Below are 57,671 nucleotides of genomic sequence, written 5' to 3' on the forward strand. Positions count from 1 at the left end.
AGGGGAATTTTTATTTAAAACAAACGCTCATCCACAAAATTCGGAAGCGTTACTTTCAGATTGGGTTCTGCTTCCATTGCTCTTTTGATGGCGAAAACAGCACCTTCATTTCTTGCCCAGCTTCGTCTTGAAATTCCGTTGTTCACGTCCCAGAAAAGCATCGATTTTAATCTTCTGTCGGCATCATCGGTTCCATCGAGCAACATTCCGAAACCTCCGTTGATGACTTCGCCCCATCCAACGCCACCTCCATTGTGAATGGAAACCCACGTTGCCCCACGGAAACTGTCGCCAATCACATTGTGAATCGCCATATCTGCCGTGAATCTCGAACCGTCATAAATATTGGAAGTCTCTCTGTATGGCGAATCCGTCCCCGAAACATCGTGATGATCTCTACCTAAAACTACCGCTCCGATTTCACCATTTTTAATGGCTTTATTGAAAGCTTCTGCGATTTTCATTCTTCCTTCTGCATCAGCGTATAAAATTCTTGCTTGTGAACCAACAACCAATTTATTTTCCTGGGCACCTTTAATCCACTGGATATTATCCTTCATCTGCTGTTGGATTTCTTCAGGAGAATTTTTTATCATTTCCTCTAAAACCTGGCAGGCAATTTCGTCTGTTTTCTGTAAATCTTCCGGTTTTCCGCTTGTACAAACCCAACGGAAAGGTCCGAAACCATAATCAAAACACATTGGTCCCATAATATCCTGAACATAAGAAGGGAACTTAAATTCTCTTCCTAACGTAGGATTTTCCGCCATGACATCGGCTCCGGCTCTTGATGCTTCCAACAAAAATGCGTTTCCGTAATCGAAGAAATAGGTTCCTTTTTCTGTATGCTTGTTAATGGCCGCCGCGTGTCTTCTCAACGTTTCCTGAACTTTCTCTTTGAACAATTCCGGATCTTCAGCCATCATGGCATTAGACTCTTCAAACGTTTGTCCGACAGGATAATAACCACCTGCCCAAGGATTGTGAAGTGAAGTCTGGTCTGAACCAATATCGATTCTTAAACCTGCCACAGCAAATTTTTCCCAAACCTCAACAATATTTCCTAAATACGCCAACGAAACCGTTTCCTGACTTTCCTGAGCTTCTTTGACTCTTTCTACCAGTTCATCAATGTTTTCATGAATTTCATTCACCCATTTCTGATCGTGACGGATTTTGGTAATCTTAGGATTGACTTCTGCAATCACCGTAACGCAACCCGCAATATTTCCTGCTTTTGGCTGAGCTCCGGACATTCCGCCTAATCCTGACGTTACGAATAATCCTCCCTTTGGTTCTTTATTAATTTTTCTGAACGCATTCAACACCGTAATCGTCGTTCCGTGAACAATCCCTTGCGGACCGATGTACATATAAGATCCAGCCGTCATTTGTCCGTATTGCGTCACACCCAACGCATTGAATTTCTCCCAATCATCAGGTTTAGAATAATTCGGAATCATCATTCCGTTAGTTACAACGACTCTTGGAGCATCTTTGTGAGACGGGAACAATCCCATCGGATGCCCGGAATACATGGTTAATGTTTGTTCGTCTGTCATTTCAGACAGATATTTCATCGTTAAAAGATACTGTGCCCAGTTCGAGAACACCGCGCCGTTTCCACCATAGGTAATTAATTCATGAGGATGCTGTGCCACGGCATAATCCAGGTTATTCTGAATCATCAGCATAATTGCTTTTGCCTGCTCCGATTTCCCGGGATATTCTGCAATATCTCTCGCTTTCATCTCGTAATCCGGACGAAAACGATACATATAAATTCTTCCGTATTTTTCTAGTTCTTCCTTAAATTCCGGTAATAATTCCGCATGAAACTTGGGTTCGAAGTAACGTAAAGCATTTTTCAATGCCAGTTTTTTCTCCTCTTCGCCTAAAATCTCCTTTCTTTTCGGAGCATGGTTGATATTGGTTTCGTATGGTTTTGGCTGCGGCAATTGGTTGGGAATACCCTGCTGTATCTGTTCCTGGAATGTCATATGGCAGTTTAAAGTTCTATGTTTAACGTTAAAAGTTATTTGAAAATTCAAAGTTTTAAAGATATTCAATTTGGAAAACTCGTGCAAATAATGTGTGAAAATTCAATGGCGTACTGAATTCCCCTCCTTTGGAGAGGTGGCGAAAATTCTTCGAATTTTTGCCGGGGTGGTTTTGAGAAGATTATTATAATAAATGATTAGTTATTGTATTTCTTTAAACCACCCCGTCTTCTCCTTCCAGTCGAATCCACCCCTCCAAGGGAGGGGAATTTTCACACCGCTAAAAAGTTTATGGATAATTTGATTTAGTATTTATAATTTTCAATAATGAAATCTTCTAAATCCGTCATGACAACGGATAAATTATTTTTCACATCAAAATCTTTAATTCTGAAAATTTTTAATCCTAAAGATTCAAGATAAATTTCTCTTACTTCGTCATATACTTCTTTATTGTCATGACTCCAACCATCGATTTCAATGATTAATCCTAAATTTTTCACATAAAAATCAACAATAAAATTTCCGATGATTCTTTGTCTGTCGAAATCTATTTGATGAAATGTTTTGGAACGAACTTGTCTCCAAAATAAAACTTCACTAAGAATTCCAGCTTTTCGTTTTCCGCTAAGCAAGGGTTTTAATTTTGGATTGTAGGGTAAATTTTCTATAAAGTTCTTGTAGATGAGAATTCCATTGATTTCAGTTAAATTTTCTTTCATCACTTTTGTTTTTAATTGTTTGTGTTTTATTGAACCACCCCGTATTCTTCCTTCGGTCGAATCCACCCCTCCAAGGGAGGGGAATTTTTGTGGTTGAAAATGTATATAAATTTAACAAAAAAACCTCACTGAAATTCAGCAAGGTCATTTATATAAAGTGAGAACTTTTAAGTTAAAACATCATCATTTTCTTCTTCGTGGTCGTCATCATTATCACTTAAGCTCCAGTAATTATTTTCTTCATCTTCGGAACCAATTTCTTCCATATCATCATCGTCATCAACTCCCGGAATATCCAATCCTTTATCTATTTTGTCATCATCTTCATTTTCATTAAAAATAGGATGTCCGTCGCCATCTAAAGGAATATGTTTTTCCTGATTGAAAATATCTTCGTTCGGATTATAATCCATTTGTTCCAATTTTCTTTCCTGTTCTTTAGGATTATCTTCTGCTATCATAATATTAATATTTTAGTGTAATTTTTAATCCTCAAAAATGATTCCAAGCTCGATCAAAAGGAAAATTTAAATAAAATTTTAATATTTACTAATTATTATACACTTCAGGATTCGCACAATGCGGAAGCTTATCTCCTTTTGAATAGGCAATAATATTTTCAGCGGCTAATCTCGCCATTCCGTCGCGGGCTTCAATAGTCGCAGAACCGATATGTGGCAGTACACAAACATTGGAAAGCTCCAGAATAGGGTCGTCTTTGAAAATCGGTTCAGGATTCGTTACGTCCAGTCCCGCGCCCCAGATTTTATGTTCAGCCAATGCGTCATACAGATCTTTCTGATTATGGAAACCACCTCTCGCCGTGTTTATAAAAATAGCGTTCGGTTTCATTTTTTCGAAGATAGAAGCGTTGAACAATTCTTTTTGTTCAGGTCTGAAATTCGCATGAATACTTAAAACATCCGATTGCTCGATGAGTTCATCAAATGAAACATATTTTGCATTAAGCTCTCTTTCCGCTTCTTCATTATGATGGCGATTGTGATAAATAATATTCATATCAAACGCTTTTTGAGCCTTTTTAGCCATTTCAAAACCGATTCTTCCCAATCCAAAAATCCCTAATGTTTTTCCGTATAATTCCTGACCTAGCGCATGAAGCGGATCAAAATCGCCCCAATTTCCGCTCTTTACTTTTTCAAAATTAAAACTCGCTCTTCTTGCAACCGATTGCATTAATAAAAAGGCAACATCGGAAGTCGCTTTGCTTAATACATCCGGTGTATTCCCAATTGGGATATGTCTTTGATTGGCTTCTTTAATATCCACATGATCAAATCCCACAGAATACAAAGCAATTGTTTTGATATTCGGACATTCATTGAAGAAATCCTGATCGTATTTAAATGCACCTCCAACGCTTAAAATCGCATCATTTTCTTTGCAGTAGCTTAGCCATTCATCATGTGATAAAGTATCATGTTCGGGGATGAATACTTCTAATCCCGCATCTTTCAGCATGTTAATTCCTATTTCGGGAATTCTTTTGTTTACGAAAACTTTCATTCTATTTTGTTTATTATTTTGATTATTATTCTCAAATAAAAAACCTCACTCCTAAAAAAGTAAGGTTCTGTTTAACTTTAATATATAAAAATTGATTGTCATTCAAAATGCTCATTATTATTAAATAAATTCTAATTTTTGAATTCAATTATCATTCCGAACCTTTCTTAAAATTTATTTTTTTATCAGAATCAGCTCTCCTTTTCTTTTGACAAGATTTTTATAATCCCATTGAATTTCCTTTGATTTTTCAAGACTTTTTTTAATATCATTTTCATTCACTTCAGCAATATTATTATAAAAAACCGAAGCGTCCTGAAATTTTTCGCCATTGATATTTAAGAATTCTTCATTAAAAGATTTTCCGCTCCAAAACATCAGTCGAATTCCTTTCTTTTGCTTGCTGTATCCTACAATTGGGTTTTCATCAAGAAACCAAACGGGATGAGCATGCCAGATTTTAGATTCCGCATCAGTCAGATTTTCATTGATGAGCTCTGATAATTTTTCGCAAATCATCTGATCAGATTCTGATTGAGAAGTATTATAATTTTGGATATCGGAATTCATTTTACCTTAATTATCCTATAAAATTATGAAATAATCCTGTAAAAATAAGTTTAGGCTAAAGCCAAACCACGAAAATTTGATTATGCAAACGGGCTAAAGCCCGTTCCTATTGATATGATAAACAACTGGTGTTTGAGACCAGCGCGCCTAACAATTCTTTATAGATTCTTCACTTTTCTAAACAATATTATTGATTTGTGCTTCCCAACATCGGTACAAATTTATACGCTCCAAATTCTTCTTTTTCAAATTCTGTGGGAGAAACTTTGGTAAATCGGTATAAAACCTGTTCATCGGTCGGGCCTAATGGAATCACCATTTTTCCGCCTACTTTCAATTGTTTTAATAATTCCGTGGGTAAAACAGAAGCGCCGCAGGTCACAATAATCCTGTCAAAAGGTGCAAAAGTCGGAAGCCCGGCAAAACCATCCCCAAAGCTCTGAAATTTTGGATAGAGATTCATTTCGCGAAGTTTTTTCTTTGAAAAATCAAAAAGATCTTTTTGTCTTTCAACCGTGTAAACATGGGCTTTCATTGCTAATAGAACAGCAGTCTGATAACCACAACCCGTTCCGATTTCAAGAACTTTTTCGCCTTCTCTTACCTGCAACAGTTCAGACTGTTCGGCAACGGTAGACGGATGTGAAATGGTTTGATGTGCCAAAATCGGGAAGGCACGGTCTTCATAGGCATAATCTTCAAAAATACTTTCGATAAAAAGGTGTCTCGGTACCTGATTCATTGCCGAAAGTACACGTTCATCAGAGATTCCGATCCTGTTTCGGAGATAATCTACTAAAATCTTTCTTTTTCCTTTATGTACAAACGAATCCTGCGTCATTTAGAGGGTAGCTATTAGGTTATAGGTTACAGTTTTTACAAAAATAAAAAAACATTCATAATTTATCAACCTAAAACCTATCATCTATTGCCCAATACCTAAAATCATTATCTTTACAGAAATTTAATACAGCTATGTTAAAAGCAGGTTTGGTAGGAGCCGGACATTTAGGAAAAATACATTTACGACTTCTGAATCAATCAGATAAATATGAATTTGTAGGTTTCCATGATAAAGATGTAGAAAACGGAAAAAAATTAGAGGCCGAATTCGGATATAAATATTTTGAAAATTTTGATGATTTGCTGGATCAGATCGATATGCTGGATATCGTGACCCCCACGCTTTATCATTATGATTATGCGTTAAAAGCGATTGAAAAAGGTCTTCACTTTTTCATTGAAAAACCAGTAACGCAAACGCTTGAACAGGCTGAAGAAATTCTTCGTAAATGTCAGGAAAACGGGATTAAGGCACAGGTTGGGCACGTGGAAAGATATAACCCCGCATTTATCGCGACAAAGGAATATATTAAAGATCCCATGTTTATTGAAATCCACAGACTGGCAGAATTCAATCCTCGCGGAACGGATGTTTCTGTGGTTTTAGATCTGATGATTCACGATCTGGATATTTTATTAAGCATCGTCAAATCTAAAGTTAAAAATATTCATGCAAGCGGCGTTTGTGTCGTGAGTAAAACTCCGGATATTTCCAATGCAAGAATTGAGTTTGAAAACGGCTGTGTTGCTAATCTTACGACTTCAAGAATTTCGATGAAAGGCATGCGAAAAAGTCGTTTTTTCCAGAAAGACGCTTATATTTCAGTTGATTTCCTTGAGAAAAAAGCAGAAGTGATCCGAATGAAAGATGCGCCTGAGCACCCTACTCCATTTGATATGATTATTGAAAATGCAGAAGGTGAAAAGAATCAGATCTTGTTTGAATATCCAAATATTCAGTCGAATAATGCGATTTTGGATGAATTAAATTCTTTTGCAGATTCTATTACGGAAGATAAGCATGTGGAAGTTTCGATTGAAGACGGAACGGAAGCTTTAAAAATAGCATTACAGATTATGAAATTGATTTCTTAACCTGAAATCTTTATTCATTTTATATTGATATCAACGAGCTGTTTCGGGAATGAAGCAGCTCGTTTTATTTTAGCTTACCTCTTAATTTAATAGATGAAATTATTTATAACATCTAAAGTATCAAATATTTATTAATTATTTCTTCTGCGTTATTTTTTTAATTTCTATTCAATAATTTTTAAATATATTTGTCAATACTTTAAAAAGTATTCTTTTAAAAACCCCTACTATTCAAATAAATTAAAACGACTATGAAAAGATCCATTCTATTATCCGCTTTATTATTGTCTCAATTTGGGACATCGCAATTATTAAAAACGGATGGTCAAAAAATTGTTAATGATAAAGGTGAAAACATTCAGCTCAGAGGTCTCGGATTGGGAGGATGGATGCTGCAGGAAGGCTATATGCTGAAAACGGCGGATTTTGCCGGTCCACAATACAAAATCAAAGAAAAAATTGCTGAACTGATCGGTAAAGACGGAATGGAAAACTTCTATAAAGCCTATCTGAAAAACGGTATCACGAAGCAGGATATTGATTTTCTGAAGAAAGCAGGTTTCAATTCAATCAGGCTTCCGATGCATTATAATCTGTATACTTTACCGATTGAAAAAGAGCCAGTAAAAGGACAAAATACCTGGCTGGAAGAAGGTTTTAAAATGACAGATGATCTTTTGAAATGGTGCGCCGACAATAAATTGTATCTAATCCTCGATCTTCACGCCGTGCCTGGCGGACAGGGAAATGACGTCAATATTTCTGATAATGATAAATCTAAACCATCACTTTGGGAAAGCGAAGAAAATCAGAAAAAGACCATTGCTCTTTGGAAAAAATTAGCAGAAAGATATAAAAATGAACCTTGGATTGGTGGGTATGATTTAATAAATGAACCCAACATTAATTTCACAGGAAAAAACCCGAACGGAACGGATGAAATGTCGAATGCTCCGCTTTGGAAGCTGCAAAAAGATATTACAGAAGCCATTCGTACGGTTGATCAAAAACACATCGTTATTCTTGAAGGAAACGGCTGGGGAAATAATTATAACGGACTGACGCCACTCTGGGATAGAAATCTGGTATTCAGCTTTCATAAATATTGGAATAATAATGACGATGCTACTTTAAAATCTATTTTAGATTTAAGAGAAAAGCATAATATCCCGATTTGGCTGGGAGAAACGGGAGAAAATTCCAACGTTTGGTTTACAGAATTGATTCAACTTTTGGATCAACATAATATCGGTTACGCGTTCTGGCCAATGAAGAAAATTGATAATATTGCAGGAATTACCAACGTAAAAATTACACCTGAATATCAGAAATTATTAGATTACTGGAAAAATGGCGGTGAAAAACCATCTAAAGAATTCGCAACAAAAGCTTTGATGAAAATTGCTGACAATTATAAATTCAGCAATACGGAAGTTAAAAATGATGTGATTGATGCGATGTTCAGACAAACGACGGATAATTCCACAAAACCATTTAAAAATAATGTCGTTCCGGGAAGAGTTTTCGCTTCCGAATATGATTTGGGAAGAATAGGTTCTGCCTATCAGGATAATGATTACGTGAATCTTTGGGTGAGCGATCCTGCTAAAAGATCTGAATGGAACTCGGGGAATCAAATGAGAAATGACGGTGTAGACATTTACCTTTGTCATGATAAAATCACCAACAAATATTATGTCGGAAAAACTGAAAAAGGAGAATGGCTTCAGTATACCATCAATGCAAAAGCCGATAAAGCCTATGGTTTTGACCTCAGATATTCGAGCAATAACAACGCAAAGATCAGAATTGAAGATGCATCCGGAAAGCAACTGGCTACTTTTTCTCTGAATTCCACTGGCGGAAATGAAATTTGGAAAACCGTTTCCGCAAAAGGTCTGAAGCTTAAAAAAGGAGAAAACAAGATCAGAATTATCTTTGAAAACAACGGGATTAATCTCAATTACTTTGAAGTCAAATAAAAAATAAATCTTAAATTGCAATCCCTTTTAAAAGCTAAAAGGGATTTAATTTTTAGGTAAAATACACTTATGAAAAAGTTAATGTTCCTGTTTCTCTTTGGGTCTGTATTCACATTTGCCCAATCCCCTATTGATCAAAAGATCATCTCAATTATTAAAGAAAAGAAAGCAACGGTAGGTGTCTCGGTTTTGGGATTTGAAAATGGATTCAAATACAATAAAAACGGAGAAAAAAAACTTCCGATGCAAAGCGTTTTCAAATTCCACATTGCTGCAGCGGTTTTAGATTATGTAGATAAGGGAAAGCTTTCTTTGGATCAGCAAATCCCATTAAACAAATCCAATTTACTCGAAAATACCTGGTCGCCGCTTCGGGATAAATATCCCAACGGCGGCGTTGAAGTTCCTTTGAGTGAAATTATTGAGCAAACTGTAGCCTTTAGTGACAATAACGGATGCGATATTCTTCTCAAACTGATTGGCGGAACAAAAACGGTACAGAATTTTATGAATTCAAAGAAGGTAAAAAATTTCCAGATCAAATTTAATGAAGAGCAGATGCATAAGGACTGGAATGCACAATACCAGAATTACACCACCACAAGTTCTGCTGTTCAGACCTTAAAAAAATTCTATGATGGTAAGCTTCTTTCGAAAAAATCTACCGATTATCTGATGAGAATTATGTTATCCACCTCTACAGGTCTCAATAAAATGGTAGAACAGCTTCCTAAAGGAACGCCGGTCGCGAGAAAAACGGGAGCTTCAGGAAAAAATAAAGATGGATTGACCGGAGCTGAAAATGAAATAGGAATTGTAAGCCTGCCTAATGGAAAACACTATGCATTAGCCGTATTTGTAAGCGATTCCAAAGAAGCCGATACTGTAAATTACAAAATGATCTCTGATATTTCGAAAGTAGTCTGAGATTATTTTAATAAATAAAATTTTAAGCCTATTTTTAAAGCAAAAATTATTGTGATGAAAATAGGCTTATTTTTTGTTCTGATGTCAACCTTTACTTTTGCCCAGAATTCGACTCTGGATCACAAGATTAATTCTATTGTTAAGGGTAAAAAAGCTACGGTGGGAGTTTCTGTTTTAGGCTTTGAAAATAACTTTAAATACAATAAAAATGGTGATAAAAATCTGCCGACCTTAAGTGTTTTTAAGTTTCATATTGCCTGCGCTGTCCTGGATTTGGTGGACAAAGGAAAATTTTCACTCAATCAGAAATATACATTAAAAGAATCTGAATTATTAGCAAACACCTGGTCGCCCATCAGAAAGAAATATCCAAAAGGAGACGTAACCCTGAGTTTAGATGAAATTATCGACTATACCGTAAGTGGGAGTGATAATAACGGCTGCGACTTTTTATTAAAATTAATTGGAGGCACGCAAACCGTTCAAAAATTCATCGATTCTAAAGGGATAAAAGGTTTTCAGATCAAAGTGAATGAAAATGAAATGCATAAAGACTGGAAAAATCAGTATAAAAACTACAGTACCACAAGCTCTGCCGTTACTTTACTTAAAAAATTCTATGAAGGAAAAATACTTTCCAAAAAATCGACCGCATATCTTTACGATATTATGCTGAAGACTTCCACCGGAACCAATAAATTGAAAGAGCAGTTGCCAAAAGGCAGTATTGCCCATAAAACGGGATCTTCCGGAAAATATGATAGTGATTTAACGGTGGCTGAAAATGACATGGGAATTATCACTTTACCCGATAAAAAACATTATGCCATTGCTGTATTCATCAACGATTCCACAGAACCGGAAGCTATAAACTGCAAAATGATTTCAGACATTTCAAAGACGGTTTATGACTATTTTAATAAGTAAAATTTAAAGCTTACTTTTAAAGCTGTAAAATCTTTATTAAAGTAGGCTTTATTATGAAAAATATATTTTTAGCCATTTTCATTTTGTTTTCTGCCCTTTTGTGGGCCCAAAAAGGACAAAACTATTTGCAAATTGGCTACAGCAGTATTTGTTGCGGCACTCCATCGGTAGATCCTGTAAAGAATTATATCTACCAGTTTCAAAAGAAAAACAAGATAAAATCTATTGAAGTTCTGAAACAATCCGGCCTTGGAAGAGAGGGTGAATTTAATTTATATATCCAGATTGATCAGCTTTCAAAAACCCAGAAGCCATCTTTTATCAAGGGGCTTCAGGCAGCAGTACTTGCCCAGAATTCAAAAAGAAAACAAAATCAGGATGGGATCGTTCATTTTGAGGAAATCACCATTGTATCCAAGCAAGATCTTATCAACACAAAAAATATAACCATTTACAAAAAATAATTTTAACTAAATAAGGAAAAATGATCAAAAACATTGTAGTTATCGGAGCCGGAACCATGGGAAATGGTATCGCACATACTTTTGCACAAAGCGGCTTTAAAGTAAACTTGGTAGATGTATCCCAAGAGGCTTTAGACAGAGGCCTGAAAACCATTACTACGAATCTTGACAGAATCATTGCAAAGGGTAACCTTACTGAAGAACAAAAAGCAGAAACTTTAGGAAATATCACCACTTTCACGGCTTTAAAAGATGCTGTAGGATCCGCGGATCTTGTTGTGGAAGCAGCTACCGAAAATCAGGAATTGAAGTTAAAAATTTTCGCTCAGATGGACGAATTGGCGCCTGAAAACTGTATTTTAGCTACTAATACGTCATCAATTTCTATTACAAAAATTGCTGCTGCTACTAAAAGAGCTGATAAAGTGATTGGAATGCACTTTATGAATCCCGTTCCAATCATGAAATTGGTTGAAATTATTAAGGGATATTCTACATCTAAAGAAACTTTTGACAGCATTTACGAAATGAGCAAAACATTAGGTAAAGTTCCTGTAGAAGTTAATGATTATCCGGGATTCGTGGCGAACAGAATTTTAATGCCAATGATTAATGAGTCTATAGAAACCCTATACAACGGTGTAGCGGGCGTTGAAGAGATTGATACGGTAATGAAGTTGGGAATGGCTCACCCGATGGGACCTCTTCAATTGGCAGATTTTATCGGTCTTGATGTTTGTTTAGCGATCCTAAACGTAATGTATGACGGTTTCAAAAATCCTAAATATGCACCCAACCCATTATTGGTAAACATGGTAATGGCAGGGAAATTGGGCGTAAAATCGGGTGAAGGTTTCTACGATTATTCTGAAAGTAAAAAAGCGGAAAAAGTGGCAACAATGTTTTCAAAATAAGAAAAGTTAGTAACTGAATAGTCAATAGTTAATTTTTAAAATTGACATGAAATAATTCATTCCTATGAAAATTGACTTGCATTGTAAAAATTCACTACTTTTCGTCGATGAAATTTAAAGAAAAATATATCCAGATATCAATGGTCATCATTACTTTAGTGATGACCATTTTACGTTTCCTACTGAACGAAAAAGGAAGAGTGAGTCCAGACTCCATACGATATATGAGATTCGCGCACGGCCTTCCGGAAATTGACAATACAATCACACCTTTGGGCTATCCGGCTGTCATAAAATTTTTCACTTTTTTTAGTCTTGACGAGTTTTGGAGTAGTAAACTAATAGGAATCTTAGCATTTATTTTTATTATTTTATTTGCCTGGAAGAAAAATTTCTATTTTAAAGAGACGATTGTTTTAAGTTCATTATTTAGTTTCATCTCGATTTATGCTTTCACGATGAGTGAGGCTCTAACATTACCTTTTGTACTGCTTCTACTCTACTCCGCCATGCTTGTTATCAAAGATAAAATAGGGAAGAAAGAAGGCATTATTTATGTTTCATTAAGCTTAATTGCTATTTATAATATCCGATATACCGGACTTTTTATTGTAGGAGGAACCGGACTTTTCGGATTGCTTTACTGGAAAAGAAAATTTGCCTTAAGCTTCATCATTTCAGGAATTATAGGTTTTGCTTTTATTGTTCTGTATAAATTCCTGTTTATTGACTATTTTACGGACGATTATATTGGTCAAAACCTGAACATGAACCTGCACACCACTCCTGAACTTTTAGTAGAGTTATTTCAAGGTTTATGTACAACCTTTAATCCTTTTGTTCATATTGCTAACCCAGGCGGTGGAATCATTAATTACGGAATTTATGGGATCGGATTATTAAATATACTTTTAATCATATTCCTGTTTATCAAGAAAAAACTTTCGGAGACAGAATCTTTTTTCATCGTGATTGGAGTTTCTGCCATTGTGTGCTCTTATTTTGTCCAGTATTTTTATTCTGTCAATGCGATAGACTACCGACTGATGGCGCCTTTCAGCTTTCCGATCTGGCTGGTTTATTTCAAAAAAATGTTCCAAATCTTTAATACAAAAGTGTATGTGATCGGATTTTTAAGTTTAATGACAGGAATGGCCTTCACGTGGCTTTCCAAGGGCAATTATTTTGAAAACAGAAAAGCAGCAAAAGAATTTTTACAGGCTGAAAAATTAGATAAAGTACCTTTACAATTTTATCTTGAAAAAGAAGAAGACCTTGAAAAAATTCAGGTTGCCGAATTATTGAGTACTGTAAATCCTCAAATCAGAGTGACTTTCAAACCGGAAGACAGTCTTAAGAAAACAACCTTAACACGTTACAAAGTTTTACAAAAAATTAAAATCGACAAGAACAAATATCAATAATTTTATTATCTTTGATTTAAAGTTAAAACATTAAAAAAATGAAATTACCAAAGTTTTTATTAGCAGATAATTCGGAATTTCCAGAAGATTTATTCGTGGTTCATACAGAATACCCAAGATTTATCTTAAACGTAGAAGAAGAAGAAGTTGAGTGGTTAGATGATTTGGAAGGTGATGATGAAGAAACGATGGCAGATGAGGCTACTAAAGTGGTAGAAGCTGCTTTCAAATGGTGCGATGAAGAATTAGCTAAGTACGACGAAGAGGAGGACGAAGAATAATTTAACCCATCAAAACATAAAAAAGGAACTCAAATTGAGTTCCTTTTGTTTTATTCTGCTTTATTGAATTTCAATAGTAAAAGATTGTCTTTGTACAGCTCCAATGTATTTCCTGAAACTACATATTTATTGGCTTTACCAACCATATCCATGAAATTTTTCTCAACACTCATATTGTCACAAGCCATTTTCGTTGATCCTAATGCACCTGCAGAAAAATTACCGCTTGAAGGGTCTACTTTTGCAGTTCCGAAGTAATTATTGCAGCCCGCATTTCCATTGATTTTTTCTCCTTCAATATTAAGTGACGGAACTTTACCTTTTACATTGTCAGCCAAAGTCCATTTTGTATTGGATAATGAGGGCTGAGCTTTACCAACCTTTGAAGCGGATGCACTTGTCATTGTCCCACAAGATGCTAAGATTACAGCCGCACCTATACTTAAAAAAAGATTTTTCATTTTTCCTATATTGATTTAAACCAAATTTACGTAAATTAAATTATTAAAATGGTTTCTTATGAATTTTATTACTCCTTAAGATACCGATTGATTAAGAGTCTTTTAAATTTCAATGTAATAAGTTATAAGTTAAAACATTTGTCTTTTAAACAAAAAATTAAGCAGCAGAAAGCCGATCAGGGATAAAAAAACAAAAAACGGACTTTAAAAGCCCGTTTCTATGATATATTTTAATAAAATTATCCTCTTAATTCAGCACCAAATTCTTTTTCAAAAGATTTGATTAAAGAATCCATTACAGAAGCAATTTCTTTTTCTTCCAATGTTTTTTCTTCATTTAGAAGTTCAAAACTCATGGCGTAAGATTTCTTACCTTCAGGAAGATTTTTTCCTTCATAAACATCAAATAAGTTGATATTTTTAATATAAGGAGATTTGTTCTTTTTAGCTGTCTGATAAAGATCCTGATAGTTTACATTCTTATCAATCAGTAACGCTAAATCTCTTCTGATCTTATTGAATTTAGGAATATCTTTGAACTTCAATTCGTTTTTAGAACGCAATTCCTGAGCATATTCCAACTCTATTTCAGCATAGAAACATTCCTGATCGATATCAAAATCTTTCATTAACTGAGGAGCCACTTTTCCGATTCTTACCAAAGCTTTACCATCAGCTTCATACGCCAAGGCGTCAGAAAATCTTTCGTCAGACAAAGCAACTTCTTTATAATCAATTGCTAATCTTTCCAATAAAACTTTTACATAAGCTTTTAAGTTATAGAAACTTGTCGCAGATTTTGGCTGCAACCAGTTTTCAGCAACTTCTCTACCGGAAACAAGGATTGCCAATTGTTTTCTTTCCTCGTATTTCTCTCTTTTATGGTAAATTTTTCCAAATTCGAAAAACTTAATATCCTGATTTTTTCTGTTGATATTGTAGATCGCATTTTGCAAAAGACCTTCTAATAAAGACTTTCTCATGAATGCTAAATCTCCACTTAGAGGATTCAACAATTTCACAGCATCCGTTTCATCTTTTACAGAAGTTAATGAGTTATTCATCACTTCATTGAAACCTAAGCTTTGCAATGTTCTTGCCCAGTTATTTTCCAATTCGTCCTGATCGTTTGCACTTAATTTTACAGGTGTGAATGAAATTTTCTGCGGAGCATCAATTTTATTATATCCGTAAATTCTTAGAATCTCTTCAATAACGTCGATTTCTCTTGTAACATCCGCTCTGTAAGCCGGAACTGAGATTTCCAGACCATTCTGAATTTCGTTTAAAACCTGAATTTCTAGCGCTTTCAAAATTTCTTTTACTTTCTCTCTGTGAATTTTTGTTCCTAAAATCTGTTCGATTTTTGAGAATCTGATGATCACATAATTATCTTCCAGTTTCTTTGGATATTCTTCCAGCAAATCACCAACCAATTGTCCTTCAGCCAATTCCTGAATCAATTTGATAGCATGTGTGATTGCCGTTCTTGTAATATTAGGATCCACCCCTCTTTCAAATCTGAAAGACGCATCTGTATTTAAACCATGGAATTTAGCTCCTTTTCTCACCGCTACCGGATTGAAATAAGCACTTTCCAGGAAAATAGTTTTTGTTTCATTAGAAACCCCGGAATGGGCGCCACCGAAAACTCCGGCAATACACATTGGGTTATCTTTTCCGTCTTTGATCATGATCTCAGAACCATTCAATGTTCTTTCAATTCCATCCAACGTTGTGAATTTTGTCCCTTCTTTTACGGTTCCTACTTTCACTTTTTTATCTGCAATTTTATCTGCATCAAAAGCATGAAGCGGCTGTCCGAAACCATGAAGAATATAGTTGGTAATATCTACAACGTTGTTGATAGGGCTTAATCCGATCGCTTTTAATCTGTCTTTCAACCAAGCCGGAGACTCCGCCACTTTTACGTTTTCAATAACCGCTCCGATATATCTCGGTGTAAGCTCCGCATCTTCAACTTCTAATGTGAAATCGTGAGAACCTTCGTTGTTAAGAGCAACAGAAGACACTTTTTCAAAAGTAGATTTTTGCTGATTGGTCGATAAAAAAGCATACAAATCTCTTGCGACACCATAATGAGACATCGCATCGGTTCTATTTGGCGTTAAACCAATTTCAAAAACCTCATCGTTTGACAATTCAAAATAATCTGCGAAATTTTTTCCCACTTCATATTTTTCCTCATCCAACACCATAATACCACCGTGATCATCGCTAAGACCAAGCTCATCTTCTGCACAAATCATCCCCTGAGAAATCTCACTTCTGATCTTTGCTTCTTTTATTTCAAAAAAGTTTCCGGTTTTATCATAGATTTTAGTTCCGACAACAGCTACAGGAACCGTTTGACCAGCTTCCACATTCGGAGCTCCACAAACGATATTTAATACTTTCCCGTTTCCTACATCTACTGTTGTTTTCTTTAATTTGTCTGCATTCGGATGTTTTTCGCAAGTTAAAACCTTACCTACAACAATTCCTTCCAAGCTTCCTTTTACGCTTTCAAATTTTTCTATCCCTTCAACTTCAAGACCAATATCCGTAAGGAATTCACCGATTCTTTCAGTTTTCAATTCCGATTTGATAAAGTCTTTCAGCCAGTTGTTTGATATTTTCATTTGCTCAATCTATTTTTTAATTGGTCTCATGAAACTTAGTCGTTTCACCAGATCATTTTATTAAGGTTCTAAAACCTCTACTTATTTTGAAATTTTGCTCGAATTTTTCGCGCTACAAATATCGTGTTTTTTCGAGAAATAACGAAATTTATATGGGATAACAATTTCAAATTTATTTGTTATAGAAGTCATAAAAATAGTTTAGAGACTTTTCCCTTCGATATAATCCATCAGGGTTTTCTTATAATTGGGAGCAATAACAATCTGCTGATTTCCGATCACGATATGATTTCTCTCAATAGCTTCAATTTTATTCAAACCAATGATAAACGATCTGTGAACCCTCATAAAATCTTCAGAAGGTAATTCTTCTTCCAACTTTTTAAGGCTCATCAGCGTTAAAACTGGTTTAGGATTATCTTTCAGGTAAATTTTTACATAATCCTTTAATCCTTCGATATAAAGCACTTCTGAAAAATCTATTTTCACCTGTCGGTATTCAGATTTCACAAAGATAAAATCCGGCTTCTTTTCTGTTTTTGGAGGCGAGACCGACTGTAAAGATTCAAAATGAACTCGTGCTTTATGAGCCGCACTGAGAAACTCATTATAATCAAAAGGTTTCAGAAGATAATCCAACGCATTTACCTTATAACCGTCGATTGCATACTGTTCGAAAGCTGTCGTGAAGATCACTTTACTTCTCGACGGAATCATTTTTGAAAATTCCAGTCCGGTAAGATCCGGCATCTGAATATCAAGAAAAAAAAGGTCTATTTCACTTTGTTCATCGCAAAACCTCATTGCCTCCACTGCACTGCTGCATTTCGCTTTCAGTTCCAGAAAAGGAGTTTTCAAAACATAGCTTTCAATTAATTGCAAAGCCATCGGTTCGTCATCAGCGATCAAACAAGTTATTTTTCTCATCTTTTTACTTGATTTTCAGTTTCATTTCCGCAATATACATTCCGTTATTGAGATGGGAATGGAACTCATATTTTTCAGGATACAGTAAATTTAGTCTTTTCTTCAGATTTTCAACGCCGATTCCCGAACCGCTTTTATCGGTATCTGTTTTAGGAAAATTGGAATTTGAAGCCATAAAAAGAATTTCTTCATCTTCATTAATTTCCATTTTAAAGCTGATATCTGAATGTTGTGTTGCTGAAACTCCATGTTTAAAAGCATTTTCAACTACCGAAATAAAAAGCAAAGGTGCAATTTCCACATTTGGAATTTTCGGAGGAAAACTGGTGTAGACTTTCGTATTATCATTCAGACGAAGCGTCATCAATTCAATATATTTATTCAAAAAATCAATTTCTTCAGAAAGTGTGATCTTCTCAACATCTGTTTTGTACAACAAATGTCGCATTAATTTACTCAAACTGTGAATACTATGTTTTGCTTTATCAGGCGCAAAATCGATCAGTGAATAAATATTGTTTAATGCATTAAAGAAAAAATGTGGCTGTAATTGATATTTAAGGTGTTGAAGTTCAGATTTCAACTTAATATTATCAGCTTCACGCTTCATTTCTTCGGCCTGCTTCATTCTCTGCCCGGAATTGATCGCAATTGAAAAGGCAACAGGAATTAAATAGGTCATAAAATCCATGAAATAAATAAATCCATCAGGCGGTCTTCTGCCTCCTCCACCTCTTGGTCTTGGGGTATCTATTAACTGAAAAATCTGCTGTTTTAAGATGATCAATACGATAATTAAAACCACATTAAAAGCAATAAAATGAAATTTTTTATCGGTATACAGCCAATTGATCAGGAAAAAGTAATTAATATAAAAGATAACGGCTAAAAAAATCAACTGCATCCAAAAGTGCTTGAAAAGCTCCAGCCAATTTCCGTCTGACCCCAGCGAAAATGCTGCGGGAAGAAAGAAAAGAACCAGCCATATCAGCAAATGAATACTGATTTCCAGCTTTTTATTTTTAATATTAATCATTTCGTTCTTTTGTTTTTACATTTTTCATCAGCTAAAATTTAAACTTGTTCAAGCCATTAAAAATCGTTGATTTATGAAATCTTTGAAGAAGTGAATTTAAAATTTTTTCTACCATTTCCCTCTACTTTTCAGCATTAAAATTCTAATTTTATTCGTATCTCAGAGCATTAATAGGATCTGCCTGAGCTGCTTTTCTCGCCGGATACCATCCAAAAAAGACACCCGTAACCGTACATACTGCAAATGAAATCACAATGGAGCTCATCGTAATACTAACGGGCCAACCCGCAAATTGTTTTACACAAAAAGTTGCCACCAAGCCGATAAGAACGCCCAGAATACCACCGGTAATGCTTATTAAGACCGATTCAATTAAAAACTGCATCAGAATATCGTTTCCTTTTGCGCCAATGGCCATTCTCAAACCGATTTCTTTTGTTCGTTCTTTCACAGAAACATACATGATATTCATAATTCCTATCCCACCGACAATCAGGGAAATACTGGCAATCGCAACCAAAAGAACGGTCAGCATTTCGCTCGTTGAACTGAAAGTAGATATAATTTCCTGTTGGGACGACACATTGAAATCATTATCTTCATCAGGTTTTATCTTGTGCTGATTCTCCATAATGGTTTTAATTTCGTTGACCGCCGCTTCAGAATCCTCTTCACTCAGCGATGATGCCACAATAGACTGCAGATATTTTTGAGCTAAAATTCTCTTCTGAACCGCCGTGTAAGGTGCAATAATAATATCATCCTGATCCTGCCCGAATGTATTTTCACCTTTTTCACGAAGCACGCCGATCACTTTGAAGGGTATATTTTTAAAGCGGATCATTTTACCGATCGGATTTTCATTTGGAAACAGATTTTCCTGAACCGTTTTCCCGATCACAGCCACTTTTGCATACGCTTCCACATCATCTTCGGTGAACATAGAGCCTTCTTCTATAGACCAATCACGAATCTTTAAATATTCGGGAGAAGTTCCATAAATTGAGGTCGGCCAGTTGTTGGAACCCGCAATACTCTGCCCGCTTCCGTTCACCAAAGGAGAAATATTTTTAAGCAGCTTCGTTTTTGTTTTTAAAGCATTATAATCTGCCAATGTCAATGTTTGCATCGCAGAAGGATCCGAACGTACACCACCCATCATTCCGGCGCCGGGGCGAACTGTAATTAAATTCGCACCCATGCTCGAAATATTTTTCTTGATACTTTCTTTGGAACCTTCGCCTATGGCAAGCATCGCAATCACGGAAGCTACCCCAATAATAATTCCCAGCATGGTAAGCATCGCGCGGGTTTTATTAAGGAGAATGGCCTTCCAGGCTATTTTAAGTAAATTTAAAAAGTTCATTATTTTATCTTTTTTAATTAAAAATATCCACAAACCCAATGCTACTTCATTTTCTTTTTAACTTTCCCTTTCGTGATCTTTTCTTATTGGGTTCGTAAATATTTACCGCATACTGTCCATCTTCATTGTAACTAATAAATTCTTTATTCTGCAGGAGGAAGCTTGGCAAGCTCTTCAGCAGCATATAATCTGTTGGTGACCAATTGGTCTTCTGTAATATTTCCATCTTTTAAAACCACCGTTCTTCTGCTGAATTTGGCGATATCATCCTCGTGCGTAACAAATCCAATGGTGATTCCTTCATTGTTCAGTTCCTGAAAAAGATTCATCACTTCATACGATGTTCTGGTATCCAGATTTCCCGTCGCCTCATCCGCCAGCAAAATAATCGGATGATTCACCAATGCTCTGGCGATGGCAACTCTCTGTTGCTGACCTCCCGATAACTGACTAGGAATATGATACATTCTGCTTTCTAAACCCACCTGTTTCAGAGCTTTCACTGCTCGCTCTCTTCTTTCTTCTGCCGAAACTTTCGGATTATACAACAACGGAAGTTCTACATTTTCCAAAGCACTCGTTCTTGCCAGTAAATTATACGACTGAAAAATAAATCCTATCTTCTGATTCCTGATATCGGCTAACTGGTTCTTATTTAAATCTTTAACCGAAACACCATCTAGCTCATAAGTTCCTGAAGTCGGCTGATCGAGGCATCCTAAAATATTCAGAAAAGTAGACTTTCCGGAACCACTCGTTCCCATGATCGTTACAAATTCTCCTTCATTGATCGTTAAATTAATTCCCTTCAGCGCATGCACGATCTCATCGCCCATTTTAAATTCTCGTTTAAGGTTTTGTATGTTGATGATCGGTTTCATTGTTGTTTGGTTGATAGTTAATGGTTGATCGTTGTTGGTTTTCTGGTTTATGAATTTTAATCTCTATAAAACACAACCATCAAATAAATTAATTTCCCGGAGGCGGACCTTGGCTTGAGCCTGATTTTTTATTATTACTGTTCGGTCTTTTCGGCATAAACGGACTGTTTTCCGATTGAGAGTTCGCCACCACTTCCTGTTGTTCATCTAATGAAGTTAAAATTTGTTCATTTCCTTCTAACCCACTTTTCACCTGAACATTCACACCATCATTGATGCCGACTGTCACTAATTTTTGAGATAAGGTATTGTCGTTATTTTTAATCCAGACATATTTTTCTTTGTTCTTTCCGACTTTAATTTCAGGAATTTTAGCATTCAGCTCGTTTTGAAGATAATATTTCTGTAAAGTTTCAGTATCTGGACTAAAACTAATTGCTCCTGCAGGAATGGTATTGATATTTTTAAGTTCCTGCGTAAAAATGGTGATCGTTGCCGTTAATCCGGGCTTTAATTTTTGTTCAGAATTATCGGCATCTATAATCACGGTATACGTTACCACATTAGATTCCGTAGTTGCTGCCAATCTCACCTGGCGAACCTTTCCGTTAAATTCCTCCTGCGGAAAAGCATCCACGGTAAACGTCACACGTTGCCCGACTTCCACGCCACCGATGTCCGCCTCATCTACATTGGCTTCCACCTGCATTTTCGTAATATCTTTGGCAATGGTAAACAATGTTGGCGTCGTCATACTTGCCGCTACCGTTTGTCCTTCTTCCACTTCACGGCTTAAAATAATTCCGTCTATCGGCGCGTAGATATTGGCATAGCTTAAATTCGTTCTTGCCTGTGCCAAAGCGGTCTGTCGCTGACTTACCGTTTGCTGTGAATTTTTAACCTGATAAGCTGCCTGTTCATAATCTGCTTTGCTGATTACGCCTGCTTTAAACATACTGTTTTGGCGGTTATAATTTTGCTGATAATAATTAAGTTCATTCAAAGCTGCATTATACTGGGCCATAGCGTTATTTACCGACTCTTGGAGGTTTGTTTTATCAAGTTCTGCCAAAAGCTGTCCTTTTTTAACCTGAGAATTATAATCTGCATAAATATGATTGATAATTCCCGAAACCTGCGTTCCCACATCTACCTGATCCACAGGTTCTACAGTTCCTGTTGCCGTTACCGAAGTGGTAATGTTCTGCTTGGTCATTTTCACTGTCTGAACAGAAATCTTCGGATCTTCTTTTTGGGTAAAATATCTGTAAGCAAAAACCACAGCAATCACTACAATTAATGTAATAGCAGAATTTTTAAAGTATTTTTTATATTTCGGATTCATCTTGATAATATTTTATTCTGTTATTTTAGTTTACTGTTAACGTTTTTCCCTGGTAAAAATTCAAAAGCTGCGTGTATAGGACAGCCATGTATTTTGACTGTAAATACGTCTGTTCATTCGTTAAATAGGTATTTCTGCTCACCGACAGTTCTGTGGTTGTCAATCCTCCAAATTCAAACTTTTTGTTGGCCAGATCGTAAGCAAGTTTTGCATTGTCTCTTGCCACTTTTGAAGATTTTTGCTGGGCCTGATTGGCTATTGCATTTTGCCAGGCTGTTTCAATGCTTGAATACAACGTTTTACCAGCACTTATTTTATCTAATTGATTCTGCTCAATATTGATTTTAGCCAGTTTTACATTCGTATCATTCTGTTTTTTAGAAAAAATGGGAATGTTTAAGGATAAACCAACCGATTTATTGAAATTGTTTTTAACCTGATTAAAATAGCTGTAATCCTGAGTGCTTGTAAATCCGGTATTCAAACCTGCTGTTGCCGAAAGTGTAGGAAGATAACCAGCTTTTGTAATAGCTAAGGCTTTGTTCAGGATTTCGTTTTGATAATCGTAGATCTTTAAATCAGGAAGAGTTTCAGAAGCTTGCGCAAAAACCTGTTGTTTATCAGGAATGAGTTCGTCAAAATCAGTAAGGTTCATTTTTTCAATCTGAAAATCCACATTCGGATCGATCTCCAGGAGCTGTTTCAATTTTAAAACCTGCTGATTGTAAAGATTTTCACTGTTGACTACCGTATATTGATTCTGTGCATCCTGGGTTTCAACATCTGCCAATTCCAACTTTGAAATGGCTCCGTTTTTATATTTAACTTGTGTCAGTTTTAATTCCTGAGCGGAAGAGCTTGCGGTATTTTTTGCAATTTCAATTCCTTCATAATAATATAAGGACTGGAGATAGGCATTCAAAACATTTAAAACGATATTATTTTCCGCCTGCTTCTGATACAATGAGGACTGTTCCAATAAAATTTTATTCTGTTCGATCTGAAGATTCAGTTTATTCCCCTGATAGATCAACGCGTTTGCTGAGATTCCGAAGCTGTTCGAAAGAATATTCTGGTTCACGAAACTACTGGTAATCGGGTCAATACTCGAACCGTTGGTTACACCAAAGGAAGACGAACCGTAAATTGTCGGCAGTTTGTTGTTCTTCTGCTGTTGGTAATTGAGTTGAGCCGTTGTCTTATCCAACACTGTTTTTTTTACAGTAATGTTATTTTCAACAGCGTAATCAAGACAATCCTGAAGCGTCCATATTTTTTGAGCGGAAGCGAATGTTCCGACGAAAAGTGCTATGAGAATATATTGTTTCATTTTCTGTCTGTTTTACCAAACAAAATTGCCCAATTACACGACCAATATCAATTTTATTAGACGAATGGTGTGATTTTCTAGAAGAACAGGTCTTTTTTTTGTTTCACGGGTTTATAAAGTGTGCTGTTTTTGTTGGTGATTCGCAAAGACGCAAAGATTTTTTTTTAATACTTCATGCTTTTAAGGCACAAGGATTTTATCAGAGATAAAATTGTGGAGTGTATTTCTTATGCCACAAATCCTTTTATTTTCCCACAGATCGCCTTTAGATTTACATAAGGATTTAAGTATTAAATTAGATAATAATTATATTCTGAAGAACCAGAGAAAATAAAGTGAACTAAACAGATTGCCAGAACAGAACTATTTTGTTTATCAGCTTTATAAGTGGAACGACTGGGTGAATCTTTATGTAAAAAAACGTAGTGAGCCTTGGTGTTCAATGTATAACTCGGTTCATAATACGCTGCTATCATTTGCTGAGTATAACGCCCTTGCGACCGAAAAATCAACAGCATTACTAAAAAAACATCATAGCGAACGTAGCGTTAAAAATCTTCCATGAATGTACGAATCTTTTTGTTTCCCAAAGGTTCCACAGGTTTTTACAAATAGTACTATTTAATTTTTCAATATAGTTTCTAAAACTCTTTACTGTATACAAATTCTAAAGTCTTCAGAATATCAATCAGCGGGATCAGCAAAATCTCCGAGAGAATCATTGTGACATTTGTAAAAAATATTTGTGAGAATTGTGTTTAGATAAGATGGATCAGTATCAAAACTTGGGGAGAAATTGTTTAGATGTATTTTTTGCCACGAATGCACGAATATTTTTATTTCCCACAGATCGCAGATTTTCAGATGCTGCTGTTTCTGTTGGTTTTTCGCAGAGACGCAAAGATTTTTTTTAATACTTGATGTTTTTAAGGCGCAAGGATTTTATCAAAGATAAAATTGAGGGCAGTATATTATCGCCACGGATACTCGAATATTTTTATTCCCCACAGATCGTGCAGATTTTCAAAGATGCTGCTCTATTTGTTGGTTTTTCGCAAAGCCGCAAAGATATTTTTTAATGCTTTATGTTTTTAAGTCGCAAGGATTTTATCAAAGATAAAATTGAGGGCAGTATATTATCGCCACGGATACTCGAATATTTTTATTCCCCACAGATCGTGCAGATTTTAACAGATGCTGCTCTATTTGTTGGTTTTTCGCAAAGCAGCAAAGATATTTTTTAATGCTTTATGTTTTTAAGTCGCAAGAATTTTATCAAAGATAAAATTGAGGGCTGCATATTATCGCCACGGATACTCGAATATTTTTATTTCCTACAGATCGCATAGATTTTCCACAGATGGTATCGTTGATTTTCTTTGTTTAACCTTTGCGGTCTTTTATAGGTAGAAAGGTTTGGTGAGACTTAAAACGGGAGTTGTCAAAAAACTTGGCGGGGCTTCGTGCTCAATATGTAAAGTGTAAGGAAAAGAATCTGCATCATTTGCAAAATCTGCGAGAGCAAAAAATTTCATCTGACATGATCTGAACTTTTTTGCCTAGTCCCCGACTTTTGTACTTGATCCGATAAGATCCGTTAAGACTACTTAAAAAGTATAAAAACAAAAAAAAGAGACTGACAACAATCAATCTCTTTCTATATTATTTAATTTTAAAATTACAATCCGATTACCGGCATTGATAACATTAAAATATTTTCGTTGTCTTCAAGGCCATCAAGTGGCTCGATGATTCCCGGTCTGTTGGGCTGAGACATTTTCATTGTAATATCGTCTGAACCTAAAATCGTTAACATCTCCGTTAAAAACTTCGAACTGAATCCGATGTTGATATCTTCACCGTTATAGTCGCAAGGAATCTGCATATCTGCCTTGTTTGCATATTCTGTATCTTCTGCGTGAAGGTGAAGAATATTTGCCGAAAGTTTAAATCTTACCTGATTCGTAGATTTGTTCGACATAATAGAAGCTCTTTTAATAGCTCCTAATAACAGATTTCTATTAATTGTCAATACATTCGGGTTTTCTTTTGGAATTACCGCGGTGTAGTTTGGATATTTTCCATCGATCAATCGACAGATCCAGATATGTTTACCAAAAGTAAATTTAGCCATATTCTCGTTGAAATCGATTTTCACGTCTTCGTTTGAGCTTGCTAAAATATTTTTGAAAATGTTCAAAGGTTTTTTAGGCATAATGAATTCCATGGGCTCGGTATTCATCAAATCCTGTCTTTTATATACAACCAATCGGTGAGAATCTGTAGAAACAAAGTTCGTTTCATTTTCTCCAAACTGGAAAAGAACTCCTGTCATTACCGGGCGAAGAGAATCGTTACTTGTAGCAAAAAGAGTATTTGTAAGCGCTTCAGATAAAACTCCGGCAGGCATTGTAACACTTTGAGAAGCATCAAATTCCGGAAGTTCAGGGTAATCATCAGCATTGTCCAATGCTACCGCGAAATTATCTTTCTCATCTAAGATCTCAAGCTGACTTCCCGTTCCTTCTGCATTATCTTTCACAACCAAGGTTAGCGGCTGCTCTCCGTACGTCTTGATGAAATCCTGAAAAATCTTTGCCGGAACAGCAAATTTTCCTGCGTCATCAGACTTTACGTCAAGAGAAGTTACAAGAGTCGTTTCACCATCAGATGCTGTAATGGTAACGTTGTTTCCGTCTAATTCAAAAAGATAGTTTTCTAAAATCGGTCTCGATTGAGAGCTTGATATTACGCCACTTACAGTTTGCAACGCCTTCTGCAGTTCACCACTTGAAATAATAAATTTCATAGATTTAAAAATAATTTTTACAAATATAATAAATAGAAAATAGATTGAAAAGAATATTGACCAGAGTTTATTAACATCCATCAAAAGAATTTTCCAACTCCTTCTACCCCAATTTTTTTGTTACATAAGATTATTCTTACGAGCTTAAATTTAATAATTATTTTTCACCGAATCAGTATATTTGTCAAGAATATTTTTTGTCATGCGAAAACCACCAATTCATAGAAGTTTTTTAAACGCTTTCCGGGGTGTTTTCTTAATGATGAAAAGTGAAAGAAATTTTCAGATCGAGCTTGTAGCTTTCTTTGTCAATCTGTTTCTTATTTTTTACTTAAAACTTTCTACAACTGATACTATTCTTATCCTGATCGTTTGCTTTTCGGTTTTAGTGGCGGAAATTTTCAATACAGCTATTGAAAAGATATGCGATATTATTCAGCCTGAATTTGATAAAAGAATTGGTTTTATTAAAGATATTGCGGCCGGAGCTGTGATTTTAACGGCTGCTTTATCGGGAGTTGTAGGGATTTTGGTGTATTGGAAGTATATATTTTAATTGATTTTAAAATGATATTACCCTTCTTAATAAACAAATCATGATTAAAACCTTAATAAATTTTGGCTATAGAAGTACTGCTCGGTTATAAAAATTAAACGGGCTAAAGCCCGTTCCTGTTGATATCGAAATTTTTAGTGAATAATAATCATTCCAAATACTTCTCAATAACCGGAAGCGCTATTTCGGCCATCATACCATATCCTTTTTCATTGGGATGAACGCCATCTTTTGAAAGCAGAATTTCTTTATCATCTACAAATCCGGAATAAAAATCGATGTAATGCAGAGACTTTTCAGCACAAATTTCTTTAATAGCCTGATTATATTTCAAAATTTCCTCTGTTGATCTCAACTTTCCGGAAGCCACCACAACTCCATCTATAGTTTTAGAAATCGGGAGAATACTAACCAAATAAATATCTTGTGTATATTGTTGTGCCAATTCAACAGCGGTTAAAATATTTGCTTTAAACTGTGATGGATTCACCAAATAGCTTCCTTCTTTTACAGCAAGGTCATTCGCTCCGTAACCCATGAAAATGATATTCCCTTCAGGAGAATTTCTGGCTTCCATTTCATGAGGCATTCTTTTGAGTAAACCTTCTGTGGTCTCGCCACCGATTCCTAGATTGTAAATAATCAGTTCATTGCTTCCCTCATTGTATTTCTGCAGAGCGTATCTTTTCAGAATATCTACCCAACCGCCAAACACACCGTCGTATTCTCCATACGTAATGCTGTCACCGAAGAATAATCCGTACCTCATTTTTTTCATTTACTTTTTATTTTTATTAATTGGATTTTTAAACTGTTAAATAGAATTGTTGATGCTTCGACAGGCTCAGCATGACATATCGTTATTACCAATTTTTGCTAATGTTTATCTTAAATAAACTTAACAGTTTAAAATTAAAATCAATCCAAAATTAGCGTAATATTTTTATGTGATTCTATAATTTCAATCAAAATTTCAAATAAATTTTGTCCGTTTCCTTCGATCAAATCATTCAATTTTTGCTGGATTAATTCTACATTAAAAGGTTTTCCCTGCCTGATTTTGTTTTCGTAAAATTCTTTAGTTAAATCAAACCCTAAATCTTCTTTTGATTTTTGAGAGTTTTTCCAAGTTATATCCGAATTAACTCCATACAAAATATCATCAAAACCGTCTAACGTTCCTACTTTCCAGCCTTCATCTTTAATAAAAAGTTCAGAAATTTCTTCGTAGAAACCTTCCAGATTTGAAAAATGACTGCCATTAATGACGGTCATTTTCTTGTTATTATTTAAGCTCTTCAAATTCATAATTTCATTTCGATTTATTTACATAGACAATAAATAAGCCAATAAAATCAAACAATATTTATAGCTTACAATTCCCAAAAATAAGCATACAAAGCTTTTGATGTAATTTAAAAAATTCTTTTCTCCGAAAAACTGACCGATCGCACCTATAAAATAAATTTGAAGTAAAAATATTCCAACTTGAGTAATGATTAATAATCCGGTTAGTTTTGAAACCAATAAAAAGAGTAAAAGCGCAATAAAAAAAACACCAAAAATATAAGAAAGCAGCACAAAAATTTCAAAAATATTATACCCTTTTTTGTAAAAGAATATTTTTGTCCATAAAGCCATAAAAAAGCCAATAATCAGCGCCGAATATCCAAGATGAGTATCTACCAAATTATTGAAAACCTCGATGTAATGGTTATTTTTCCACTCAGACGTTTCTCCCAATCCTTTTATATTAAAGATAAGTACGTCTATATGAAGCCAGTGAACCACTAAGGTGTAAATAACCGCAGCAAAAACCAGAAAGGCGATAGGTTTTACGTACTTCTCGCGGTTTTCTGTAAGATATTCTCTCACGGTTTTTCCGGGACGTATCAAAAGTTCTTTAAGTGTAAAAGGAAATCCTTTATCTATATGGAAAAGATGCTGTATTTCATGTGAAATGTAATGTGCGTCTATTCTTTTAATGTCTTTCTTAGATTCAAAAGAATTTTCTTCGTTCATCAGGTTATTGTTTTAGTTTTATTATGATTGCAAAAATATAAACTTATTTATTAAATCATCATTAAAAAACCTCATAGAAATTAAAATCTATGAGGTTTATATTAATTAAAAACAAATGGTCTATTTAAAGTATTCCACTCCGTTTTTAAAGATATTGTGATAATTCGCAGTTGGAATATTTTTCATCAAACCTTCTGCAAAACGTTCAGGATGTCCCATTCTACCGAATATTTTTCCATCCGGGCTGGTAACTCCTTCAATTCCGAACAATGAGTTATTTGGATTAAATGGCATTCCGTGAGCGATATTTCCTTCTAAATCTAAATATTGAGTAGCGATTTGTCCGTTTTCATACAACTTCTGAATTTCAGCTTCTGAAGCCATAAAACGACCTTCACCATGAGAAATCGGAATAGTAAACACCTGATCTTTCATACCTTTTAACCAAGGCGATTCGTCATTCACCACTTTTACATTCACCATCTGAGAAATATGTCTTCTGATTGCATTGTGAGCCAATGTTGGAGAATTTTCATCCAAATCTTTGATTCTTCCGTAAGGCAACAATCCAGATTTCACCAACGCCTGGAAACCGTTACAGATTCCGATAATCATTCCATCTCTGTCTAACAATTCGTGAACTGCATTTCTCATCTTTTCGTTTTTCAAAACGTTAACAATGAATTTTGCAGAACCGTCTGGCTCATCACCAGCGGAGAAACCTCCTGAGAAAGCCAAAATCTGAGAAGTTTTAATCTCTTCAACCCAAGCATCAATACTTTCGTCCAATAATTGGTGATTGATATTAATTAAAGGCAAACTGCTGATAACAGCTCCTTCTTTTGCGAAAGCATTCAACGTATCGTACTCACAGTTTGTTCCCGGGAAAACCGGTGCAAATACCTTTGGCTGAGCAATTCCGTGCTTTTTAATGATAATATTTCTAGGATTGATCGAGTTTAATTTCTCATCAATAGCAACCGTAATTTTTTCTTTTTCAATCGTTGGGAAAAGATTTTCAAATGTATTAGTATTTGCAGCTAATAATTGGTTGATGGTTGTTTGTTGATTGTTGATCGTTAGAATCTCATCCGCAACAACTTTTCCGATTAATTGTAGATTTACAGAACTTAATTCTTCTGTAGATTCAATAACTAAGCTTCCTATATTTTTAGTTAATAAAACCGTTTCATCAACTGTAATTTCAGCTCCTAATCTGTTTCCGAAGCTCATTTTCGCTAAAGCAACGGCAACACCACCTTCTTTCACTGTTTTAACTGAAACGATTTTTCCTGCTTTAATGTTTTCGAAAATTAATTCATAAACAGTTTTTAAAGCATCATAATTCGGAAGTCCGTTTTCCTGAGCAACGTGATTGAAGAAATAGACTTTATTTCCTTCCCCTTTAAATTCAGGAGAGATAATATTCTTCTTTTCTCCGTTCGCACAAGCGAAAGAAATCAACGTTGGCGGAACATTCAGATCCTGATACGTTCCACTCATTGAATCTTTCCCTCCAATTGCTGCTAAGCCGAAGTTGATCTGAGCATCATAAGCTCCGAGAAGAGAAGCCAAAGGTTTTCCCCATTTTTCAGGATTCTGACCTAATTTTTCAAAATATTCCTGGAAACTGAATCTTATATTTTTATAATCGCCACCCATGGCAACGATCTTCGCAACACTTTCTACCACTGCGTAAGAGGCTCCTAATAAAGAATTCTGTTTAGAAATCTCTGCATCAAATCCCCAACTCGCCAAAGAAACCGTTTCAATATCTTTTGCCCCGATAATTGGCAATGTCTGAACACTTCCCTCCATCAAAGTCTGCTGATATTTTCCACCCAAAGGCATCGCAACCGTAGTCGCACCAATTGATGAATCAAACATTTCTAACAAGCCTTTTTGAGAAGCTACATTTTTATCGCTTACTATTTTTAAGAAATTTTCTTCATTGAATGCAGGGGTTTCTTCTTTTACTTCATTAAGATGAGTAATTTTAACTTCCTGACTTTTTGAACAACCATTCGTATCTAAAAACGCTCTTGAAAGGTCAACAATTTTATCACCTTTCCAGAACATCTGCATTCTTCCTGAATCTGTCACTTTTGCAACTTCAACAGCTACGATATTTTCAGCTTCACAGAACTTGATGAACTGTTCTTTATCTTTTGGTTCAACGACAACCGCCATTCTTTCCTGAGATTCAGAAATAGCCAGCTCAGTTCCGTTCAGACCTTCGTATTTTAAAGGTAAAACATCCAGATTAACTTCCAAAGAATCAGCGATTTCACCGATCGCCACAGAAACACCTCCAGCTCCGAAATCATTTGATTTTTTAATCAATCTCGTTACTTCAGGATTTCTGAATAATCTCTGGATTTTACGTTCTTCAACGGCATTTCCTTTCTGAACTTCAGAACTCATCGTATGAATGGAAGTTTCGTCCTGCTCTTTTGAACTTCCGCTTGCTCCACCAACACCATCACGACCTGTTGCACCCCCTAAAATGATGATTGAATCGCCCGCTTCAGGCTTTTCACGTCTCACCCAATCCACAGGAACAGCTCCGGCAACGAAACCTACTTCCATTCTTTTCGCTTTGTAACCTTCATCATAGATTTCGGAAACCATTGTAGTCGCCAAACCGATTTGGTTACCGTAAGAAGAATATCCGTTAGCCGCCTGTTTTGTGATTGTTTTTTGAGGTAATTTACCTGGCAAAGTCTGATCCACAGATTCCAAAACATCAGCAGCACCTGTCAATCTCATCGCTTGGAAAACGAATGAACGTCCAGACAAAGGATCTCTGATTGCACCACCTAAACACGTTGAAGCCCCACCAAAAGGCTCGATTTCTGTCGGGTGATTGTGCGTTTCATTTTTGAATAATAAATACCACGGTTCTTTTTTACCATCGTATTCAGCTTCGATTTGGATGGTACAAGCATTGATTTCGTCAGAAACCACCAAGTTCTCCAATTGACCTGTTTTATGGAAATATCTTCCACAAACTGTCGCCAGATCCATTAAAGAGATCGGCTTCAATTCGCGTCCTAAGAATTTTCTTTTTTCGATATAATCATTGAAAATAGTTTCCAATGTATGTTTAAACTTTCCTTCAAATTCAATATTTGACAACTCCGTTTCAAACGTTGTGTGACGGCAGTGGTCGCTCCAATACGTATCTAAAACTTTAAGTTCAGTTTCTGTTGGGTTTCTCTGTTCAGTTTTAAAATATTCCTGAATGAATTTCAGATCATCCAACCCCAGCGCAAAGCCGTGACTGTTGAAAAACTCTTCCAATTGAGCATCATCAAAATTGATGAAATTTTCATGAACAATCACTTTTGACGGTACTTCTTCCCCTGGAATATCTAAAATACTTAAATCTTTTTCCTGAGATTCTACCTTATTAATGAGAAGATCTTTGATTTTTGCTACATCCGATTCTGAAGCACCTTCAAACTCAATGAGCTTTCCGCTTCTTACTTTAGATTTCTCATTTCCGGTTAATAAAGCGATACACTGCTGTGCAGAATCAGCACGCTGATCGTACTGCCCCGGTAAAAATTCCAATGCGAAATAAATTCCCTGTGCAGGATTATTTTCGATTAAAATATCAGTAACCGGATCTACGAAAGTACTGTTGACCACTTTTTCAAATTCACCATCATTTAAACCAAAAATATCGTAAACGTTATATACCTTTACATTTCGGATTGACGGAATTACCGCTTTTACTTCATCAAAAATTTTTGGACTTTCCACATCGAAAATTCCTCTCTTTTCTACGAAAATTCTTTTGTTTTGAGACATTAGATGTCAGATATTAAATATGATTAGACTTATTTTTTATTTTTCAAATTTATTCCTTGCGATTTCTATCGAACGATGAAGTTTTTCAAGTAAAACTTTTTCTGAAGGTAATATCAGGAAATATTCTGCTACTTTACTATTATCCTTTTCCAGATTCATGAGTTCAATATGTTCGGAATTTTTTCCGGAGCAAAGAATTAAACCAATTGGAGGATTTTCTCCTTCCACTTTTTCATACGTATTGAGATATGATAGATAAAGCTCCATTTGCCCTTTATGTGATGCTTCCAACTCTCCCAATTTCAATTCGATAACTACTAAAGATTTTAATTTTCTGTGATAGAAAAGTAGGTCTAAATAGTAATCTCTATGGTCTATTGTAATTCTTTTTTGTCTTGAAAGAAATGCAAAATCATTTCCTAATTCAGAAATAAATTTTTGAAGCTCCACAATAATAGCTTCTTCTAAATCTCTTTCTGAAAATGTATCTTTTAACTCTAAAAAATCCAAAAAGTAAGGATCTTTAAAAACTAAATCAGGATTTAAAACATTAGTTTCAGACCATTTTTTTAGTTCATTATTAATTATTTCCTCAGGATTTTTACTGATCTCGGTTCTTTCAAATAGTAAAGAATTTATCTTTTCTTTTAACGTTCGGACGCTCCAATTTTCAATTTTACAAATTTCAATATAAAAATTTCTTTTTACCTCTTCAGAAATAGGTATTAAAAGTAGGAAATGAGTCCATGACAATTGTCGCATCAGCGATGCGACAATTTCAAAATCTTGGAAAACAGAAGCAAATTGCATCATTTTTCGCAGATTTTTATTTGAAAAAGAGCTCCCAAATTCAAGAGTAAGCTGTTCAGAGATTTGAACAATTACTTCTTTACCATATTCCGCCCTTTTATTTCCTAAAATATCTTCATTTATTCTTTGACCGATCTTCCAATACAAAACCACCATTGCTGAATTCACCTGAACCGCTACCTGACTTTTTGTTTTGGTAACTAATTCCTTTAAATCCATCATTAATTGCTGATGATCTTGATTTTGTAACATTATTTTGAGATAATTTACTCTTATTTACTTAATTTATTCGGAATATCCGGATGCTCTTTCTGAAATTTTTCAGCTTCTTTTATTGATTTTTTCAGCCAATTCTCAAAAGGAATTTTTTCATTTTCATATTCTACAGCCTGGACAGTATTTCCATCTTCAGAAACGATAAATGTCATCCACCACAAGCCGGATATCATCTTCCTGTAATCGTAGGTCGCAATCTGATAATAAGGAAAATTTTCCTTTGGTCTTTCAACGATTTCAAAAAATAATTTCTTCTCATTTTCAGATAACTTACTATTATAATTTACATAATAGATTTCAGGAATTATTTTATTTTTTTCGAAAAACTGAAGAATTTTCTTCTCTTTTTCGTTGTATTTGAATGGGTACGGATAATCTTTACCCTCGATTTCCACCGTATTTGAAGACTTTGCAACAGGCTGAACAATTTCACCCTTATAATTCATCACTCCCCAAGTTCCGCCAACAATTGCTTTATGCTCATCTTCGGTTTTTTCCCAATCACAACCATCGCAAAACGTGACATATCCGTAATTGAACCGGGACACAAAATCATGTTCGGGCTTTATAACAACCTTTCCATTTCTGTCTACAAAACCAACCTTTCCGTCTTTGACGAATCTTCTTACGCCTTCATAGAAATAATCCGCACCGTTGTCATAAAGGAAAGGTCGATACAGGAAATTTCCTTTTCGGTCATAAACATATCCCCATTCATTTTTTTGCAGTTTTTCACCTTTTTTATGACCATCAAAATAAATGGTTTCCCCTTCCACCAATTCTCCATCCTTTAAATAAGAAAAAATTTTGAACTGTGCAGGAACGATGATTTTTCCCTCCTGATTTTTAACTCCAACCAAGGAATCTTTTGATTTAAAATATTTTAAAACTTCCTTTTCTTGTGAAAAAGAAAGCACCGGCATTAATAAAATGATTAAAACTGCTCTTTTCATATTATATATTTGGTATGGATTCAGGAAAAAAACTATTCTTATCTTCTAAGATCGGTTTTCTTACGCGAATTTACGATAATATAATATCTTCTAGCAAAATATCGTCTACGGAATTCTTTATACATATAAAAACTATTCTCCCAAATCTAAATTTTTATAATCTTCATACATTTACATGATTCAAGATTTCTGGCAATTCCTATTTTTCATTTAATGCAGGAAGCAAACTCTCTCCATATTTTGTAATGTCATAATTTTTAATATTCTTCAGCTCATCCGTTATATCAGAAGGATAATAGATGGTATATCTCCTGGAAAGATAATACTTAATTTCCTCTTCAGAGGGTCTAAGTAAAACTTTACCAGCCGTAATTTTCTGGGGATACAGATAATTATAAGCATAATAGAACCCTCCGCAAACCAGTACTTTACGTCTTGTATTTTTTTCTGAGAACTTCTGGTGCAACTGATGCGTATAATTCCATATATCGGTCTCCATTTTTTCAGTCACAAAAACACTTCCTTCCAGATGTACTTTTGACATGTTTACATGCAAAAGAAAAGGACTCAGAATCAATAATAAAAATACTGTTTTTTTTATTTTTTCAGAGAACAGGACAATATTTAAAATTATAATTAAAAAAGGTATTAGCGGAAGATTATAATAACTTTCAAAAGGAAATCTGAAATAAACAGCACTTGTTATCGCTATGTTTAATCCACAAAAAATAAATAATGATTTGTATTGTTTAGCTTTTTCGCTAACCTTTCTGCTATTTTTAAGAACAAACAGTACAGCAATCATCAATCCCACAAGTCCTAAAACTCCGTACAAATAAAGGGTATAAAAACTCACAATGGTTTTTATATCCGGTAAACCCCAAATTTCAGACGGAAAGAAATCTAAACCGTATGTTCTGAAAACCGGTATAAAACAAACACCAAATGTTAGCGCCGAAGTCAGCAGAAAATAAAATATATTGACTGCTTTTTTTTCTTTAACAAGGTAAATTATAAGATATAAAAGAGGTAATAACAATACTATATTGGTAAATCTTGTAGAAATCATTAAACCAATAAGGATACCTGAGACTAAATATTTCCTGTTTAAGAGATTAAAAATTCCTGCCAATAAGAAAAATAGGCTCCACATATACTCCATATTTACTGTCGACGCAATAAATATACCCTGCGTGAAAGCCAGAGCTATGGTAGCAATTAATTTATTTTTAAGATTGAAAGAGTTAAGAATTTTATAAAAGTACACCATAGAAAGAGCCGAAAACAGCACCGTCACCACATTAAGAACCCACCACGCATCCGTACCAAAAAAAGAGCTTAAATATTCAGACACAGGATATCCTGGTAAACGAGAAGCTTCATATAAACCGGTTTCCGAAATCTTCTGACCCTTAGATAAAACAAGCCAATTATCAGGATCTGTCCCCGGACTGTTCCAGATAAAAGGTAATCTAGATATGATAACAGCCAAAAAAATAAATATAATTTTAAATTTTTCTTTCACAGTTTCAAAAAAAAAATGCAGCCCAAAAGGCTGCATAAAATATTTATACTTTAAGATCAGCTTCCAGTCCTATCAAATCTTTGTTTGCATCTATAATCGGCTGAACTTCATTCGTGATGAATTCCTCCGTTTGAATCGGTGCAAAACCGATGAAGTTTTTAGGATCTAGCACTTCCTTTAATTTTGATTTATCTAATTTTAATGAATCGTCGTTCAGGATTCTTTCGATAAGGTCATTTTCTTTACCTTCTTCTTTTACCTTTTTAGACGCTTCCATAGAATGAACTCTGATCACTTCGTGAATTTCCTGACGGTCGCCACCAGCTTTCACTTCTTCCATGATAATGTATTCTGTTGCCATGAAAGGAAGTTCTTCCATAATATGTTTGTTGATTCTGTTCGGATAAACCACGATTCCGTTCATGATGTTGTTCCAGATCAGTAGAATTGCATCAACAGCTAAGAAAGCCTGAGGAATCGTTAATCTCTTGTTTGCAGAATCGTCCAAAGTTCTTTCAAACCATTGTGTTGACGCTACCATTGCAGAACTTGTCGTTAAAGACATTACATATTTTGCCAAGGCTCCGATTCTCTCACTTCTCATTGGATTACGTTTGTAAGCCATTGCCGATGAACCAATTTGGTTTTTCTCGAATGGTTCTTCTATTTCCTTAAGATTTTGAAGTAAACGTAAATCGTTTGTGAATTTATGTGCAGATTGAGCGATGTTTCCTAATAAAGCCACCACTTTTGCATCGATTTTTCTGTCGTATGTCTGTCCGGAAACACCGAAAACTCTTTCGAAACCGAATCTTTTTGACAATTCTTTATCTAAATGTTTAACTTTAGAATAATCACCGTTGAAAAGCTCCAAGAAACTTGCCGCCGTTCCGGTTGTTCCTTTCACCCCTCTGAAACGTAAAGTTTCTAAGAAGAAGTCAAGCTCTTCGATGTCAAGAACTAAACTCTGTAACCAAAGTGTCGCTCTTTTTCCAACGGTCGTTAACTGAGCCGGTTGGAAGTGAGTAAATCCTAAAGTCGGTAAATCTTTATACTGAATCGCAAAATCAGAAAGATTTTTCATCACGTTTACCAACTTTTTCTTTAAAATTAAAAGTCCGTCACGAATCTGAATTAAATCTGTATTGTCTCCTACAAACGCAGAAGTTGCTCCCAAGTGAATAATTCCCTTTGCTGAAGGCGCTACATCACCATAAGCGTGAACGTGAGCCATCACATCATGACGGAATTTTTTCTCATACTCCGCTGCTTTTTCATAATCAATATTTTCAGCATTGGCTTTCAATTCAGCAATCTGCTCGTCTGTGATTTCAAGGCCTAAGTCTTTTTCGATTTCAGCAAGAGCAATCCAAAGTTTTCTCCAGTTCTGGAATTTATTATTATGAGAAAAGTTAAACAACATTTCTTCGCTTGAATAGCGTTCTTCCAAAGGATTTTTGTAGGAATTCATTCTTTTCTTTTACTTTTTTAGATATGCAAAAATACGGTTTTTAAGCGAGAGAGAAAAATAGATTTCACAGAAGCTCGTAAGATGAGTTTGTTTATAAATAAATCCTTTTAATTATTCTATTTTTCTCACTACAATCTATTACATTAAACTCAGTTTTTAAGAATCTGATTTGAATAGTTCTGTGGTCCATTATAAAATGGGAAACAAAACAATTTTTTATTGCCACGAATGCACGAATGATATTTTCATTTCCCATAGATCATAGAGTTGGTTTGCTTCTTTAGGCTTTCGGAAATTATCTTTGATTATTACGGTCATAAAAAGGATCGGCGGAAGCAAAAATGTAATCCTATCTATTAAGATTGCTAATTATTTGCGATTGGAATTTACTTTACCTATTCGCAGATTTCTTATAGTAACAGGTCGCTCCTACGGAGCTTTTTCGACGGGTCAACATCTGGGGCTATTAACAGATCGCCCCTCCGGGGCTCTCCCGCTTCTAGCTTCTGGCTTCTGGCTTCTGGCAAAAATACAAGTATCAATGGTAGACATGACAATTTTTTATTGCCACGAATGCACGAATGATATTTTCATTTCCCATAGATCATAGAGTTGGTTTGCTTCTTTAGGCTTTCGGAGATTATCTTTGATTTTACGGTCATAAAAAGGATCGGCGGAAGCAAAAATGTAATCCTATCTATTAAGATTGCTAATTATTTGCGCTTGGAATTTACCTTACCTATTCGCAGATTTTTTTATAGTAACAGGTCGCTCCTACGGAACTTTTTCGCCGGGTCAACATCTGGAGCTATTAACAGATCGCCCCTCCGGGGCTCTCCCGCTTCTAGCGTCTAGCGTCTGGCATCTGGCATCTGGCATCTGGCATCTGGCATCTGGCAAAGGTAACTTTGTTTGAGTTTCGAGCAAAAAAAAAGTCTCATACTAATTAAAGTATGAGACTTTTTAATAAAAACTGGCGGCGACCTACTCTCCCGCGTTAGCAGTACCATCGGCGCTGGTGGGCTTAACTTCTGTGTTCGGAATGGGAACAGGTGAGCCCCACCGCTAAAACCACCCTAAATATGGTTTAATATAACAATGTAGTTAATGTAACAGTGTAACAATTAATTTTATTTCTTACAATTATTGTTACATTGGTTAAATGGTACATTCTTAAATTATATGTATCGGTAAATTTCATCACAAAGGCAAAACCAGTGGCGCACTTATAAGGCTTGTTTAATAGCAACCAATAGGCTATAAATCTACGGGTAATTAGTACTACTCGGCTATGCTGTTACCAACTTTACACCTGTAGCCTATCAACGTGGTCATCTCCCACGACCCTTAAAAGATGTCTCATCTTGAGGCGAGTTTCGCACTTATATGCTTTCAGTGCTTATCTCTTCCAAACGTAGCTACTCAGCGGTGCACCTGGCGGTACAACTGATACACCAGAGGTTTGTTCAATTCGGTCCTCTCGTACTAGAATCAAGCCCTCTCAAACATCTAACGCCCGCAATAGATAGAGACCGAACTGTCTCACGACGTTCTGAACCCAGCTCGCGTGCCACTTTAATGGGCGAACAGCCCAACCCTTGGGACCTTCTCCAGCCCCAGGATGTGACGAGCCGACATCGAGGTGCCGAACCTCCCCGTCGATGTGAGCTCTTGGGGGAGACTAGCCTGTTATCCCCGGAGTACCTTTTATCCTATGAGCGATGGCCCTTCCATACGGAACCACCGGATCACTATGTCCTGCTTTCGCACCTGATCGACTTGTTGGTCTCACAGTCAAGCACCCTTATGCCATTACACTCTACGCACGGTTACCAAGCGTGCTGAGGGTACCTTTGAAAGCCTCCGTTACTCTTTTGGAGGCGACCACCCCAGTCAAACTACCCACCACGCAATGTCCTTCTAAAAGAAGTTAGGCTCCAAGTAAGTAAAGGGTGGTATTTCAACGTTGACTCCACAAACACTAGCGTGCCTGCTTCAAAGTCTCCCACCTATCCTACACATTACTTACTCAAAGTCAATACGAAGTTATAGTAAAGGTTCACAGGGTCTTTTCGTCCCATTGCGGGTAATCGGCATCTTCACCGATACTACAATTTCACCGAGCTCGTGGCTGAGACAGTGCCCAGATCGTTACACCATTCGTGCAGGTCGGAACTTACCCGACAAGGAATTTCGCTACCTTAGGACCGTTATAGTTACGGCCGCCGTTTACTGGGGCTTCAGTCAAACGCTTCGCTTACGCTAACGCCCTTCCTTAACCTTCCAGCACCGGGCAGGTGTCAGACCCTATACAGCATCTTTCGATTTAGCAGAGTCCTGTGTTTTTGATAAACAGTCGCCTGGGCCTCTTCACTGCGGCCACCATTGCTGATGGCGTCTCTTCTTCCGAAGTTACGAGACTATTTTGCCTAGTTCCTTAGCCACGACTCACTCGAGCACCTTAGGATTCTCTCCTCGACTACCTGTGTCGGTTTTGGTACGGGTTGCTTCACTTCGGCTTTTCTTGGATCCGAGTTCACTACAGCAGCTTCGCCCGAAGGCTAGGCCTTGACTATTCCGTCAGTCTCCAGTAGCTACATCGAACCGTCCCCTTTTTAATGTGAGCAAGTATGGGAATATTAACCCATTGTCCATCCACTACCCCTTTCGGGTTCGCGTTAGGTCCCGACTAACCCTCAGCTGATTAGCATGGCTGAGGAAACCTTAGTCTTTCGGTGAGGGGGTTTCTCGCCCCCTTTATCGTTACTTATGCCTACATTTTCTTTTCTGTCCGCTCCACAATACCTCACGATACTGCTTCGGCGCAAACAGAATGCTCTCCTACCAGATGTAATAAATTACAAATCCATAGCTTCGGTAATATGTTTATGCCCGATTATTATCCATGCCGGACCGCTCGACTAGTGAGCTGTTACGCACTCTTTAAATGAATGGCTGCTTCCAAGCCAACATCCTAGCTGTCAATGCAGTCCAACCGCGTTGCTTCAACTTAACATATATTTGGGGACCTTAGCTGTTGGTCTGGGTTCTTTCCCTCTCGGACATGGACCTTAGCACCCATGCCCTCACTGCCGCAGAACATTTATTAGCATTCGGAGTTTGTCAGGAATTGGTAGGATTTGACTCCCCCGCATCCAATCAGTCGCTCTACCTCTAATAAACTTTTTTACGACGCTGCACCTAAATGCATTTCGGAGAGTACGAGCTATCTCCCAGTTTGATTGGCCTTTCACCCCTACCCACAGGTCATCCGAAGACTTTTCAACGTCAACCGGTTCGGTCCTCCACTTTGTGTTACCAAAGCTTCAACCTGCCCATGGGTAGATCACAAGGTTTCGCGTCTAATCCTACTAACTATGCGCCCTATTCAGACTCGCTTTCGCTCCGGCTCCGTAACTTAATTACTTAACCTCGCTAGTAAAATTAACTCGTAGGCTCATTATGCAAAAGGCACGCCGTCACCCAACTTGTGGGCTCCGACCGCTTGTAGGCGTACGGTTTCAGGTTCTATTTCACCCTTCTATTCGAAGTGCTTTTCACCTTTCCTTCACAGTACTTGTTCACTATCGGTCTTTCAGGAGTATTTAGCCTTGGAGGATGGTCCCCCCATATTCAGACAGGATTTCACGTGTCCCGCCATACTCATTTATCATCTTAATATACCTTTCGAATACCGGGCTATCACCGTCTATGGCTGTTCTTTCCAGAACATTCTTCTAAATATATAAAAACTTTTGGGCTAATCCGCTTTCGCTCGCCACTACTTACGGAATCTCTTCGATTTCTTTTCCTCAGGGTACTTAGATGTTTCAGTTCTCCTGGTTTGCTCCTCTTACGAGGTGACAGGTCTTCAACCTGCCGGGTTGCCCCATTCGGACATCTGCGGATCTATTCGTGTGTGCCAATCCCCGCAGCTTTTCGCAGCTTACCACGTCCTTCTTCGCCTCTGAAAGCCTAGGCATCCGCCATACGCCCTTAACGATTTCTTTCCTATTTTTAGGTTACTCAAGCACTTATAAGTGCTCGGTTTTCTCTTTGTGATGTCTTTACCGTTAATGTCAATGATCTTAATTTCTTCTCTTCCGTTTGATGAACAATTGTTGTTTTTGGCTCCAATCGTAACTTTTAAATCAAACTTCCAAAACTGTGGAGAATAAGGGAGTCGAACCCTTGACCTCCTGCGTGCAAGGCAGGCGCTCTAGCCAGCTGAGCTAATTCCCCCTCTAGTTGAGTGTATGAGTAGTAGTGTGGGAGAGTTTGAGCGTTAAACTCATATTCCCTTATACTCTAAAACTCTTATACTCAAAATTAGTAGTCTCGGGCAGGCTCGAACTGCCGACCTCTACATTATCAGTGTAGCGCTCTAACCAGCTGAGCTACGAGACTTTGTTATAATTTTAAATTTTAAATTGAAAATTTTAAATGCTTTTTAAATCTATAATTTATAATCTAAAATCTCTCTATCCCTATACTAATTTCTAGTGGGTTTTGTATTTTTTATATAATCAACCAAACAAAAAACTAAAGCTTTACTTTAAGTAAGTACTTGTGTATCTTGCGATACTAATTTTGTTTAACGTCTAAAGACGCTCTAAAATGAGATGTTCCAGCCGCACCTTCCGGTACGGCTACCTTGTTACGACTTAGCCCTAGTTACCTGTTTTACCCTAGGCAGCTCCTGTTACGGTCACCGACTTCAGGTACCCCAGACTTCCATGGCTTGACGGGCGGTGTGTACAAGGCCCGGGAACGTATTCACCGCGCCATGGCTGATGCGCGATTACTAGCGATTCCAGCTTCATAGAGTCGAGTTGCAGACTCCAATCCGAACTGAGACCGGCTTTCGAGATTTGCATCCTATCGCTAGGTAGCTGCCCTCTGTACCGGCCATTGTATTACGTGTGTGGCCCAAGGCGTAAGGGCCGTGATGATTTGACGTCATCCCCACCTTCCTCTCTACTTGCGTAGGCAGTCTCACTAGAGTCCCCAACTTAATGATGGCAACTAGTGACAGGGGTTGCGCTCGTTGCAGGACTTAACCTAACACCTCACGGCACGAGCTGACGACAACCATGCAGCACCTTGAAAATTGTCCGAAGAAAAACACATTTCTGCGTCTGTCAATTCCCATTTAAGCCTTGGTAAGGTTCCTCGCGTATCATCGAATTAAACCACATAATCCACCGCTTGTGCGGGCCCCCGTCAATTCCTTTGAGTTTCAAACTTGCGTTCGTACTCCCCAGGTGGCTAACTTATCACTTTCGCTTAGTCTCTGAATCCGAAGACCCAAAAACGAGTTAGCATCGTTTACGGCGTGGACTACCAGGGTATCTAATCCTGTTCGCTCCCCACGCTTTCGTCCATCAGCGTCAGTTAAGACATAGTGACCTGCCTTCGCAATTGGTGTTCTAAGTAATATCTATGCATTTCACCGCTACACTACTTATTCCAGCCACTTCTACCTTACTCAAGAACTGCAGTATCAATGGCAGTTTCACAGTTAAGCTGTGAGATTTCACCACTGACTTACAGATCCGCCTACGGACCCTTTAAACCCAATAAATCCGGATAACGCTTGCACCCTCCGTATTACCGCGGCTGCTGGCACGGAGTTAGCCGGTGCTTATTCGTATAGTACCTTCAGCTACTCTCACGAGAGTAGGTTTATCCCTATACAAAAGAAGTTTACAACCCATAGGGCCGTCGTCCTTCACGCGGGATGGCTGGATCAGGCGCTAACCCATTGTCCAATATTCCTCACTGCTGCCTCCCGTAGGAGTCTGGTCCGTGTCTCAGTACCAGTGTGGGGGATCACCCTCTCAGGCCCCCTAAAGATCAATGACTTGGTAGGCCGTTACCCTACCAACTATCTAATCTTGCGCGTGCCCATCTCTATCCACCGGAGTTTTCAATATTAATTGATGCCAATCAATATATTATGGGGTATTAATCTTCCTTTCGAAAGGCTATCCCCCTGATAAAGGCAGGTTGCACACGTGTTCCGCACCCGTACGCCGCTCTCTCTGTCCCGAAAGACAAATACCGCTCGGCTTGCATGTGTTAGGCCTCCCGCTAGCGTTCATCCTGAGCCAGGATCAAACTCTCCATTGTATGTTTGTTCTGACTCACTCAAAGTTTTGACGCTTTAGTTTTTCCTTACTTGGTTGTTATATTATATTTCAATGAACTTCGTTCTTTCGCTTTTTTACCAGGACAATCTTTCTGTCAGTGTCGTCCCGTATTTGCGAGTGCAAAAGTAATAACTTATTTCTTATTGACCAAATTTTTATGAAGAAAATTTTAAAGTTTTTTGATGACCTTAACTCTTCGTTTATTATTTATCAACCTCACTCCTGCTCCCCGTTTTACCGGACTGCAAAGATACAAACTTTTTCTAAACTCGCAAGCTTTTATCTAATTTAATTTTGAAATTATTTTAAATTAAAAACTGGTAGTTTTTATTTGTTTATCTTAAAGTGATCTTTAATTTATTGCTTATTCAAAAGCTCTTCTGCGCTTACTGATATACTCTCGTTTTCAGTGGGGCAAAGATAGGAGCTTTGGACAATACAATCCTAATTTATTTAACATAATGTTTACTTTGAGTTCATATTTGAGCGTAACGAGCTGATTGATTGGGAGATTTTTTTGATTAAAAGGGTTTTCTGTGCGAGGGTTTTGTATGCGAGGGTTGTAGAGTTTGAGGGTCGGTGGGTTTGGGGGGAGTGGAGACCATGAAGTTGAAGATACGTGGAATGGGATTATGTTCTATTAGATAAGGAAACCTTATAGGTTTTGAAAAACTATAAGGTTGGGGGTTAAATGGTGGATGATGGCAAGGTTATGTTATCATATAGATGGGAGCAGCTTCGGAAGAACCACCTCGTCAAAAATTCTTTGAATTTTTGACACTCCTCCAGAGGAGGAGAATTTTTTAGAGTGGGGATCTGAGGGTGGGATATGCTTCAATTGAAAGTTTTTTTAGCTGATGTGAACTTGAAGGGCAATTCGGGTAAATCAGTACTCTGTCTTGTTGGATCTTTTTACTTCTTACTGTTTGCTTCTTACTTCCTGCTTCACGTAAAAGAATGGTCTATGTTTTTTGTGACGCAGGTTCAATATGATATGGGAATGGGAGGAGGAGAAGTAGAGAATGAGTATGAAATTTTCTTAAACTGATGTTTGCCAATTCGCTCCTTCAAAAACATATACCATACAATTTAACTGCCACAGGCAATCTTCTGTCCCCCTCTACTCGCCTCATTAATCTGTGGAACTATTCTTTGCAAATGCACGATATTTTGAGCTACCTTTGGTGCTTCGTTTTAAAACAATCATGAAATGGGAAGTTTGAAGAAATTGGAAATTAAAAAGAATATTCAGAAAGAGGAAGATAAAAATCTGTCTTTTCGAGTTTTTGATTTGAATGAAGAGCATTTAAAGGATTATTTTAAGCCTCATAAAAAAGATCATTTCTTAATTATTGTTATTGAAAACGGAACCCTTCAGCTTCATATTGAAGATAAGATTCATTATTTAAAAGCCGGAAAAATTTCTGTGGTATTTCCGGAACAGGTTCATTTTATTTCAGATTTAAGTTCGGATTTAAAAGGAAAAATTATTCTGTTTGAAGAGATTTTATTCTGTTCTGATATTCTGAAAAATGAATTGAGTACGTATAATGTCAATCTTTCGACTCAACTTAACTGCACCATTCTTTCTCCTGAAGATTTTGAGCAAAGTTTAAACTCTATTCAAATTATACAAGGAATTTATCAGAAGCCTAGTTTAATTAAAAAAGAACAGGCAAGATTTCAAATTAAAATATTTTTGTTAGGTTTAATTGAATCTGTTCATGGCTTGCATCCTATTTTACATAAAGAAACAGCAGATAAACCGATTTATGTTCGATTTAAAAAATTATTGAATGAACATTACAAACAATACCGAACCGTTCAATATTACGCTGAAGAATTAGCCATTACAACGAAAAAATTAAATTCAATTACTAAAAAACATTGCGGAGAAACAGCAATTCAGGCAATTCATAACAGAATTTTAATGGAAATAAAACGTCAATTGATGTTTTCAGATCTTTCACATAAAGAAATTGCTTTTGATTTGGGATTTAATTCTCCTTCCGCACTCAATAAGTTTGTAAAGGCAAAATTGAAGGAAACTCCCACCGAACTTCAGCAGGAATTGGCGCAAATGTATAACGCATAATCCTGTTTGTATAACATCGCTTGTTTTGGTTGATCTAATTTTGTCTCATCAAAAATTAAGTCAAAAAAATGAGCAAATTATTTATTGCAGGAGAAGTTTTCCACGGTGCGGGAACCCTTTCTGAATTAGCAAATATCAAAGGTACAAAAGCAGTAATCGTAACAGGTGGAAGCTCGATGAGAAAGAGCGGAACGTTGGATAAAGCCGTAGCGTATCTTACTGAAGCAGGAATCGAAACTCAGATTTTCGAAGGTGTAGAAGAAGATCCATCATCAGCAACTTGTGCAAAAGGAGCTGAAATGATTCAGGCTTTCCAACCGGACTGGATTATCGGTTTAGGAGGTTGTTCTGCGATTGATGCTGCAAAAATCATGTGGGTTTTCTATGAATATCCTAATGCAGATTTCGATGCGATGATCAAGCCTTTCACGGTTCCGGTTTTAAGAAATAAAGCTAAATTTATTGCAATCCCTTCTACAAGCGGAACAGGAACTGAAACAACAGGTCTTGCGGTAATTACTGACAGAGAAAAAGGGGTAAAATACCCTATCGTTTCTTATGAATTAACTCCGGATATCGCGATTGTTGACGGTGAAATCTGTGCTTCAATGCCAGCTCACGTGACTTCAAACACGGGTCTTGATGCTTTGACTCACTGTGTAGAAGCATATGTTTCAAACATCGATAACAACATCGCAGATGCCCTTTCTAAAGGAGGTTTGGAGATTGTTTTTGACAATTTGAAAGAGGCCGTTGAAAATCCTAACAATATTGTAGCCCGTCAGAATATGCACGATGCTTCATTTATGGCAGGGTTGGCATTCAACAATGCATGGTTGGGAATTGTTCACTCGTTATCTCACCAGGTTGGTGCTTTGTACGGAATTCCTCACGGAGCGTCTAACGCAATTTTCCTTCCGAATGTAATCCGTTATAATGCTCAAGCGACAAACCGTTTTCCTGATTTAGCGAGAGTAATCGGTAAAGAAACAGCTGAAGATCTGGCTCAGGCTATTGAAACTTTACGTTCTGAGGTTAATAATCAATCAGCGATCAAAGAATTTGGAATTTCTAGAGAAGACTGGGATAAAAACCTTGATTATATCGCCAACAATGCTTTGGTAGATCCTTGCACAGGTTTCAACCCAAGAGTTCCTTCTTTGGAAGAATTGAAAGCTATTTACAATGCTTGTTATGAAGGTCTTGTTTATGCTGAAGAAGTTGTTGCAGGATAATATTTTAATCCTACTATTATAATTAAACGTTATAGATTTTTGAAATCTATAACGTTTTTTTTTGGGTATGTTTATCACTAGCCCCGATTGAGCGGCCTGTTTGAGCTCTTTTTCAAGTTTCGGGTTCGGCGGCTTCGCCGCCGAACCCGAAACTTGAAAAAAGCGAGTAGCGAAAGCGGGAAAAAGCTCCAAAATTTAAGTTTAAAATAAAAACAGGAAGCCAATTTTGACTTCCTGTTTTGTTTTATTGATAAATCACTACATCATCTTTTTTAATCTGATAGCCTTTTTTCTTATAAGGAACTAAAACGTAGCTTTCTTTAATGTGACTTCCGCTTTTCCAGATTTTTCCCGTGCCCTGTCTATCCAGAATAATACTTTTAGCATTTCCATCGGGAATAAAAATTTCGGCTTTGCTCATGCTTTTGTTGAAGATAACCGCCGTCATCGAAGTATAGCTTTTATCAGATTTCACCTCGTTGAGTTTAATTTTCTGTTCAAAAACGCGTACACAATCATTTCTAAGTTGTGAATAGGTATAACCCGCCGAACCGATGCAGCCATGAACATCTCTGTCGCCACCCACAACCGGAGCTTTCTTCTGTGCAAAGGTTAAACTTCCAAGGAACATCGCAGTAAATAAAATTGTTTTTTTCATATTGTAAAAATTTAAGTTTTCATTTGGTAAAAAGTGTGCCAAAAAGCATCTATTGGTTATTATTGTTCTAAGATAGAAAAAAAACCATTCATTTTGAGCGGCTTAAAAAAAAAATTTATTCTGTTGGGTTTTGCCTTATATTTTATTTTGGTCTCTTCGATTAGAGCTTTGAAAAAAATCATATCGAGAAGTTTGTGTTTGGGAGACCAATTTTGAGCTTTGGTTCACGGGGTTCTCGATACATTTTTTCTCCACTTCGTTACGAAAAAACACTCGAACTGACGCATCTATTCTTAACATGTATTATATTAGAATTTATATTTAATTGTTTAAAAATACTGATTGACCCATTCGTTAAGTACATCAAACATTCCATTAAACTAATCAACCATTACGGTACAACAGTCAAGCATTTTGAAATAGCAGTCAACCATTCCGAAGAGGCAATCAAGTATAATTTATTGCTTTTTAATACTTTACAGACATATTCTATTTTTAATCTGTTCTGTTTTAGTTTTATTAATTTATTTTCCATAAAAAAAGTCACTCTTTCGAATGACTTTTATAATAATTGATTTGAACCTTTTATTTTGTCCAATTGATTTTTGAATGTTTCACCTCTTCCGAGTTGGTACCAATCATGATATCAAAATCTCCGGCTTCCCAATCGTATTTCAAATCTCCGTTGTAGAATTTCAGATTTTCAGGGCTGATATCGAAGGTAACCTTTTTAGATTCTCCTTTTTTCAACATCACTTTTTGGAATCCTTTCAATTCTTTTACCGGTCTTGTGATGCTTCCCACCATATCTCTGATGTATAACTGAACCACCTCAGCTCCGTCGTAGTTTCCGGAATTGGTAACCGTTATGGAAGCCTGAATCGTCTGGTCTCCTTTTGGATGAGCATTAGAAACCGTTACATCAGAATAAGTGAATGTAGAATAGCTTAAACCAAATCCAAACGGATAAAGCGGTGTATTACACTCATCCATATAATTAGAACGGAATCTTTGGTATTCACATTTATCAGTCAACTCCTGGCTTAAAGGGCGACCTGTGTTTTTAGCATTATAATAAATAGGAACCTGTCCTAAGCTTCTTGGGAACGTCATCGGTAATTTCCCTGAAGGATTTACTTTTCCAAAAAGAACATCTGCAATAGCATTTCCGGCTTCAGAACCTGGGAACCAAGCATTCAGAATAGCATCGGGCGTATCTTTTACATTCGTTAAAGCCAAAGGACGACCGGTGAATAACACCATTGCGATTGGTTTTCCTGTCTTTTTCAATTCATTTAATAAATCAACCTGAGACTGAGGAATCGTGATTTCAGTTCTTGAAGAAGATTCTCCGCTCATTTCCGCAGATTCTCCGATGGCCAGAACAATAACATCTGCTTTATTGGCAACGTCAACCGCTTCTTTTAATAACGCTTCTTTTGAACGGTTGTCTCTATCGGTTTTCTTTCCGTGAGCTGCGTAGATTTCTTCTAATTTAGCATCGTAATCGATGTTTGCTCCTTTAGCAGAAAGGAATTTCACATCTTTTCCGTAATTAGCCTGAAGACCTTGCATTAAATTCACAGAAATTGCGTGCTTTGTAGCCACACTCCAAGTTCCTGCCATGTTCATTGAGTTGTTTACCAATGGTCCGATTACCGCAACTGTTCCTGATTTTTTCAATGGTAAAACCTGGTTTTCGTTTTTCATCAAAACCATAGACTGAGAAGCTACGTTTCTCGCAATATTACGGTTTTCCATGCTGTAAACTTCTTTTGCAGCCAACTTAGCATCTCCGTGCTTGTATGGATTGTCGAACAAACCCAGATCATATTTTGCTTCAAGAATTCTTTTCGTTGCCATATCGATCTCAGCCTGCGTCACTTTTCCTTCAGCTAAAGATTTTTTTAATGTTGTTAAAAAGCCTTCACCTACCATATCCATATCAACACCCGCTTTCAACGCCAATGCAGAAACTTCCTGAAGATCTCCCATTCCGTGGTCTACCATCTCATTGATCCCTGTGTAATCGGTCACTACAAAACCTTTGAATTTCCACATATTTCTCAATACTTCTGTCTGCAACCATCTGTTTCCCGTCGCCGGAACTCCATCCACTTCATTGAAAGAAGCCATCACAGATGCTACACCTGCATCAACAGCTGCTTTATACGGTGGGAAATATTCGTTGAACATTCTCACGTGGCTCATGTCAACCGTATTGTAATCTCTACCCGCTTCACCAGCTCCGTACAGTGCAAAATGCTTTACACAAGCCAAAATATTAGTTCCGTTTGCCAAATCTTTTCCTTGATAACCGTACACCATGTTTTTAGAAATTTCACTTCCTAAATACGGATCTTCACCAGAGCCTTCAGAAACTCTTCCCCATCTTGGTTCGCGGGAAATGTCCACCATTGGCGAGAACGTCCAGTTGATTCCGTCGGCTGCTGCTTCTCTTGCTGCAACTTTCGCTGACTGCTGCACTAAATTCATATCCCAGGAAGACGCTAATCCTAGTGGAATCGGGAAAGTGGTTTCGTAACCGTGAATCACATCCATTCCGAAGATCATCGGAATTTTCAGACGGCTGTTTTCAACCGCTACTTTCTGAACGGCCTTGATTTTATCAGCCCCTTTTATATTGAATAGTCCACCGACTAAACCTTGCTCTACTTTTTTTCCGATATCGGAACTTTTAGCCAGACCTGTCGTAAAATCTCCTGAACTTGGTAAATTCAGCTGCCCGATTTTCTCGTCTAAGGTCATTTTAGCCAAAAGATTATCTACAAAAGCTTTCTTTTTAGCCTGATACTGCGCTGTCTGATAAGACTGAACGGGCTTCGTTACCATTTCCTGAGCCGAAACTACAGGTGCTAGTGCTAAAGTCGCGATTACAATTAACTTTCTCATAAATCTATCTTCTTAAATTATAGTTCAATTTTTTTTGTTTTTTGTTGGTTAAACGCAAAGGCGCAATTCTTTTAAAAACTTCATGTTTTTAAGGCGCAAAGGCGTTTCACTTAGTAAAGTTTTTATGCTTTACGATTTAATAATAATTTAAATTTTAACGCTAAGTTCGCTAATGTTCTTCTTTAAAATTATCCTGCGTATTTTTTATTCGCAAGGGCGTTTCACTCAGCGAATGATAGCAATCTAAAATTTACTTATACTATCAATTTTAAATGAATTATTTCTCTTTCTTTTTACTCAACATCCATTCATACAACGCAGGATTTGAATATGTAGAATCCCATGAATTATGATTATCATTTGGGAAAATCGTTAATTCTGCCGATGGATTGACTGGGTGTAGTTTTTGGTAAAAATTAAAAGCATTTTCAGGCAAAACAACATCGTCCATTCCGCCGTGAAAAATTTTCATGTTTAAATCTTTGTATTGATTGATGTTCGCATACATCACTCTGTCAGTCGGTGCGCAAACGGAAACTACCGCAGCAAACATTTCAGGATGTTCCATAGCCAGTTTCAGCGTTCCCCAACCTCCCATCGAAAGCCCTGTAAGGTAAATTCTGGAAGTATCTATCTTATACTTTTTCTGAATTTCTTTAATCAAATGATAAACGCTTACCGTATCCCACCAATTATCTGCAGGGCATTGAGGAGCCAAAATCGCCACAGGTTCATTAATTAAATTCCTGTACGTAAAAGGACTATGCGCTTTTACAGCTTCCAGATCGTTTCCTCTTTCTCCCGAACCGTGAAGAAATACAATTAACGGAACATTTCCTTTTACTTTTTGAGGATAATCGAGAACGTAAGATATTTTCTCGGTTCTTTTGACCTCTTTGTTGAATGTTGTTTTTATTTCCTGAGCATTTACGCTTAAAGAAAATGGTAAAAGTAAGAGGGGTAAGTGGTTTATTTTTAATTTCATTGTTAATATTTAGGTTTTGTTTGAATGGTTATTTATCCTTGTCAAGGTTTAAAACCTTGACAAGGACATTTATTTAATATTATATTTTTCAGATTTGAAACTCAATTTCTTTAATCCTTGCTGAATTTCCGGAGCATTCATGAATAATTTCCATAAAAATCCGGTTCTGTAATTTTCAATCATCGGAGCAATCGTTCCCTGATCAATCGCTAAATATCTTGGCGTTGTCCAATTATCATAATTGATTGACGTTGCATCATAAGGTCCCGCAGACCCTATAAATTCAGGTTTTTGAGTATAGATAAATCTCAGGAAATCCATCGATTCTTTTGGCGAATACGGAAAACTGCTTAACGCCGCCGTCGGAGTAATTACACCATGATCATTTTGTGGAAAATGAGCATCATACCCTACACTTCCGTCTTTATTTCTTGAATAGCCTGCTGTTAATCCCCAATAATTTGGTCCGTAACCTTTCCAACCTTTTGGATTTTCAACACAATATTTATAATCGATAAGAACCTGATTTTTGTTTAAATCAAAGTAATTTTTGATTAATTTATCTGATAAATTCGTTGGATCTAAACCGATGTAAGAATATTGGGTCCAGAATAATGGTCCGCCATATTCTTCTGCCCCATTGTGCTTTACATACATTGGAAGTCCGTATTTTTCTTTGTCTGAAAGGTAAGTTCCGTTTCTTGTCCAGCCTTTGTAATACGTTTCAGCGTCGATTGGATAGGTTGGTGACGAAGCTGCCAGAATGTAAGTAATCAAACATTCATTATAGCCTTGAAGCGGGAAGTTCATTTCCCACTGATATTCCGGTGACCAGTGCCAGTAAAGGACTTTCTCACCTCCTTTCGTATACCAATTCCATTGAATTCCTTTCCAAAGTTCGTCACATTTTTTAGCAAGTGCTTTTTCTTCAGCATTTCCGTTTTTAAAGTATTCACGAACCATTAAAATTCCTGAAGTCAAAAACGCTGTTTCAACCAAATCTCCACCATTATCTTTTTTACCGAAAGGAACAGTTTTTCCGGTCTCTCCGTTGATCCAGTGAGACCAGGCGCCTTTATGACGATCTGATTTTGCTAAAAAATCCATCATCGTGGTGAGCCTTTTTACGGCTTCCTTTCTTGGAACAAAACCTCTTTCGACACCCACTAAAATTGTCGCCAATCCAAACCCGGAACCTCCTGTTGTGATGACGTGCTTATCATTATCAGGATAAATATTATCTTCATGATAACGCTCTCTTCCTAATTTAGAATTGGGTTCTGCGTAATCCCAGAAATATTTTAAAGACTCATTCTGAACTTTATCCATCAATTGCTCATCCGTAATATCGTTTTTTACAACCTGAGTTTGAGAGTTTGAGGGTTTAAGCGTCTGAGAATTTTTGCAGGAAACCGTAAGTAATGATACAACAGCCATTGATAGTACTATCCTTTTCATAATTCAAATTTTAAAGTTGATCCCTAAAAGAAGAGGAGAATTTTCATTCTCCTCTGTGATTTTATTGATTAAATTTTTAGTAGTTCGGGTTCTGAGCTGAACGACCTTTAGCTTCAGTAATAAATGTCTGAGGCAAAGGAAAAACTTCATGCTTTCCAACAACAAATGTTTTACCATTAGCAGCCATAGCAGATTCGGCCTGTCCTGTTCTTACCAAATCAAACCATCTGTCATGTTCAAATGCTAATTCTAATCTTCTTTCTTTCCAAATTGCAGTTCTTAAAGCTGATTGAGTAGTAGCCGTTGTATTGGCAATCTTCGCTCTATCTCTTACTTCATTCAATAATGGAATTGCTGTTGAAGTTTGACCTAACTCATTTAAAGCTTCGGCTTTTATCAGTAATACTTCTGCATATCTAAGATAACGAATATTGGTATCTGTATTATCTTGTGAAGTATACGCAGACGAATATGCCTTGTAATTATAATAATTATTGTCTGCATCATTTGCTACGACTCTTCCATCATACAAGGTCATCCCTTTTTTAATGATGGTAGCATCTCTTCTTTCTGTATCACCTTCAGAAGTATATGCATCATATAAACTTTGAGTTGGAGTATTGAAACCCCAGCCCCAGCCTCCGGTACCTCTGGCACCTTGAACTTGAGTATATTGTTTGATTCCTTTACCTTTTTCATTTCCAGAGCCCTGAATTTCAAAAATTGACTCTGCATTATTTTCACCAGACACTTTATATATATCTAGAAAAGTTGGTGTAAGAGAATAGCCTGTAACCAAATTACATTGATCAATAGCTAATTGATATTTTTTCTGATAAAGATAAACTTTTGCAAGTAATGCATGAGCAGCGCCTTTTGTTGCACGACCAACATCTGCAGTACCATATTCTGATTTATTCGGTAAAGCTTCTGCAGCATCAAGAAGGTCTTTTTCTATAAAAGCATATATTTCTTCTTTGCTTTTTCTTGTTAGCTGCATCTCAACATCTTCTTCGTTTCCTAACACAGGAACATGATCTACTAAAGGTACTCCTCCAAATGATCTAACCAAAGTAAAATACATGAATGCACGCAGAAACTTAGCCTCCCCTGTAAGTCTGGCTCTCAAACTAGTATCTGCATTATTAAGTTGAGGCAGATATTTCAGAGCTTGATTACATCTATTAATACCTTGATAGTTTGAGGAAAATAAGCTTTCAAAAGAAGGTGTAGATGGAGTAAACGCAAGAGCATCTAAAATATCTTTATCTGAACCAGTGTCTCCGGCTGTACTGCCTTTATCTGCATCATCAGAAGTAATTGACGTAACACCAATCCAAGCAAAACTACTCATATCCCAATCTAAAAATTTAGCATAGATAGAATTCACAAAACTTGTTGCCCCTTCATTATTATCATATAAAGATAAATCATCAACATTAACCTGTTCAGTCGGTGATACTTCTATAAAATCATTGCTACAGCTTTGGTTAAATAGTCCTGTAAGAACAAGAGCTGATATTATTATATATTTCTTTTTCATTTTTCTTAAAAATTAATGTTTAAACCAAATACGAAACTTCTAAGTGCCGGATAAGAATCTAACTCTACACCTGCAAGTTTATATGGATTTCCTTCATCCTGTGGACTTGAAGAGTTAAATCCGCTAAGTTCAGGATTATATCCAGTATATTTAGTGAAAATAAACGGGTTAATAGCGCTTACATATAGCCTAATGGACTTCACATGATCCATAATATCTTTAAATGTATACCCTACAGAAATATTATTAATTCTAAAATAATCTCCTTTTTCTAAAAAGAATGTTGAAGCAATTGGAAGAGTTGTATATGGTGTTGGATTACTAGCATTAGTATTGGTAGATGTCCAAAAATCATTCGCTACAGAAGCTTCAACATTTTCTCCTGAGATTCGTTGTGCTTTTTTACCATTATATACATTGAAACCAAAAGCACCATAACCACTAAGATTGAAATCAAAACTTTTATAGGCCATTGAAATATTTATACCCAAAGTTGATTTTGGAATATAGGAATCAAAATACTTTCGGTCTCCTGCATCTGCCTTACCTGTTATGCCGTTACCATTAAGATCTTTGTATTTTAAATTTCCATTGGCATCATACCCATCAGTTTCCCATAAATAGAAACTACCTAGAGCATGTCCAACAGTTGTATTATTGAATAATTTTGTCCATTCTCCATTTGCTAAATCACCTCCTGATATTTGTGATATGTTAGAATCATTTACTCTTGTTAATTCATTTTTATTATAAGAATAATTAGCTCCAATAGAGTATGTAAAGTTTTCTCCTACTTTATCTGCCCAATTTAATGAAGCTTCAATACCTTTATTTGTTACAGAACCTACATGAGAAGGAAATTCTATATTCTGCCCAGAAGACAAATAGTTTCTCACCATTAAGATCAAGTTTTTAGTTTCTCTGTTGTACACATCAAAACTACCTGTTAAACGGTTATTAAGAACTCCAAAATCTAAACCTAAAGAAGATTCTTCTGTAATTTCCCATCCTAAATTAGGATCAAGCCCTTTGTTAACGGTTATACCATTACTTACAGCATTACCACCATACGCATAATTATAATCTGTACCAGAAGAAAGCGGCAAGTAACTTAATGGAACATTTTGGTTTCCTAATCTACCCCAACCTCCTCTTAATTTCAATAAATCAAAGAAACCATCTTTTAAGAAAGATTCTTCAGAGACAATCCATCCTGCACCAAATGAAGGAAATGTTCCCCATTTGTTACCTTCAGCAAATTGAGAGGACCCATCACGCCTAACTGTAGCACTTAATAAATAACGATTCATTAATTTATATTGTGCTCTTGCAAAATAGGATGTTGTAGTATTTTTATTAAAATATATTGAATTTAGGGATAATATATTATTAATATAATTCGTATTATTTAGATTCCAATAATCAGAAACAGTCCCTAAATCTTTTCTCTTTACTTCAGTTCTATCAATACCACTTTTAACGGACGACTCTGTACCAATGATTGCATCAATGTTGTGATTTCCAAATGTTCTATTATAATTTAAAACATTTGAAAGCACCCAATTATGATAATCTTCTTTAGTATTAGTTAATGTGTTTCTTGCATTTCCATCAAACTTTGCTACAACTCTTGTAGGATCTGCAGCTAACCAGATTCCTAAATCATCAGAAAAATTATAGGATTTAAAGTTTGAATATTCACCAGAGAACTGTGAGGTAAATTTCAATCCTTTCATGATCTCAACGTCTAGTTTAAGCCCCCCCTGTAGAAGCATATTCTTGCTTTTCTCGTTAAAGAAATCTAACTGGCTTACAGGATTCCCTACGTTATTAAATCTAGATCCAGAGTATGAAATATTACCATTTGAATCAATGATTGGAACACCATACTGCCCTGATGCATAACGTACCGGTACTAATGGTGACTGCTTATACGCATTCGTAAATGCACTTAATGGTTTAGGTGAATTATTAGTAAATGCAATGCTCAAGTTTTGAGACAAAGTGATTTTCTTAGAGATTTTGAACTCATTATTAGTTCTAATAGTGGTTCTATTATAATCCGTTCCTTTTAGAATAGATTGTTCATCATAATTACTTAAACTTAAAAAATACTTCGCACTTTCTGATGAACCGGAAATTGCAATATTATGTTGATTATAAATTCCTGTTCTTGTGATTTCTTTAAACCAATCCGTATTATATGGTTGATTTGTTGCAAAAGGAACTTTAGGTTCTTCTAGGTAACTATTAGCAGTGTTATTATAATTAATAAACTCCTGAGCATTTGCCATTTTCACAGTCTTTAAAGGATTTCTCACCCCTACCAAACCATCATACTCAACCTTTAATTTTCCTCTTCCTGATTTTGTTGCAATAATAATAACTCCATTTGCAGCTCTGTTACCATAAATTGCAAGTGCAGCGGCATCTTTCAGAATATCATAAGAAAGTATATCATTGGAATTAATATTATTAATATTATCCATAAACATTCCATCAACTACATATAATGGTGTTCTACCTCCAGTAACCGTACCAAGACCTCTGATCATAACAGTAGGCGTAGATCCCGGCATATCAGATGCCGTAACCTGTACCCCTGCAGCCTTACCTTGAATAGCCTGTGATGCATTAAGAACTTTTGTTTTAGTAACCTCATCAGCGCTAATAGAGCTAACAGCAGTAGTATTATCTACCTTCTTACGGCTACCATATCCAATCATTACT

The 57,671-nt window shown here is 36.4% G+C and carries 41 protein-coding genes, 2 tRNA genes and 3 rRNA genes (1 of these 46 only partly in view); 12 read left to right on the forward strand and 34 right to left on the reverse strand.

The features are described 5' to 3' along the window. Positions 1-14: 14 nt before the first annotated feature. From VUJ46_RS06140 to VUJ46_RS06165, 6 genes are all read right to left on the reverse strand, one after another. The gene (locus VUJ46_RS06140; protein WP_326984124.1) at positions 15-2,000 is read right to left on the reverse strand and encodes a urocanate hydratase; all 1,986 of its coding nucleotides are present in this window, start codon (positions 1,998-2,000) and stop codon (positions 15-17) included. A gap of 305 nt (positions 2,001-2,305) precedes the next feature. Further along, complete coding sequence (locus tag VUJ46_RS06145) at positions 2,306-2,722, reverse strand: endonuclease domain-containing protein (protein ID WP_326984125.1); 417 nt, start codon at positions 2,720-2,722, stop codon at positions 2,306-2,308. Between the two features lie 167 nt (positions 2,723-2,889). After that, entirely contained in the window at positions 2,890-3,183 is a 294-nt protein-coding gene (locus VUJ46_RS06150) for a hypothetical protein (RefSeq protein ID WP_326984126.1), read from the reverse strand. A gap of 88 nt (positions 3,184-3,271) precedes the next feature. After that, positions 3,272-4,249 carry a 2-hydroxyacid dehydrogenase gene (locus VUJ46_RS06155; RefSeq protein WP_326984127.1) on the reverse strand — a complete coding sequence of 326 codons (978 nt, stop codon included), beginning with the start codon at positions 4,247-4,249 and terminating at the stop codon, positions 3,272-3,274. Between the two features lie 174 nt (positions 4,250-4,423). Continuing rightward, positions 4,424-4,819: a DUF1801 domain-containing protein gene (locus VUJ46_RS06160; protein ID WP_326984128.1), complete on the reverse strand. Its 396-nt coding sequence runs from the start codon at positions 4,817-4,819 to the stop codon at positions 4,424-4,426. Positions 4,820-5,006: 187 nt separating this feature from the next. Continuing rightward, complete coding sequence (locus VUJ46_RS06165; RefSeq protein ID WP_326984129.1) at positions 5,007-5,660, reverse strand: protein-L-isoaspartate(D-aspartate) O-methyltransferase; 654 nt, start codon at positions 5,658-5,660, stop codon at positions 5,007-5,009. Between the two features lie 134 nt (positions 5,661-5,794). Between VUJ46_RS06165 and VUJ46_RS06170 the strand changes: the two genes are divergently transcribed. From VUJ46_RS06170 to VUJ46_RS06205, 8 genes are all read left to right on the forward strand, one after another. Further along, positions 5,795-6,757, forward strand: coding sequence for a Gfo/Idh/MocA family protein (locus VUJ46_RS06170; protein WP_326984130.1), 963 nt, complete (start codon positions 5,795-5,797; stop codon positions 6,755-6,757). 251 nt (positions 6,758-7,008) lie between these two features. Beyond that, a complete protein-coding gene (locus tag VUJ46_RS06175; protein ID WP_326984131.1) occupies positions 7,009-8,739 on the forward strand; it encodes a cellulase family glycosylhydrolase in 1,731 nt (576 codons plus the stop codon). A 69-nt stretch (positions 8,740-8,808) separates the two neighbouring features. Beyond that, positions 8,809-9,666 (forward strand): CGA/CIA family class A beta-lactamase, encoded by an 858-nt coding sequence (gene bla-A, locus VUJ46_RS06180; protein WP_326984132.1) that lies wholly within the window; start codon positions 8,809-8,811, stop codon positions 9,664-9,666. Positions 9,667-9,717: 51 nt separating this feature from the next. Then, complete coding sequence (gene bla-A / locus VUJ46_RS06185; RefSeq protein ID WP_326984133.1) at positions 9,718-10,593, forward strand: CGA/CIA family class A beta-lactamase; 876 nt, start codon at positions 9,718-9,720, stop codon at positions 10,591-10,593. 53 nt (positions 10,594-10,646) lie between these two features. Next, positions 10,647-11,057: a hypothetical protein gene (locus tag VUJ46_RS06190; RefSeq protein WP_326984134.1), complete on the forward strand. Its 411-nt coding sequence runs from the start codon at positions 10,647-10,649 to the stop codon at positions 11,055-11,057. A 23-nt stretch (positions 11,058-11,080) separates the two neighbouring features. Beyond that, the gene (locus tag VUJ46_RS06195; protein ID WP_326985076.1) at positions 11,081-11,971 is read left to right on the forward strand and encodes a 3-hydroxybutyryl-CoA dehydrogenase; all 891 of its coding nucleotides are present in this window, start codon (positions 11,081-11,083) and stop codon (positions 11,969-11,971) included. Positions 11,972-12,078: 107 nt separating this feature from the next. Next, positions 12,079-13,395 (forward strand): hypothetical protein, encoded by a 1,317-nt coding sequence (locus tag VUJ46_RS06200; RefSeq protein ID WP_326984135.1) that lies wholly within the window; start codon positions 12,079-12,081, stop codon positions 13,393-13,395. 38 nt (positions 13,396-13,433) lie between these two features. Continuing rightward, positions 13,434-13,676 (forward strand): hypothetical protein, encoded by a 243-nt coding sequence (locus tag VUJ46_RS06205; protein ID WP_267402570.1) that lies wholly within the window; start codon positions 13,434-13,436, stop codon positions 13,674-13,676. 50 nt (positions 13,677-13,726) lie between these two features. On the opposite strand, the gene VUJ46_RS06210 is transcribed toward VUJ46_RS06205, so the two are convergent. The 9 genes from VUJ46_RS06210 to dnaN all read right to left on the reverse strand — a co-directional run bounded on the left by VUJ46_RS06210 (position 13,727) and on the right by dnaN (position 26,473). After that, positions 13,727-14,137, reverse strand: coding sequence for an META domain-containing protein (locus tag VUJ46_RS06210; RefSeq protein WP_326984136.1), 411 nt, complete (start codon positions 14,135-14,137; stop codon positions 13,727-13,729). Positions 14,138-14,376: 239 nt separating this feature from the next. After that, positions 14,377-16,779, reverse strand: a complete 2,403-nt coding sequence (gene pheT, locus VUJ46_RS06215) for a phenylalanine--tRNA ligase subunit beta (protein WP_326984137.1) — start codon at positions 16,777-16,779, stop codon at positions 14,377-14,379. A gap of 201 nt (positions 16,780-16,980) precedes the next feature. Further along, the gene (locus tag VUJ46_RS06220; RefSeq protein WP_326984138.1) at positions 16,981-17,706 is read right to left on the reverse strand and encodes a LytR/AlgR family response regulator transcription factor; all 726 of its coding nucleotides are present in this window, start codon (positions 17,704-17,706) and stop codon (positions 16,981-16,983) included. Positions 17,707-17,710: 4 nt separating this feature from the next. Continuing rightward, positions 17,711-18,742, reverse strand: a complete 1,032-nt coding sequence (locus VUJ46_RS06225; protein ID WP_326984139.1) for a sensor histidine kinase — start codon at positions 18,740-18,742, stop codon at positions 17,711-17,713. A gap of 148 nt (positions 18,743-18,890) precedes the next feature. Further along, on the reverse strand, positions 18,891-20,108 hold the full coding sequence (locus VUJ46_RS06230; RefSeq protein ID WP_326984140.1) for an ABC transporter permease: 1,218 nt from the start codon (positions 20,106-20,108) through the stop codon (positions 18,891-18,893). A 143-nt stretch (positions 20,109-20,251) separates the two neighbouring features. Then, complete coding sequence (locus VUJ46_RS06235) at positions 20,252-20,989, reverse strand: ABC transporter ATP-binding protein (RefSeq protein WP_326984141.1); 738 nt, start codon at positions 20,987-20,989, stop codon at positions 20,252-20,254. An 88-nt stretch (positions 20,990-21,077) separates the two neighbouring features. Beyond that, a complete protein-coding gene (locus VUJ46_RS06240) occupies positions 21,078-22,334 on the reverse strand; it encodes an efflux RND transporter periplasmic adaptor subunit (protein WP_326984142.1) in 1,257 nt (418 codons plus the stop codon). Between the two features lie 25 nt (positions 22,335-22,359). After that, complete coding sequence (locus VUJ46_RS06245; RefSeq protein WP_326984143.1) at positions 22,360-23,664, reverse strand: TolC family protein; 1,305 nt, start codon at positions 23,662-23,664, stop codon at positions 22,360-22,362. A 1,678-nt stretch (positions 23,665-25,342) separates the two neighbouring features. Next, on the reverse strand, positions 25,343-26,473 hold the full coding sequence (gene dnaN / locus VUJ46_RS06250) for a DNA polymerase III subunit beta (RefSeq protein ID WP_326984144.1): 1,131 nt from the start codon (positions 26,471-26,473) through the stop codon (positions 25,343-25,345). 202 nt (positions 26,474-26,675) lie between these two features. On the opposite strand from dnaN, the gene VUJ46_RS06255 reads away from it, so the two are divergent. Then, on the forward strand, positions 26,676-27,029 hold the full coding sequence (locus VUJ46_RS06255; protein WP_326984145.1) for a diacylglycerol kinase family protein: 354 nt from the start codon (positions 26,676-26,678) through the stop codon (positions 27,027-27,029). A 148-nt stretch (positions 27,030-27,177) separates the two neighbouring features. Here VUJ46_RS06255 and VUJ46_RS06260 read toward each other — a convergent pair whose 3' ends face one another. The 13 genes from VUJ46_RS06260 to VUJ46_RS06320 form a co-directional block, all read right to left on the reverse strand. Next, a complete protein-coding gene (locus VUJ46_RS06260; protein WP_326984146.1) occupies positions 27,178-27,807 on the reverse strand; it encodes an SGNH/GDSL hydrolase family protein in 630 nt (209 codons plus the stop codon). A 140-nt stretch (positions 27,808-27,947) separates the two neighbouring features. After that, positions 27,948-28,337, reverse strand: a complete 390-nt coding sequence (locus tag VUJ46_RS06265; protein WP_326984147.1) for a ribonuclease inhibitor — start codon at positions 28,335-28,337, stop codon at positions 27,948-27,950. A gap of 18 nt (positions 28,338-28,355) precedes the next feature. Next, complete coding sequence (locus tag VUJ46_RS06270) at positions 28,356-29,051, reverse strand: DUF3667 domain-containing protein (RefSeq protein ID WP_326984148.1); 696 nt, start codon at positions 29,049-29,051, stop codon at positions 28,356-28,358. A gap of 120 nt (positions 29,052-29,171) precedes the next feature. After that, on the reverse strand, positions 29,172-32,867 hold the full coding sequence (locus tag VUJ46_RS06275; protein WP_326984149.1) for a phosphoribosylformylglycinamidine synthase: 3,696 nt from the start codon (positions 32,865-32,867) through the stop codon (positions 29,172-29,174). 36 nt (positions 32,868-32,903) lie between these two features. Next, a complete protein-coding gene (locus tag VUJ46_RS06280; protein ID WP_326984150.1) occupies positions 32,904-33,929 on the reverse strand; it encodes a PDDEXK nuclease domain-containing protein in 1,026 nt (341 codons plus the stop codon). Between the two features lie 20 nt (positions 33,930-33,949). Then, positions 33,950-34,906, reverse strand: a complete 957-nt coding sequence (locus VUJ46_RS06285; protein ID WP_326984151.1) for a WG repeat-containing protein — start codon at positions 34,904-34,906, stop codon at positions 33,950-33,952. Between the two features lie 199 nt (positions 34,907-35,105). After that, complete coding sequence (locus VUJ46_RS06290) at positions 35,106-36,398, reverse strand: glycosyltransferase family 39 protein (protein ID WP_326984152.1); 1,293 nt, start codon at positions 36,396-36,398, stop codon at positions 35,106-35,108. Positions 36,399-36,474: 76 nt separating this feature from the next. Next, entirely contained in the window at positions 36,475-37,902 is a 1,428-nt protein-coding gene (gene purB, locus VUJ46_RS06295; protein WP_326984153.1) for an adenylosuccinate lyase, read from the reverse strand. A gap of 971 nt (positions 37,903-38,873) precedes the next feature. Next, positions 38,874-38,981: ribosomal RNA gene (rrf, locus tag VUJ46_RS06300) — 5S ribosomal RNA — on the reverse strand. Positions 38,982-39,157: 176 nt separating this feature from the next. Next, a 23S ribosomal RNA gene (locus VUJ46_RS06305) occupies positions 39,158-41,912 on the reverse strand. A gap of 158 nt (positions 41,913-42,070) precedes the next feature. After that, positions 42,071-42,144 (reverse strand) — tRNA-Ala (locus VUJ46_RS06310). 91 nt (positions 42,145-42,235) lie between these two features. Continuing rightward, positions 42,236-42,309: transfer RNA gene (locus VUJ46_RS06315), tRNA-Ile, on the reverse strand. Between the two features lie 208 nt (positions 42,310-42,517). Beyond that, positions 42,518-44,034, reverse strand: a 16S ribosomal RNA gene (locus VUJ46_RS06320). Together the 16S, 23S and 5S rRNA genes with 2 tRNA genes alongside form the textbook arrangement of a ribosomal RNA operon. Before the next feature lie 885 nt (positions 44,035-44,919). Here VUJ46_RS06320 and VUJ46_RS06325 point away from each other — a divergent pair. The 3 genes from VUJ46_RS06325 (at position 44,920) to VUJ46_RS06335 (ending at position 47,384) form a co-directional block, all read left to right on the forward strand. Beyond that, positions 44,920-45,102 carry a hypothetical protein gene (locus tag VUJ46_RS06325; RefSeq protein ID WP_326984154.1) on the forward strand — a complete coding sequence of 61 codons (183 nt, stop codon included), beginning with the start codon at positions 44,920-44,922 and terminating at the stop codon, positions 45,100-45,102. A gap of 162 nt (positions 45,103-45,264) precedes the next feature. Further along, positions 45,265-46,149 (forward strand): AraC family transcriptional regulator, encoded by an 885-nt coding sequence (locus tag VUJ46_RS06330; protein WP_326984155.1) that lies wholly within the window; start codon positions 45,265-45,267, stop codon positions 46,147-46,149. A 68-nt stretch (positions 46,150-46,217) separates the two neighbouring features. Continuing rightward, positions 46,218-47,384 carry an iron-containing alcohol dehydrogenase gene (locus VUJ46_RS06335; RefSeq protein ID WP_326984156.1) on the forward strand — a complete coding sequence of 389 codons (1,167 nt, stop codon included), beginning with the start codon at positions 46,218-46,220 and terminating at the stop codon, positions 47,382-47,384. A 244-nt stretch (positions 47,385-47,628) separates the two neighbouring features. On the opposite strand, the gene VUJ46_RS06340 is transcribed toward VUJ46_RS06335, so the two are convergent. The 6 genes from VUJ46_RS06340 to VUJ46_RS06365 all read right to left on the reverse strand — a co-directional run. Further along, a complete protein-coding gene (locus VUJ46_RS06340) occupies positions 47,629-48,042 on the reverse strand; it encodes a hypothetical protein (protein ID WP_326984157.1) in 414 nt (137 codons plus the stop codon). Positions 48,043-48,627: 585 nt separating this feature from the next. Continuing rightward, the gene (gene bglX, locus VUJ46_RS06345) at positions 48,628-50,955 is read right to left on the reverse strand and encodes a beta-glucosidase BglX (protein WP_326984158.1); all 2,328 of its coding nucleotides are present in this window, start codon (positions 50,953-50,955) and stop codon (positions 48,628-48,630) included. Positions 50,956-51,232: 277 nt separating this feature from the next. Beyond that, positions 51,233-51,940 carry a prolyl oligopeptidase family serine peptidase gene (locus VUJ46_RS06350; protein ID WP_326984159.1) on the reverse strand — a complete coding sequence of 236 codons (708 nt, stop codon included), beginning with the start codon at positions 51,938-51,940 and terminating at the stop codon, positions 51,233-51,235. Between the two features lie 69 nt (positions 51,941-52,009). Next, positions 52,010-53,398, reverse strand: coding sequence for a glucoamylase family protein (locus VUJ46_RS06355; RefSeq protein WP_326984160.1), 1,389 nt, complete (start codon positions 53,396-53,398; stop codon positions 52,010-52,012). A gap of 76 nt (positions 53,399-53,474) precedes the next feature. Next, positions 53,475-54,941 carry a RagB/SusD family nutrient uptake outer membrane protein gene (locus tag VUJ46_RS06360; RefSeq protein ID WP_326984161.1) on the reverse strand — a complete coding sequence of 489 codons (1,467 nt, stop codon included), beginning with the start codon at positions 54,939-54,941 and terminating at the stop codon, positions 53,475-53,477. Between the two features lie 5 nt (positions 54,942-54,946). Then, on the reverse strand, positions 54,947-57,671 hold the 3' portion of the coding sequence (locus VUJ46_RS06365; protein WP_326984162.1) for a SusC/RagA family TonB-linked outer membrane protein. Its footprint extends 119 nt past the window's final position; the window shows 2,725 of its 2,844 coding nt (coding positions 120-2,844); its start codon lies beyond the right edge, outside the window; it ends in the stop codon at positions 54,947-54,949.

It is taken from the genome of Chryseobacterium sp. MYb264 (genome assembly GCF_035974275.1).
Lineage (GTDB): Bacteria > Bacteroidota > Bacteroidia > Flavobacteriales > Weeksellaceae > Chryseobacterium.

Coding starts and splice junctions, on each gene's coding strand:
- VUJ46_RS06140 (WP_326984124.1), bottom strand. CDS start 2,000: ATGACATTCCAGGAACAGATACAGCAGGGTATTCCCAACCAATTGCCG.
- VUJ46_RS06145 (WP_326984125.1), bottom strand. CDS start 2,722: ATGAAAGAAAATTTAACTGAAATCAATGGAATTCTCATCTACAAGAAC.
- VUJ46_RS06150 (WP_326984126.1), bottom strand. CDS start 3,183: ATGATAGCAGAAGATAATCCTAAAGAACAGGAAAGAAAATTGGAACAA.
- VUJ46_RS06155 (WP_326984127.1), bottom strand. CDS start 4,249: ATGAAAGTTTTCGTAAACAAAAGAATTCCCGAAATAGGAATTAACATG.
- VUJ46_RS06160 (WP_326984128.1), bottom strand. CDS start 4,819: ATGAATTCCGATATCCAAAATTATAATACTTCTCAATCAGAATCTGAT.
- VUJ46_RS06165 (WP_326984129.1), bottom strand. CDS start 5,660: ATGACGCAGGATTCGTTTGTACATAAAGGAAAAAGAAAGATTTTAGTA.
- VUJ46_RS06170 (WP_326984130.1), top strand. CDS start 5,795: ATGTTAAAAGCAGGTTTGGTAGGAGCCGGACATTTAGGAAAAATACAT.
- VUJ46_RS06175 (WP_326984131.1), top strand. CDS start 7,009: ATGAAAAGATCCATTCTATTATCCGCTTTATTATTGTCTCAATTTGGG.
- bla-A (WP_326984132.1), top strand. CDS start 8,809: ATGAAAAAGTTAATGTTCCTGTTTCTCTTTGGGTCTGTATTCACATTT.
- VUJ46_RS06190 (WP_326984134.1), top strand. CDS start 10,647: ATGAAAAATATATTTTTAGCCATTTTCATTTTGTTTTCTGCCCTTTTG.
- VUJ46_RS06200 (WP_326984135.1), top strand. CDS start 12,079: ATGAAATTTAAAGAAAAATATATCCAGATATCAATGGTCATCATTACT.
- VUJ46_RS06205 (WP_267402570.1), top strand. CDS start 13,434: ATGAAATTACCAAAGTTTTTATTAGCAGATAATTCGGAATTTCCAGAA.
- VUJ46_RS06210 (WP_326984136.1), bottom strand. CDS start 14,137: ATGAAAAATCTTTTTTTAAGTATAGGTGCGGCTGTAATCTTAGCATCT.
- pheT (WP_326984137.1), bottom strand. CDS start 16,779: ATGAAAATATCAAACAACTGGCTGAAAGACTTTATCAAATCGGAATTG.
- VUJ46_RS06220 (WP_326984138.1), bottom strand. CDS start 17,706: ATGAGAAAAATAACTTGTTTGATCGCTGATGACGAACCGATGGCTTTG.
- VUJ46_RS06225 (WP_326984139.1), bottom strand. CDS start 18,742: ATGATTAATATTAAAAATAAAAAGCTGGAAATCAGTATTCATTTGCTG.
- VUJ46_RS06230 (WP_326984140.1), bottom strand. CDS start 20,108: ATGAACTTTTTAAATTTACTTAAAATAGCCTGGAAGGCCATTCTCCTT.
- VUJ46_RS06235 (WP_326984141.1), bottom strand. CDS start 20,989: ATGAAACCGATCATCAACATACAAAACCTTAAACGAGAATTTAAAATG.
- VUJ46_RS06240 (WP_326984142.1), bottom strand. CDS start 22,334: ATGAATCCGAAATATAAAAAATACTTTAAAAATTCTGCTATTACATTA.
- VUJ46_RS06245 (WP_326984143.1), bottom strand. CDS start 23,664: ATGAAACAATATATTCTCATAGCACTTTTCGTCGGAACATTCGCTTCC.
- dnaN (WP_326984144.1), bottom strand. CDS start 26,473: ATGAAATTTATTATTTCAAGTGGTGAACTGCAGAAGGCGTTGCAAACT.
- VUJ46_RS06255 (WP_326984145.1), top strand. CDS start 26,676: ATGCGAAAACCACCAATTCATAGAAGTTTTTTAAACGCTTTCCGGGGT.
- VUJ46_RS06260 (WP_326984146.1), bottom strand. CDS start 27,807: ATGAAAAAAATGAGGTACGGATTATTCTTCGGTGACAGCATTACGTAT.
- VUJ46_RS06265 (WP_326984147.1), bottom strand. CDS start 28,337: ATGAATTTGAAGAGCTTAAATAATAACAAGAAAATGACCGTCATTAAT.
- VUJ46_RS06270 (WP_326984148.1), bottom strand. CDS start 29,051: ATGAACGAAGAAAATTCTTTTGAATCTAAGAAAGACATTAAAAGAATA.
- VUJ46_RS06275 (WP_326984149.1), bottom strand. CDS start 32,867: ATGTCTCAAAACAAAAGAATTTTCGTAGAAAAGAGAGGAATTTTCGAT.
- VUJ46_RS06280 (WP_326984150.1), bottom strand. CDS start 33,929: ATGTTACAAAATCAAGATCATCAGCAATTAATGATGGATTTAAAGGAA.
- VUJ46_RS06285 (WP_326984151.1), bottom strand. CDS start 34,906: ATGAAAAGAGCAGTTTTAATCATTTTATTAATGCCGGTGCTTTCTTTT.
- purB (WP_326984153.1), bottom strand. CDS start 37,902: ATGAATTCCTACAAAAATCCTTTGGAAGAACGCTATTCAAGCGAAGAA.
- VUJ46_RS06330 (WP_326984155.1), top strand. CDS start 45,265: ATGGGAAGTTTGAAGAAATTGGAAATTAAAAAGAATATTCAGAAAGAG.
- VUJ46_RS06335 (WP_326984156.1), top strand. CDS start 46,218: ATGAGCAAATTATTTATTGCAGGAGAAGTTTTCCACGGTGCGGGAACC.
- VUJ46_RS06340 (WP_326984157.1), bottom strand. CDS start 48,042: ATGAAAAAAACAATTTTATTTACTGCGATGTTCCTTGGAAGTTTAACC.
- bglX (WP_326984158.1), bottom strand. CDS start 50,955: ATGAGAAAGTTAATTGTAATCGCGACTTTAGCACTAGCACCTGTAGTT.
- VUJ46_RS06350 (WP_326984159.1), bottom strand. CDS start 51,940: ATGAAATTAAAAATAAACCACTTACCCCTCTTACTTTTACCATTTTCT.
- VUJ46_RS06355 (WP_326984160.1), bottom strand. CDS start 53,398: ATGAAAAGGATAGTACTATCAATGGCTGTTGTATCATTACTTACGGTT.
- VUJ46_RS06360 (WP_326984161.1), bottom strand. CDS start 54,941: ATGAAAAAGAAATATATAATAATATCAGCTCTTGTTCTTACAGGACTA.